Source organism: Bradyrhizobium sp. CSA207 (assembly GCF_029051685.1).
GTDB lineage: Bacteria > Pseudomonadota > Alphaproteobacteria > Rhizobiales > Xanthobacteraceae > Bradyrhizobium.
In genome coordinates this window covers 57,532-98,684 of sequence record NZ_JAACFT010000033.1, presented here as the reverse complement: position 1 = coordinate 98,684, position 41,153 = coordinate 57,532, and the positions used below count along the sequence as shown (strand labels likewise).

Genomic DNA, 41,153 nt, shown 5'->3' with positions numbered 1-41,153 from the left:
CCGGCCAACAAGCCTGACTCGCAGTTTCTGATCATCGTCTGCCATCACAAGGTGTCCACCTAATTTGGTGGACACCTCATGCATCACAGCACTCAACCGCAAAAGGTGCGGAGAAATTCGCGCTTACCGCCTATCACCTATTTGAGTGGGTTTTTCCAGACAGCCTGAAAATCGTGGAGGGATACTCTCCAGCTAGCGGAGTTCTGTTTATCTTTGGAATGCTGCTGCTATCAGTACTCTTGGAGCGCGCCTATCACGAGCCTCTAAAGCGCGCCCTAACAGCTAGGCGACACTAAGAGTGGAGTTAGCAGCGGTGCCAACAAGACACTTGCTCTTGCAAGTATTGCAGCAGTGCAATTACTTCTCATTCACTGCATCTAAGGCAAGTTTTTCAAACGCTTCGACGTTCTTCTCAATGTTAAAGTGTTGTTCGAAGCAGATGCGTGCATTGAGCTTCATTTTCTGCCGCTCTTCAGGTCCCAACTTCAGATACTTGTTAAGCGCCGAAGTTGTTCCCTCCAAAGTATCTTCCTCGACAAACCCCGCATGAGCCGAATCGACTTCTCGCCAGATATTTACTTTGTTCGAGAGGAGAACCGGCGTACCGCAGCCTAGGGCTTCGGCGACAACTATACCGAAATTTTCACTATGGGACGGCAATGCAAATGCTTCGGCACAGTTGAAGGCACCCCACTTCGCTTCTCCACTTAACATGCCCGGGAAGTGTACTCGATCAGCAATCCCGCACTGAGCTGCCAGCTGTTTCAGCCCATCAACCATGCCTGACTGATCTGGTCCTGCAATAACCAAATCGGTCCCACTGTGCTCAGATGCGCACTTCGAAAATGCTTCGATTAATAGATCACAACCCTTCTTTGGATGGATCCGACTTAGAAAAAGAAGAAATGGTCTCGTTTTCAATTGCGGCACAGCTTCTCGGAATGATCTTTCTTGACTTTCCGTGACCGGAGGAGGAGATGACGTCCCGTATCCAACAACACGCTTGTTGTAATCAAAACCCCAGAACATCGTGCTCGCGAGTTCGCGCTCCTCCTGTGTCGTAAAGAGAACCGCATTAGCACGGGCCAGGAGCCAGCCTTCGCTGAAGAGCCAGAAGCACTGCTTCAATGCGTGCTTGGCTCTAAAATTCTCTCGAAACCACGGGTCCAGCATTCCGTGGGTGAAAACAAAGTAGGGCACGCCGCAACTGGGGAGCACTCGAGAGGCGGCAAAGGTAGAGAAGTTCCACAAGCCGTTCACTACTACGCAATCATATTCGTGCACATGGCATTTCAGCCAAGGTATGAATTTCCCGCTGATGCCGTAGCGCCTAGGAAAGTTAACCCAGCTTTGGCCTGTTTTATAGGATCCTAACGCGTAGGTCTTGATCGGGAAGCTCTGGAGGAAAGCGGCGTCGGGCGGATCAAGCGTGACGATCTCGCGCTCTATCGAGCGTGTAACGCGATTCTGCTGTATAATTCCCTCGACTGGGCCGCCATACGCAGGATCAACGCTAGCTATAATGTGAAGAAGTCTTATTTTTCGACTAATCATGCGTGTATAACTTTGCAAGAGCTGCGATGGCATGGGTTTAAAAGAGACGAACGTGATGAATCGCAACGTTACCGAACCTGCCGTAGGGGCTCCACAGATGATACAGTTTTCATCGCGCGTCGTTCAAGCCCAGACATCTGACCTGGCTACCAAGATAGTAGTGTGGTTCGGGCTGTTTACCGTGCTTCCTGTGGTCTACTTTCTATATTGGCCCTCGGTTTATGCTTTTTACGGAGCGGTACTACTCGGCTCAGGCTTTCAATACGCACTGAGGGGCAAGTTTCCGCACATAAACCTGCCTGCGGTAGTAGGCGTAAAGTTCGCGTTAATGGTCGCCCTCCTCATTTTTTACTCTGACAGCGCAGCCAACGCCCTGAACATCGGGGGCGTGATCTTCGTGGAGGCATTTGCTCTTTGGTTCATGACCGATGCTGTAGCGGAGAGCAGCAGATCTCAGTTTTTTAAGACGCTGGCACGCCTGGCTGTACTGAACATCCTTATTTACTTCGTCATATCCGTCGCGTTATCGCGTTTCATTTCCATACAAAATCCCATTGAGGATTTCCTGACAGGAGAACGCGTTCGGCTGCTTGCTTTCCAGACGGGACACAGCATCCTGATCGATCTAGCGTTCATTTCCATGGCGATCGCGGTTTCGAACATAGCCAAACTAGGATTACTTGAAGCGATATCGATCACCGCAATAGCAATCGTTTCAATTTTTCTTGCCAAGTCGGCAGGGGGTTATCTGGTTTTGCTATCTGTAGCTTTCGCGTTTGCAATTGAGATCATAGAGGTAAATAACATCATCAGAGCCCTGCTATATGTTCCGTTTTTTTTGGCAATTTCGGCTTTTTTTCTACAACCGGATTTGTTGACCGATGCAATCTTTTACGTAAGGACTGAACTGCAAGGCGTAAGTGTTGCGCAGTACCAAAATGGCGATCTGTCCGCTGGGCGCGCCCTCCTCAATGACATGCTGACTAAGGTGATACTCGAAAATCCATGGACAGGCGTCGGTCATGACGATCCTGTCATCCAGTATGGCACCAACATCTATTCAGGCTTCGGGCTAAGTGAACGGAAAACTGCGACTACTGAGAGCGGCCTCCGCAACGCGGCGCAATATGGCATCCCTTACTTCTGCTGCGTCGTTGCGTTCATTCTTCAGCCCCTGTTGATCGCGTTCCAAAGTCAGGAACGCGACGTTCGGATATTCTGCCAATCTCTTTCGTTCGGATTGCTGACGCTCTTAGCTGTGAATTCACAATTTGAAGTTCCGCATGAACCGCAACACTTCATTTACTTTTCGCTGCTCGCTCTCGCGGTGCAATTTGGACTTAAGCGCCGTTCTGCCGCACGCAAGCAACCTAAGAGCACGAATTTTGCTCGCTCGATTACTGTTGAGTAATGGAATACCTGAAAGCCGTAATCTTGGTCATGCTACCGAGGATCGTGTCTACTCGCTTGTAGCCATTCACTACAAATCCGTTGCACTTATCAGAGCCATAATAGCAAACCTTGACCTTAATCGTCCGTGGACAATTGTTCTTGATGCTGACGACGTGATCCACGACGTCAGGGTTGATGGTATGAGGTCGCGAAGCGGCTTCGGTGTCCAAGCAAGGGCGATTGAGCGCATCTCGAATTATTTTGCCCCCAGATGATTCGCCGGGCCCCTGCAGCGTGAATCGCGGCGTTGCAGATTGTGCTTGAGCATCGATGTCTACGGTGAAAAGCCCCGTGATCGCTAACGTGCTCATCAGTACGCCAGCACATCCCTCAAGATTCAACCCACCTAATGTTCTTACCATGGCCTCTCATCAATCTCGATACCTGGAATAGACACTTTGATACCAGCATTCGATAAGCGTTTCCTAAGTGCCTGCTTGGGCGCTAAATCTACACCAGCCAAGCTGCCCAGTAGACGTTCTCTGTGAGGCCATCCCACGCCAGTCAAGGTCAATTCGGCCTCCGCAATGAAGTCCGAGTCCACCGTGTTGGCGAATTCGGAAATCACAGCATCTTGTACAGGGCCGGGAAGAATGGCGAAGACGGCGAGCGCCAGTGGGTTACGCCGAAGGGCAACCCAAGCCTCGTTCGGCCCCATCGCGTACGAATGCTCAAGGAAGCTGATGTTCCTAAGATCAAAGCCAGTGCGCGTCGTCTTTACTGAATAAAGCATCAACCACAAAAATGAATCAGTTGGGTTTGCGAAGAGTGCAGCTTTGATTTTGTTTTCGGCATTCTCCATTCCATGATCGATCTGCTCTAAGCTATTCCGCTGCATTGTCTCTTCGACAGCGCGCAGCGTCATCAAGGCCTCAGCTCGTGAGAACTCTGGTTGCAAGAGCGCTGGCCGTTCAACAGCCCTCAGCCGCATCAACATCTCGGTTATGGCGCCCGTCTTGAACCGATCATCTGCAGCGATGTGAGCAGAAATCTCGCGAGCCGGATTCATCAGCCAGAATGATGGGATCGCAGACGACGACCAGAGCGCGCCGAGGCCACCGCACAGCAGCAGGAACCAGCGCAGAAGTAATCGTCGCGCTACGCGGTCACTATTCCACATACCCATATCGCGCATAGTACTTTTGATAGTAGTAGCGGCCATGATAGGACTCGTAGCGAGCCAGCGCCTTGGTGTCGGCCTTGTTCAGTACCACGCCGAGTAGCTTGTCCTGGATCTCCGGCGAACCGCGAAGATTGTGACGGACGACGTCGATCTTGGTCCTGCCCCACTCCACCACGAACACGTAGGAATCGACGAAGGACGAGGTGACGCGCACGTCCACCACCGGCGCCATCGGCGGCATGTCGACCACTACATAATCGAATTTCGAGCGGAGCTGGGTGACCAGCGCGTGCATCGCCTTCGAGGCCAGGATCTCGTTGGTGTGCAGCAGCTTCGAGGTGGTGCCCGCGGGGAGGATCGAAAGCTTGGTCTCGGGATCGACGACCAGCGCGTCCTCGAGCCGGGCCTTCTGCGCGACGACGTCGACCAGGCCGATCTTCGCATCGGGCACCAGCGCCCGCGATAGCGAGGGATTGCGCAGGTCGGCATCGACCAGGATGACGCGCGCGCCGCCATGCGCCATCAGCTGGGCAAGATTGGTCGAAAGCGTGCTCTTGCCCTCGTTCGGCAGGGTCGAGGTGGTCGCCAGCACGCGGTTCTCGCGCACGATCGAGTTGAGGTCGATCGCCACCTTCACCGAGCGCACGGCTTCGGCGAAGCGCGACAGCGGGTTATCGACGACGTAGCGCAGGAGATCTGGCTGCGGGTTGCCCTTGCTGGTGAGCTTGCCGCTCAGCATTTTTTCACCGAGCCCCGGTGCTGCGGCCGCGCCGAGCGCCGGCAGGATCGCGATGCAGTTGGCGCCCAGCACGTCCTCGACTTGACCGGTGGTGCGGAACACCTTGTCGGTGAGTTCGCGCGCCATCGCCGCGCCGAATGCCAGGAGGAAGCCGCCGAACAGACTCGCCACCAGGATGATCAGCGTCTTCGGGTAGCTCTTCTTCAGCGGCATGGTCGCGGCGCTGATCACCCGCGCCTCGGTGATCGGGAACGATTGCTGCTGCACGCTTTCCATGTAGCGCTGGAGGAAATTGTCGTACATCGCCTGGTAGGACTGCGCGTTGCTCTCGAGCTCGCGCAGCTGCACCTGTGCCTGGTTGGTGAGCTGCGATTCCGAGACGACATTGGCGAGGCTTCCCTTGATGCTCTCCTCTCGGGTCATCGCGATGTCGTAGTCGCTCTTGTAGGATTCCTGGATGCGCTTCAGCTCGTCCGTGATGTTCTTCTTGATCTCCGCCATCTGTCTGCGCAAATTGACGGCGGCCAAGTGATCCGAGCCGTATTTCATCGCCCAGATCGATTCTTTGGAGGCCATATCGACATATTGCGCGCGCAGCTTGACGATGGTGTCGTTCTTCAGCGCGTCCGCGACGTTGGCGTCCGGGATGTCCTGCTTGAGGATCTCGTTCATGCGGTCGAGCCGCGCCCTGGCCTCGGCGGTGGCCGCATGCGCCATGATCAGCTGGCTGTTGACCTCGGCGAGCTGCTGCTCGTTCATCAGCCGGCCGCCGGTGTCGACGATGTTGTTGGCGGTCTTGAAATCGACCACCGCCTTCTGCGCGGCGGAGGCCTGGGTCCGCAGCTCCTTGATGCGGTCCTGGAGCCAGACACTGGCACGGCGGGTCGCCTGGTATTTCGCCTCGAGTTGGTCGACGATATAGGCGTCCGCGATGGCGTTGGCGATCTTCGCGGCCTTGCCCGGGTCCTTCGAAGTGTAGCCGATCTCCATCACATAGGTGAGACCGAGGCGCTTGATGGTGCGGTTCTTCTCGAAACGTTCCAGCGCCTTGCGGGTGAGCTCGAATTCGGACGATGCCTGCCCATCGGAGAACAGACCACCGACGAAGCTGAGGACCGCACCGAGCACGCCGCCGCCGGCGCCGGTGAACTCGGGATCGTCAATCAGATGCAGATCGCGGATCACCGCGAGGCTGATGTTCTCGGATTTCAGGATCTCGACCTGGGTTTCGATGGTGGCCGAGTCGACCGCGATGTCGCCGAGCACCGACTGCTGCTGGAAAAGCTGCACCTTGCGGGTGTCGATCACCATCGCGGCGGTGGAGGTGAATTGCGGCGCGGCGGTAAAGAGATAGAGCAGCGCCAGGATCACGCAGGCCGAGACGATAGCGACGATAGTCGGAAATTGCCGGCGGACGATCTCGACATAGGAGGTAAGCGTCTCGGTCGGCGAGCTTTCGGCCTCGGCATAGCCGCGGTTGATCTCCGACGAAGGCTTATTCACTTGCAGCATCGGGCAATTCCCAAAAGCAATCCGTTAAACACGCAAGGATTGGAAGTCCGGCAATGCGGGCTCAGCGTTCGCGAAGCGCTCGCACAAGAATGAGGACGCACGCCAGAATAGCATGGCCTTTTTGCAACCAGAACTGAATTGATGCAGCGCAATGCGCCGAGCCCCTGCCAATTCACATGAAGCTTAACGGCCGAAATGCAAAACGGCGCGATGAAGCGCCGCTTTGACTGGATTGCGAATGAGGCAGCCAGGAGGCTCATGGCCTCCGGGCAATTACGGTCAGCGCGTGCTGATGCGGTTGGCGGCGTTGGTGGTGCCGGTCACGCCGTTCGAGGCGCCCGGGCTGAACTGCGTCGCGTAGTGCAGGCCGCCGAAGGTCGGCGCGCCGTTGGCGCTGCCGCCGGTGTTGCCGCCGCCATTGATCGGCCCGCCCGATCCGGAGCCGCCGCCGCCTGCGCCACCGCCGGCCGCCGCGATCGCGACGTCGCCGGTTGCGGCCTGGTAGGCTGCGATCACGTCAGGGTTGCCGCTGCCGGCGATCGCGGTCTGGATTTCATTGGCGAAGGCCTGGTCGGATGTAGCGGCCATGCGGGCGACCTGGGCAAGGCCGGCCACGATCGCGCGCATCTGGTCCTTCGTCGTCGCGGGATCCTTCAGCAGCGCGATCAGGCCCGGGAGCGTCGAAGGATCGGAGGCGCCGAGATCGCGCACGCGCGAGATCAGCTGCGCGCCGGCGGCCGGATATTGCTGCAACAGGCTGGTGGGCGAGCCCTTGAACTCGGAAATGACCTGCGCCGGCAGCGCGCGCTGCGGCGGATAGACGGCTGCGCTGGCGGCGCTTGAAATGGTCGCAGCGAGGGCCGCGGCCGCGGCCAGACGAAGCGCAAAGTTAACAAACCCCATAAATTCCTCCTGAAATCAGCTACCCGCAGCTTCGGGCAAATGATGCGTGCAGCGCGAAACTAGCGGAACAACCCCCGGCTGTCCACTCATACTGAAAACTTCCTTAAGGCAGCAACTGCTTCAAAAATAGACAGTTTTGTGAAGCTCAGACGTGCGTGGCGACGGCTTTTTCGCCCCTAATGGTCCGCCTGGCTGGCTGGCCTTTCACAGCGCCTTGCACAGCGCCTTGCACAACGTCCGGGCGAGCGTCACGGATGCGGTGCGACTGCGCCAGGCCGGCGCCGAAAAGCGCAAAGAACGGAATGGAATAGCCGGGGATCTGCAGCGTGAAATCCAGGCACGAATGCAGCAGCGACAGGCTCGCCGTCGCCGCCGCCGCCAGCGGGATGATGACATCGCGCCGCCGTGCGAACACGCCGCGGCCCAGGATCACGAACATCACCGCCCATGCGGCCGCCACCAAAAGCGCCATCGGAATGCCGACGTCCGAGGCGAGCTCCAGCGGGGTCGAGTGCGCGATGTCCCAGATGCCGCGAATCGAGATGTTGGGGCTGCGGTAGGGCGGGAAGGCCCATTGGAAGGTGCCCATGCCGGTGCCGAACCAGGGATTGTCGGCGATGATTCGCAGCGTGGACTTCCAGGCCTCGATGCGGCCCTCGTCGACCAGCCCCTGGCTGTCGAACCGGCTGGAGACGCGGCCGCCGAGCAGCTGCATCAGGCCAAGCGCCACCACCACGCCGGAGCCGAGCGAGATCCAGATTCCGGTCCGCGGCGGCAGGTCCTTGCGCAGGAATATGGTGAAGGCGACGATCATCGCCAGCAGCGACAGGGACACGCCGGCGCGCGAGCCGGTCATGAACATCGCCATCAGGCAGATCAAGAGCGCGGCCAGGTGCGGCAGGATCTTTCGCGGCGGGATCTCGGCGACATCGCGCGAAACGCGCTTCCACTCGATGTGCCGCTCAGGCAAGCGCCGGCGGACATCGTCCAGGATCAAGAGCATCCAGATCACCGCGCAGGAGCCGAAATAGGCCGCCGCCGTGTTGCGGTTGATGAAGGTGCCGGTGACGCTGCCGAGATAGGCGGTCTTGTCCCGCCACAGGATCATCGTGGGCTCGATCAGGAACGAGGCGACGCCGTAGAGCGCGTAGAGGCTGCCGGAAACGGCGATCACCCAGAGCATTTGCCGGGCGCGCGCACGCTCGGCGCCGATGACGATGCCGAGGATGATCGCCAGGATGTTCGCAAGCGGCGCGCCCAATGCGAAGAACGCCTCGTTCTTGACGATCGACGCCGACGGCGCAATCGGCACGCCCAGCAGATCCGACGCCTGCTTCCAGATCGGATTGAACGGTGCGATCCAGGGATGATCGGACAGCTGCTCATGCAGCACGAAGGCATATCCGGCCACGATCACGGCGATGCCCGCGATCATCCAGAGATGGGGACGGCGCAAGTCGCGCGTCGGCGCCACCATCAGGGCGAGCCCCAGGCACAGGCACCAGAACGCGATCGACAGATCGTTGGTCGAGCCGAACGGAAACGGCGCGCCGGCCACGACGAACAACAGGATGAAGGTCGCGGGCCAGCTCCACGACCAACTTATATGGGCAAGCGGAAGGCGCATCGTCGTTTAAGCCGGCCTTGGCTCTCGCTCTAGAGGAAGCAATCGATCGGATAGATCTTCAGATCCACGTTCAAGCGGCTGTTCCGGGTCTGCGCCCGAAAGCCGTAGAATAGCCCAAGGTTGTCACTCCCCGAATCGAGTTTTATTCCGGGGGTTAATTCATCCGGCGGGACCAGAAGCCCGATGTGGCGGTTGATGCCGGATATCTCGATTTGCCCGTCCCCCTCGCCGAAACGTCCCGCGAGCTGGGTCACCGTCACTTTCGGAAGCCCGCGACGCTGATGGCAGACCTCTTCCTCCCATAGCTTGGTCTGCCGGACGAGAGGTTTGGCCGCGCCGTCGGGAACGACAATGTCCGAGAACGAGGGGTGCAGCATTCCGAAGAACCGGCTCTCCTTCGCGTTGGCCGACAGTCGGACGGTCAAGAAGAGCTCGCCCTTCGCCCCGCGCAGGTGCTGAAAAATGGGTGCATCGGGCTCAGCCGAGACCACCACGTCAATCCGATGGCGGACACCGAGCTGCTGAGCTTCGCCGGCAGCCGTCCCGAGCAAACCAGGACTCGAAACGACCAGAGCCAGGAAACACCAGAATGCTTGCCGTCCAAAGCGCATGAAGCCCTTGCAACCCTGCGGGGTGACCGATCACCGGTGAGCCTTGCTCAGTGGTGCCTTGATCCAAACTCGAACAGCACCGCTGTGATTGCTAAACGAAAATGGCACCGGGACAAAGCCCGGTGCCATCGCTTTCGTGGGTCAGGTTGGCTCCGGCCTTACGGCGCCAGCTTGATGTTGTTGCGGAAGATCAGCGCGTCGTTCGACAGGTTCACCGCGTCGCTGCCGGTCGCCATGATCACCCGGAGGAAGGTCAGGAACTTCGTGACCTCGACGTTGCGCGAGTTCGAGACGTAGAGGATGTCCTGGTTCTTCATCATGACCTTGGTGGCGAGGAAGAAGCCACCCGGATCGCGGAAGTTCACGCTGAAGATGACCGGGATCGTCTCGGTGGTGTACTTGCTGACGTCGATGCCAAGCTGGGCAGCAACATCACGCGGCTCGCGGCGATAGAGGAACACGGCAGCCGGATCGGCCTGGCCGTCGAGCAGACCGCCGGCCTTGCCGACGGCTTCGCCAAGATTGATGCGCCATGCATCGAAGTTGAACTCGCCGCTCTGACCGCTGGCACCGAACGCCAGGAACTTCTGCTGTTCGCGGTAGACGTAGATGCTGTCATCCGGACGAACATAGATGTTGTTCTCGGGTGCCATCACAAGATTCTCGAACGGCACGGTCGCGCGCTTGCCGGCACGCTCCAGCATGACCCAGGTCTCGAAGCCCTGACCCTTGATGCCGCCGGCGCGGGTGATCGCGTCGAGCACCTTATCCTTCGCGCCCGCTGCGCTCGCCGGATAGCGAGCCGGCGAATTGACCTCACCGAGCACGCTGATCAGCTGAGTCCGCTGCGAGGCCATCGCAACAACCGCCTGCGGCTCGATGGCACGGTTGCCAATCTTCTCGATGATCGAGCGCTGGATTTGCAGCGCGGTCAGGCCTGCCGCCTTGACCTGACCGGCATACGGCACGGTGATGAAGCCGTCATTGTCGACGGACTGATCCGGGATGGTCACGAAGTTACCCGGACGGACGCCGGCTTCGGCCGGGATGAACAGACCACCCGCGGCGGCTTCGAAGATGGTCACACTGACGACGTCACCGATCCCGAACACGATGCTGGCCGGCGGCCGTTTGTCCGTGAACGCCCCCGCGAGACCCTTTGGTTCATGGGTGTGTAGAATGTTGACCGTCGCCGGATTGATCGGCACGAGCTCGTAGGCCGGCGCACTGGCCGTCTGAATGTGGTTATTGACGTCATCGGTGAGGGGCCCCGAGCCGGGATTGGTCGAGCACGCCCCGAGCGCCAACGCGACGGCCAGAAACGCCGACTTGAATACATAGGTCTTGGCAAATGAATGCATGAAAGCGCCCCGATCGTCCCGAATTGCCTCAAAGTCGTACGGTCTAGCGGGCGGCGCGACAAGGGTTCCCGAGCCCAAACCGATGGGGAACGACGCAATGAGTCCGTCAGTGTTGCGCTCGCGCCACTACTTCGGAACCTCGCTAACCCTTTGTGACTGTTTGTTGTAATTCGTGTGCCCGATCGGCGGGCAAACGCTCAACCGATGGGCGAGGCGTTCTCAACCCCGCGAGTCTTTGCTAATGGTCCGGCTGTCTCATGAGGAGTTCCGGCGTTGCTCTTGTCGCTTTTTTCCCTTGCTCTGACAGGATGGTTGCTCGCTGGACCGGGATACGAAGCCCCGCGCCTGGGGCGCCCTTTCGTTGAGATCGCAGCTTCCTCCTCTATTTGGAAATTCACCCGCAGCCAGGGGACCAAGGAGGGCGAGACCTTCGCCGCCATCATGAAGACCGCCGATACGGCCCAATCCGACCCGGATCTCGCAGGCCTAATCGTCCGCTGCGCGCCCAAGGGCAAGGTCGACGTGTTGGTGGCCTTGGTCCGCCCGTTCCCGCCCCGCAGCCACCCGCGGGTGACGATCTCCTCCAATGGCGGGGGGACCCAAACGTTCGAGGCCAGCATGGCCGCCGCTGGCGCTGCAGTGCTCTTACCAGACGAAATTTCGGCCTTTGCCAGCGGAAGATGGCAAACAACGCCAGCGCTAACTGTTGTGGTCAAAGAAACCGACAGCGAAATCAAGGGCGTGGTCGCGTTGAACGGGCTTCGCGAGGCCTATCATTCGCTGGTGGCAAATTGCGGCCAATAGCCAGAATTTAGCCATACGACTTAAGGGTCTTTTCAGGGGACGGAACCTAAGGTCCGGAGCACGGAGTGTTTCGGATGATCGAGCTTTTGATTTTGAGTTTTCTTGTAGGTGCGGTGCTGGGCCAACGCTTTCGCGTCTTCGTGCTCCTGCCGCTGACCTTCGTCATGGTGCTCGCCGCCGTTCCGGTTGGATGGGTGGCCGATGTCAGCTTCCTTGAAGGCCTGAAGAACCTGGTGCTCGCGGCCGTTGCTCTCCAGGGCGGCTATCTCTTCGGCTCGGCAGCGCGCTTTGCCCTTGCCGGCGCTCGTGCCGCCCGGGTGCTTGCTCGGCCGGTCAACACTGTTCGCTGACCACGTTTGGCGGGAGCTCGCCTACGAACCCGCTGGGCAAATCGTTGCGCGTGAGGCTTTCCGTTCGTTAAGAGCAGACCTCTGTTTGAAAACCGATCGACCGCTTGTATGGTGACCTGACCGGTTCAGGATTCCTTCGAGCGCGCTGTTTGTCCCTCGCTTATTTTGCCCTCATCGTCGCTATCGTTTCCGCTTCAGCTCTCGAAATTGCCGGCGCCAAATTCGGCGCACAGCTCGGGATGATGGCTGCGGCCTTAAGCCTATTGGCTGCCGCCTTCAGCGCACGAAAGGCCGATTACGAGCACTATCTGCGTGCCACCGCTTGGGGGCGCTGGGTTCTGATCGCCATTCCTCTTTGTATAGCAGCCCAGCTCGCACCGCTCTGGCTTAGCTGGGCGCATCCGATCTGGGCGAGTGTACACGATACCCTGGGCGGGCTGCCATTTGGACCAATCACGGCCGACCTCGGCTTGACGTTGAACGTGTTGTTCTTGGCGCTTGCCACTCTCTCTCTTCTCGGCGTTACCATCGTGGTGGTGCGCGAGCGCGGCCGCGCCGAGCTGGTTCTTTTTGTCCTGAGCGGCATAGCAACGGTGGGCGCCGTAGCCTTGGATCTGCATTGGATCTCGCCGGGCCTTATGGCTGCCGCGCCCTCTGACCTTGCGACGACCTTTGCCGGCCTTGGCGTCATGCTCAATTTAGCCGTCATGCAGCTCGCCGCTGAGCGGGCCGAAACGCGCCACTCGGTGGTTCGCTCGGTTGCGATCGGCCTTTGCGGTCTTTTGGGCGGTCTGGCGAGCGCGGCTGCGATCTTTGGGTTGTCCGGCACGAACAGCGCGATCGCCGCGGTCTTCGGCCTGGTGCTGATCCTGCTGATCCTTGTCATTCGCCGGCTCGACCTGTCGCCGTTGGCGGCCGGCGCACTGTCGGTAGCCGCGCTGATCGGAGCAACGATTGTCCTGACCTTCCTCTTCGAAAAGAGTTCCGGCCCCATCCTCTTGCGGCTTGTCCCAAACATGGAGGCTGAAACGAGAGCAGCGCTTGAACGCATGTTGGCCGATACGAGGTGGTTCGGTGCGGGCGCAGGGACCTTTTCGGCCGTGGGCCGGATCTACTTGAGCGATGCCGGTGCGCCTCTATTGGCGCCTTCAGCGGCCACAGCCATCTTCGCCGATATGGGATGGATCGGCCTGTTTGCCGCGGTGGTGGTGAGCCTGACCGCTTTGATGCGCCTGTTTTTCGGCGCTTTGCAGCGCGGCCGCGACTCGTTCTTCCCTGCGGCGGCCGCGGCCTGCCTTGTCTTCGTGCTTGTTCAGGGCTTCGCCGGTCCGGGACTGCTGCACCCGGCAGCAATCCTTTGCCTTGCGGTGATCGTGGGACTGGGATTGTCGCAGAGCGTCAGCCAGTCCTCACGATAGAAGCGCCGGTCATCAGGCGTTGCGGTCGCCGCCAAGTGAGGCCCAGTAGTTCGGGTTCTTGGGCATCTGGATGCGAACCCAGCGATAGGACTTCTTCGACCAGGGCAGGATATGCCCGGTGAGATTGTCCAGCACGAGATCGCCGGAGAACGTGCGCACCACCACCACGAGATGATGCTCACCCCAGGTCGTCACGACCTCGCTCAGCAACACGGAACGCGCCGGGAAGCCCTTGGCGATCAGATCGTGGCGTTTTGTCACAGCGTAATCGTTGCAGTCGCCGCTCGCAGGATGCAGCAGCCACTTCTCCCCGCGCAGCCCCTCCAAATTGGGCTCGGGTCGGATCGCGCCGTTGACCCGCTGATTGACCTCCTGAAGCTGGGCCATGCGTTCGGCCGTGAGCTTCAGACGACCACCCCTGAACACGACTTGCTGCGGTCGCGGCTTACACTCGCCCTCGTACTTCAGGCAAAAGATCGTGAATGCCATCGGCGCCAAGGTCGGCTGGTCGAACTTGATGTACTGGATCGCGCCGCGCAATGCCAACGGCGCACCAACAAAAGCGGCCTCGGCGCTGTGCTGGCCCCCAGCCAACAGAGCGGCGGCAACCGCCAGGAATCTTAAAGTTTTGCGCATGTCGCGCTCCCCATTCTTGTTGGGGAAACGCTACGCGAGACGTCTTGAGATCCGGCTCAAAGAGCGAGCGACCCTTGAATCAAAACAGCCGCGACTCCGTCAGAAATAATTAAGAATACCGGTACGTAACTTGTTCTGCTATGAGCGATCATGACGTCCATTCATGACGCCAGACGCGATTCGACCAGCTGATGGGCCTTTCCAAGCGCTTTCGTAAGAACGTCAAGCCTCGGCTTCCCGACGGCGTGAGGATCTATGCCCTCGGCGATGTGCATGGACGCGCCGACTTGCTTCAGTCGCTCTTAACCGTCATCGACGCCGACCTTGCTCGCTCTGCTCCGGAGCGAGCCATCCAGGTCTTTCTTGGCGACTATGTCGACCGGGGCCCGGACTCACGCGCCGTGCTTGATATCCTGATCGAGCGCTCGAAATCGCATGAGACGGTGTGCCTTAAGGGCAACCACGAGGTCTTCTTACTCGAGGTTCTCAAGGATCCGGCACGGTTGCAGGAATGGCGCCACTACGGAGGCCTGCTGACCCTTGTCTCCTACGGCATTAACCCGACCATGAATCCGACGCCGGAAGAGCAGATTGAGCTGATCGAAGGGTTGAGGCGCGCGCTTCCGCCGGAGCATCTTTCCTTTCTTCAGCAGCTCCGCTCGTCCTTTGCATGTGGCGACTTCTTTTTTGTTCACGCCGGCGTCAAGCCGGGCGTCGCCCTCGAACGTCAAAAGGAGGAGGATCTGCTCTGGATCCGCGAGGAATTCCTCGAGTCCGACAGACGCTTCGGCAAATATGTCGTCCACGGCCATACCCCGGTCAGCGCTCCCGATATCCGCCCAAACCGGATCAATATCGACACCGGCGCTTATGCGACCGGCAACTTGACCTTGCTCACGATCCAGGGCGATAGTCTGCTCGCAATTTAGGGCTTTTTCAGAGTTGCTGGACAGCTCCCGCGCCCCGCCTCACGAGCATCTCGAATTCATTATGAGCCGCATGATCTTGCTTCGCATCGTTGGCGCCTGCATCGCGGCGATGTTGCTGCTTTATGCAGGATTGGGATTTTACGGCGATCTCACGCGATCGAACTTTCGGGCGAGCGATTTGTTCTTGGGTGAGATTCCGCCCGAGAAAGTCAATGTAGCCTCATCGGGCGTTCTGGCGCCCTTTTCATTCGATGGCGACTTGCTTGCGAATTATGCGGCCGCAAAAGCCGCGGACTTTCTTCACCATCCCGCAGCCGAGGCGAGCGGCAGGGCTACCGAGAACAAGGCGGCCCAAGATGCCGTCGTTGCGGCCCTGAAAGTATCGCCCATCCGGCCCGCACTATGGCTCACGCTCGGTACGCTGAAAGCTCAATCCGGCGCCGCCGTGACGCCAGCTGTGAAAATGTCTTACCTGACCGGAGCCGTGCCGATCGCCGTTGCCTTCGCACGGATCCAAACCGTGACCTCGAGCGCAGCCGCAGCCGACGAAGAGATCAAGCTCCTGGCGCAATCGGACATTCGCTCGGCGCTTGCCAACCGCTCTCGCTACGAGCAACTCCTGATCGCGGCCTACGTGCAGGCAACGCCGCAAGGCAAGTCGCTGCTTCTGGAGGCCACCCAGGGGGCAGATCCCAAGTTCAACCAGATTTTGCGGCGGTACTGATCGTTCGCGCGCGATTTAGCTTGGGGCTTGCCGTGAATTTTCAACGCGCCGTTTTCGGGACGATCGGCACAAAGTCCTGCTCGCGACGCGGTTGATCCGATCGTCCTTGGTAGACGAACATCCCCTTCTTGGTCGCGATGATGTCGCCTCGCTGCAGGCTTTCGTCGTTGAGAACGCGCTCGCTTGCGACGATCTCTGGATCTTCCGGGACCGGCACATGGAGGTCGGGGTGTTCGCGCCGCTCGCGCGCGACCTCCTTGGCCCGTCGCCTTGCATCTTCGATCCGCTGCCGCCATTCGTCGCGCGTCAGTTCGGGCTCACTTGGCGGAAGGTAGTCGTTGAGCGAGGGCTCCGGCTCTGTTTGAGCAAGACAGGGAGGCGAACAGGGCAGACAAAGGGCTAGTCCGCTAGCGATGGTGACCGCTCGAGACAGCGCCACAAGCCGCATTGCGTAAGCTGGCGAGTGGTCACGCCGACAGGGACGCACGAGTGATCTCCAAAGACGAGACATAAGGACGACCATTGGGCAGCCGGAAGTCCCTTATCTCTCCCTCCTCAATCTATACCTTTGCCGATTGCAAGAAAGCCAAATCGCAGGCAAGCTTCGCGCTTTAGCTCGCGAGGATTTTAGCCCGTGGTCCGCAACGTTGCTTTCCTGGCTCTGGTGATCTGGTTTGGGACTCATTCCGCAACGGCAGGCCAGATCGAATATCCGCAGGTCATCCATACGCAATACGAAGCCGTTGATCAGAAGGCCGGCGGTCACTTCGTCCTGTGGTCAGAGCGTGAAAAGATCTTCTATGGCCTCGACCAAAAGCTGTTCCCGGGAGCTCGGTTTGTCGACATCACCCAGGTGACTCCTAGCGTGGGTTCGATCACGCTGACCTATGTCGAGGTGCGGACCGTCAGCAGTACGACCTCGGACTATTTGTACTTGGCGGGAAATGTTCGCTTCCGCGTCAGCGGAATGGCTCTCAAGTCCAGCAACTTTCCGTCCGGCGGGGGGATGGCGCCTAGCGCACAATAGTCGCTCTGCCGTAGGGCAGCCACGGGTTCCAACCGTCAACAGCAACAGACCTGGTTTTGGACGGGTAGACTATCGCCTGCTCGACCCACTACCCCGCGTTCTGCTTCCGTAATAGGGGCGCGCGCGCCCTCCGCTGACCACAGGTGGCTGAATCTGGCTCGGAATATTCGGCGTAGCCGTGCTTGGCGAGGGCTGCGATGGATTGACGATGATTACGTTCCGATTGGGGGTCGACGGATCATTGACGCCCTGGGCCGAGATGCTGGCGGGCACAAGAAGTGCAGCTGCGATCAAGACTAATCGTTTCATGAGCTATCTCCCGAGCGAGAACGTCAGGGAGGCGATCACCGTTCCTTCACGGTTGCTTGGGACCTCACCGAGGCACGGCGATCAGCTTGCCATCCCTCCAGACCCCTTGGGCCGTCTTTCCTGCAGGCAGTCTGCCGGTAAGGTTCCGGACGGCGGTGGGCCGTGAGGCGGCCTCGGTCGCCTGCGTCTTCTTTGTGGGAGTCGTCAGGATGCTGCTGCTGGTCACGTTGGCCTGGTCCTTGACGCCTTGTGCAGCGGCGGGCTGAACCATGAAGAACGAAAAGGTAAGTGCCGTCAAAACGCCGCGCATGGTCAAACACCGGAAAGAGGAGCTCCGGCGAAATGTCACAGGTTCTTGTCCAAAAGCAAGCACCTTTGGTCGACCAAGCACCTTTGGTCGACCAAGACTGGGCCTTGGCGGACTTTGCAACAAGGAAGGATCCGCCACTGAGAGGTTCGAAGCGGAAAAGCCTAGCGAAACAGCTTTTTCCGGGTTACTTGATCGGCCTTGATGACCGACCCCAGCGACACCGCCGCCAGCGCTCCAAAGACGCACGCGATCAAGGCCGGGTTTGTCCGTCTTCTGTCCGGGCAGATCCGCGACATATCTGGCGACCCGCGGCAGATCCGCGCGATCGTTTACGAGTTGGCCCGCATCAAGCTCCTGGAACAATTCACCCATGCCGACGCGCGGGAATCCCGCGAGCTCCAGCAGGTGCTCGAACGCGCCATTCGGGAGGTTGAGTTTTCATTTGAGCGCAGCGCTCCCGAGCGCAACGCTGTGTCCGCACAGCCAGGCGTCGTTTCGGATCCATCGCCGGTTAATCCCGCTGCTCCCCCGCCCATTCCGACTGTGGCGCCCGTTCCGGCTTCCGCGTCCATTCCGAACCTTGCGGACATCGGGCGCCGTCCTGTCGCACAGCCAAGACCGCTTGACCAGCCCAAGCGGAGCGGCACCATCAATTCTCTCCTTCGATTAACCGCCATCCTCGTCATCATGGCCGGCGCCAGCGCGGCGGTTACGTATTGGCCGCGGTTGAAGACACAATCCGTCGCACTGTGGCAGTCCGCAGCATTGTCCGAGAGAGCGTCGACAAGCCCGCAGCCTCAACCGACCGCCGCCGCGACTCCATCAAGCAGTGAAACACCCGAACGGGTACCGGATCATCCGAGGGAGCCGGTGCCAGCTGCGCAACCCTCGATGCCTTTGCCGACAACGTTCGGCGTCTACGCCCTGAGCGAAGGCCAGCTCCAGGAGCTCAAGCCGGTCCCCGGAAAGATTCCGGATCGCCGTGTCGCTATCTCAGCAGCAATCAACACGCCGAGCGCGACGACGCTGACGAGCGGAGATGTCAAATTCATTGTGTTCAGGCCCGACGGGGGCGTCGATGCAAGCGGGACTGAGGTTCGGGTGGTCGCGAAGGTCTCCCGGGCGATGGGCGTCGATGCCACCGGGAAAGCCGCCATGGTCAGCACCGGCGATTCCTGGGTCATTCGCAGCATGTCCTACCTCTACAAAGTAGGTCCGATCGAGGATCAGCCGAGAATGCTGTTGTTGCAGTCGGAGCAGGACGGCTTCACGCTTTCGCCCGGCCGCTACGTCGTGGTGGTCAAGGGTATGGGCTATGACTTCAGTGTGGCCGGGATGGTCACAGATCCCAATCAATGCGTCGAACGCATAAATGCAACAAACGGCGCGTTCTACTCCCCCTGCCCGCCACGACGCTAAAGGACGACGAGATTGGGATGAATCGTCATCGCGCGTTAGGTTTTTAGAGCGTGACCTTTTCGGAAGCCTGCGACGCACCTTTCCGGATCATGCTCGAGGGCGTAGCGCGTCTTCGCTTATTTATTGGCCTTGCTGTCCTTGGGCGTGTCCGCTGGAGCGTCGTCGACCTTGCCGTTGTTCGCGACGCATTTGCTGAAGTAGTCGCGCCGCTCCTTGGGCGTCCCCTTGCTACCGGCAGCGGGATTGCCGATCTGCTTTGGCGGAAAGGCCTTGGCTAATGCTGCATCACATGCGCGCGCCACTTCGACAGTAACGGCCGAGGCCGTTACTGGTGCGCCAAAAGCCAACACAAATGCCAATCCAATCGACTTTTGCAAATTTCTGCAGGGCACCTGGCTCGCTCCTTCAATCCATCCAAGAACGCTGGACGAAACCATATCAAAAAGGACAGAAGAGCCAAACATCAAAGCAGGGCCGAATTGACGCGTGGCCGATCCAGGTCCTGCACCATGACGCAGGCCGAGCTGACAAAGTCTGCGCTTGGGTTGGCGCCGCTGAGCGCCTGGACCACGGCAGGATGCCGCGGAAAGCGCCAGAGCTAGCTGTTGAGCTGCGGCGGCTTGAAGTCCGGAAAGCGAGTGAGCATCGCGGTCTTGACGAATTTCAAGTGGGAGATCGTGCTCGCGAGCTCCTTGAGCCGCCGCTGGCCGTTCGAGATATCGGCGGCAAACAGATCCTGATGGTAGTTGTCGAGCGGCTCCCGCTCGAGATATTCATCGGTGCCGTTTCCGAAGGTGACGGACGCACGCGCCAGTGCATCGTCAACGCGTCGATTGAGGCCGGCTTGCTCCCTTTCAGCCTCCTGCAGGGCGGCATCGATCGCGATTATCACCGCCTCGATTCGCGCGCGATCGGTCGCAGCATCACGCTCGGCGGAGCGGGCTTTGAAGCCCTTGTCCTCGCGGCGGAGGTTGAGAAGATTGTGTGCGCGCGCCCTCAGGAACAGCTGGAACATTTGGGCCATCCCACATTTGGCTTTCTAAGCCGCTACAATCGATCAGACGTAGTTAACAAAGTCTGAATTGTCCGCCTCCCCTGCCCGGCTCTGCGCTATCCATGCCCGCCAGGCTCCTTCGTGCTTGGAATACAGCTCAAGCCATCGGATTTCGCCGGCTGCAACGGCCGCTCCGCTCACGCCTTGTTCGACCACTGCATGATCAACATTCGTCGACGGAAGGTCCAGGGCTTCAAACTCGGACGTCTCGTCCAGCGAAAGGCCGATCAGGACACGGTGCCCTTGCCGATCGACAAAATACCTGCGCGGTGCATTGCGCCTTTGATCAATCATTGTGACGGCCCTCACTCATGATCCAGGGACCTGGAAGATCCTTGAGCCGTCGATCATAGGTGCAAACAAAGGCAATCCAAAGCAGGACGCAAGTTGTCGTGCCTAGCAACGCAATCAGATACGCCATCTACGCTTACCCACGCGGACCCCGCAAAATCGCGGCGGCTAAACTCTCGCAATCAACTGGCAGATTTCTAAGTCACCGCTCCAAGGCTCACAAGGACTGCGACAAGTTAACCTAACCGCGCATGGTTATTTGGGCGCCCGCAGTGATCGAGATCAATGTAGGATCAATCGACCGCTGAGATATCGCGCCGGTCCTTACCATCAAGATGGGTGCTGGCTGCGGCTGGCCCCCACCGAGGTGGGGGTATAGGGGGCATAAAGACGGTATCGCGCCGATCGCTTGTGGGAGCGCCACGCCCTCACGGCGTAACCGCAGCAAAAGCCAACCGCAAACATCGAAGCCAAAACCAGGATCGCAGCCATTTGGAATGTTCCCGCGTTGTTTGGAACGTTCCTCCCCAGATATTCCATCTTGTCGTTGTGACGACATCAAGATCGGCGCCGCTGAAAATTTTGTCAGACGAAGATGAAGTTTGTGCAACGTGTTGCTTGAAGTTTGGTCGTCGCGCGAGAGCAACCAGCCCGGGGGCCGACGATAGCTCAAGTTGCCCGAACTTGATGCAACGATGATGTTGACCCCGGTTCACCCCTTTCCAATCCAATCCGGGCTGTTTTTCGCCATCGCTCATAGGCCTCGTCGATGCCGTCCAATACCGCGACGGCCCGCCAGGATGTGATGAATGCATCTGCGATCCGCTCGAGAATATCGCGCCCTCCGGATTCGGAGCCGCTTTGGTAGCGAAATCTCCGTGGTTATACGGAGCGCGAAGCGCCGATTTCATCTCGGTAAGGTTGAGCGGTTAGCTTAACCCGCGTTGTTTGTTGCGAAGTCTCACCGATCGCTTATCCATCGCCTCACCGGGCTCCCCCAAGCTCGGCCCCACCCAAGCAAAGCCGCCGAGCGACATGGGTCCGCTTGGCGGCTTTGTCTTTGTCGACGAGAGGATGATTTCGGTTATGGCGCGCAAGCCCTGGTCGTTCAAGGAAGACCGCCGGCTGATGGAGTTGGCTAAGTCTTCGGCTTCCCTGGAGGAGGCGGCGAAACAGCTCGGGCGCTCGCCCGATGCGATCAAGCGCATGGCCTTGCGCCTTGGTCTTTCGTTGAAATCGAGGACAGGTAAGAAGTCTTAGGGTCGGAAGCGATGTGTCGAATGCGGCAGAGGCCGCTGGCGCATGGCCGCATCTTCGATCGACGGCAGCGCGTTAGTCGCCTGACCGATTTCGAACCATTCGCTGAGACAGCCCCCATCCGTAGGATGCCTCCGCCGCCTGCTGGAGAAGCAGCAAGCACTTTAACGATATTCGCGTCTTTCGAAGCGAAACGCCCCTCGACCGACTATGCTGGACCATGCGCCGAAATCACCTGTTTGCCGCTGCGGGAATCTGCCTCGCCCTCATCGCCTACGCCACGTTGGCAAGGCTTGCGGGGCGGCCGGCGCTGATGGGACATCACGAGGCTTATTGGGTCGTTGTGATCGAGCGCTTCAGTGCCTACGGGCTGTTGGGCTTTCTTCTGTCGTTCCTGCTGCCCGGACGGCTCGCTCTGGCCTGCTCGCTTGTCATGGCGGTCGCAATGGGGCTGGAGCTCCTGCAGGCGCTCACGCCCGATCGCGATCCCGGCTTCCTGGACGTGCTGCAGAAAGCGGCAGGCGGCACCGTCGGTGTGCTTCTCGCCCAGACGATCTTGGCCTTCTTACCCAGACCCCCTGCCTGAAGCCAGCAGGCCCCACCTGCCCACGAAGTTCGCCGCCCGGATTCGCAGCAATGTGAATGTTTGCCTACCACTTCCCAGCAATTCGGATGCAAATCTCTGCCTGATTCTGGACAACTATCGCGGGAATCTCGGCTCGCGACGCACCGCCCCTTCGATCGACTGCATGCAGCGGATTAGGCTGACCCGCGTCGGCTGAGGAACTCGTTCGGCGTCAGCAGTTCTGCCATCTGGCGATGCGTGGCCTGGAGCGCCCCGATGGCGCTATCCAGATCAAAATCGGCATCGCGGACAGATGCGAAGAATTTGGCCATCAGCGCCAAATCCAGTTTCACACGGGTTGCGCCATCGCGGCTTTTGCGACGGTCGAGCGACAAATGGATGGCCCGCACTCTGGCTTCTGCAGGCGTGCAATCGCTGAGCGTCGCAAGTTCGTCATATGTCATCCAGATCTGAGGCATGTCCCTGTCCGTCCCTTGTTATCGGCCAGAACCTAGATTTCACCTGTAAACGCAGGGTTGCCGCGCGCGATTGCGTGTCGTTTTCGCGGCAACAGCGTCAATGCAAAGCTAACAAGCAGACCTCCGCGCGACCGGTGGAATCCTTTTAGCTTCTCGATAGCGACGACAGTCTCGGACCAACGTGTAGGCAGCTTGTGCCGCGGGCCGAATGGCTCGCAAATGCGTCAATCGTGCTCGCTGCGGATTTGCTCATGACCACAGTTGCTTGGATCATTGTTGATTCTGCTCTAGGATGCCTCCATCAGAAAGTTTTAGAGGTGACATGACCGACCGACCGACCGTCCTCGTCACAGGGGGCGCGGGCTATATTGGCTCGCATGCCTGCCGCGCGCTGGCCGCGGCCGGCTATCAACCCGTCGTCTACGACAATCTTTCCACCGGGCACCGTAGCTTCGTAGCCGGTCCGCTGGTCACCGGCGATCTGCTCGACGGAGCGACGCTGGCGCGCGCCTTCGCCGATTACAAAGTCGCGGCGGTGATGCATTTTGCGGCGGCGAGCCTCGTCGGCGAATCCATGTCCGATCCGCAGAAGTACTACATCAACAATGTGCAGGGCACGCTGTCGCTGTTGCAGGCGATGCGCAACGCGGGCTGCAGGCGCATCGTGTTCTCCTCGACCGGCGCCGTCTACGGCAACGCCGATTCCAAGGAACTGCCGGAGGATTTTCCCTGCGCGCCGATCAACCCTTACGGCGCATCGAAATGGATGATCGAGCGCATGCTCGCCGATTACCGCGCGGCCTACGGCTTCGGCGCGTTTTGCCTGCGCTATTTCAACGCCAGCGGCGCCGATCCGGCCGGCGGCATCGGCGAGCTGCGTGACAACGAGACCCATCTCATTCCGCGCGCCATGATGGCGTTGCAGGGACACGTCGACTTTGCCGTGTTCGGCGACGATTACGACACGCCCGACGGCACCGCGATCCGCGACTACATCCATGTCACCGATCTCGCCGCCGCGCATGTCGCGGCGCTGAAACTGCTGGAACAGGGGCATGCCGGCGGCAGCTTCAATCTCGGCACCGGCTCCGGCTTTTCCGTCCGCGAAATCCTGACCGCCATCAGGCAGGAGACCGGGCGCGAGGTGCCCCACACCGTCAAGCCGCGCCGCGCCGGCGATCCCACCTATCTTGTGGCCGATCCCTCCGCCGCGCGAAAAGTGCTGAACTTCGTGCCGCATCACTCCGACCTGCCCACCGTGATCCGCACCGCCTGGGCCTGGCACCAGAAGGCGCATCCACTCCGCCAGCCCTGACGATGAGGTCGGTCAAAGCGGGGGGACGAGTGGCCTACGGTCGATTCCGCTCCGACCCCGGCGATGCCGGCACAACCGGGTGGCGCGCTCTCGAACGGCTGTCGAGGCCCTTGGGCAGCTTGTCGGCATTGAGCCTCACGACGGCGCCTCTGGCGTCGGCGGCGGGCTGATCTTCCTGGCTGTAGATCAACGTCGCCTCGAACTTCACGTCCGGCACTTCCTTGGCGGTCCCCGAGCAGGTCGCAACCAGGCCGTTGCACGCACCCGAGAGATTGACCTCGACTTCGTCCGGCCCGAACACGCTCGGCGGGCCGTCGGCATACCGGTGCACGGTCAGAACGCCCGAAAAGTGCAGCTCATCGACGCGATAGGAGCCGCCATAGATGAAGAAGCTATCGCCACCCGAAATCCGGCCCTCGGTCAGATGCACGATACCGGTGCCCTGGCCACGCGGGGTCCTGAACCATACAGCGTATTTGCCGTCTCTCAACATGAAAAACATCCATCGCAAATTCACCCGTATTTGCGACGAACTCTGGCGCGCGACAATGACCGATGCAGTGAGCATTCCGCGACGGTTAACGTCCCAACAAATCAAGCCTTAAAATTGCAGCCTCTCCGTCAGACGACTACCGGCCGAGATATCGTAAGCGCCGTCGTCTCGGCCTCAAGACGGCCGCGATCCCGGTCGCCGCACGCATTGCCGCGATTGCGACGTTTGCAACGGCTCCGCTTTCTGCCATCACGGATTTGAACCTGTTCCTGATAGAGTGCACCAATACAAAGAGTGATTCCGGTCACACTTGCCTGGGCGCTTCGCTGCTAAGCATTGAGCCAGGACGGGGACCGGCAAAGCATGTCGAATTGGATGAGAATACCCATGAAAAGCCTGATCGGCGCCTTTGTCAGCGCGTTCTGTCTTGCGGCTCCCGCTTTGGCGGAGACTCCGGCCGCGATCGTCGAAGAGGTGCAGGGCAAGGTCGACGGCGTCGAGTTCATGGATTATGTGGCTCTTGGCAAGATCATCAAGCTCGGACCGAAGGCGAGCATCACGCTCGGCTATCTGAAATCCTGCCTGCGCGAGACGATCAGTGAAGGCGTCGTCCTCGTCGGCGCTGAGCAGAGCACCGTGCAACTCGGCAACGTCCAGCGCGTCAAGGTGCCCTGCGATACCAACGCGGCGCAGCTCTCCGAGCGCGAGGCCAACCAGAGCGCCGCAACCACGTTCCGGACCGTACGGTCCGACACCAAGGGCGCCGTTCCGCCGAAGCTGCCGACGATCTACGGCGTCGCGCCGCTGGTCCAGGCCAAGAGCGGCAGCACGCTGGTCATCGAACGCACCGACGGCAAGGAACCCACAATCAACGTGCCGCTCAAGAGCGACATCATGGTCCGCGGCAAGTTCTATGACTTTGCCAAAGCCGGCAAGTCACTGACCCCGGGCGGCAGCTATCTCGCAACCCTCGGCGGCAAGCGCTATGCCTTCCAGGTCGATGCCAGCGCCACCTCCTCGCCGACGCCGATCGTCGGCCGTCTGCTGCGGCTCGAATAGGCGACCCGCGTCGACGCGATGCGGCGGATTGGCAGAGGCGACATCATAGCGGCGGTCCTGATTGCGCTCCTTGCGGGCGCCATCTTCACGTCTCCGCCGCTTCAGACGCTGCAAGGGCTCTCGCTCGACATCCTCACGGCGATGCGCGGCAAGCTCATCGGCGACCGCCGCGATCCCACCACCTCGCCGGTCGTCGTCGTCGCGATCGACGCGGAGACCTACGACACGCCGCCGTTCAAGGGGTCGCCGACGCTGACCTGGACACGCGAGATCGGCCGGGTGCTCGGGGGCATCACCGAGGGCGGCGCCAAGGTAATCGGCTTCGACATCATCTTTCCGAGCTCGATCGAGCAGTCGGAGATTCCCTTTGGCGAGGCGCCGCTCGGCGCCCGCATGAAGGGATTCGACCGCGACTATCTGATCGCTCTGCGGCAAGCCTCCGACAGCGGCAAGCTCGTGCTCGGCGATATCCTGAGCAACGATCATCCGGAAGTGCCTTATCGCGCACAGCAACTGGCGGTGCGCAACAATATCCGGGCGCTCAATGTCCATACCGACACCGACCACGTGATCCGGCGGATGCCCCTGAGCTTTTCCATCCAGGACAGGCCGGTCCCCGCCATGGCCGTCGAGCTGGCGTCCCGCGCGCTCGGTGCAAAACCAGAAATCGGACCGTCCGGCGTGACGGACTTGTCCGGCTATTCCATCCCGAGCGCCGTGGCCAACACGCTGACGCTCAATTTTCGAGGAATGGGCCGCGACATTCCGACATATTCCTTCGCCGACCTGCGCGCCTGCGTCGAGAAGGGCGACCGCGATTTTTTTCGACGCGCCTTCGACGGCAAGGTCGTGCTGCTCGGCACCGTCCTCAATTTCGAGGACCGCAAGCTCACCTCGATGCGCCTGTCCGGTGGATATGACGGAACACCGGCAGCGCGATGCGCCCTGCCCGCCCCGGCGGACACCGCGCAGAAGGCCCGCAGCGACATCTCTGGCGTGTTCGTGCATGCGACGGTCGTGCGAAATCTGATGGAGCGCGATGCCGCGACGGAGCTCGGCTTTCCGCTGCGGACCATTCTGACCATCGTGTTCGCCGCAATCGTTGCCTGCGCGGCCTGCACGCTCGCACCGGGCGGCGCGCTGATTGCATGGCTCGCCCTCACCGCCGTTTACGTCGCCGTCACCGTGGTTACGTTCGTTCATGCATTGGCTCTGCCGCTGACCGAGCCTGCGCTCGCAGGTCTTGCTGCGCTCGCAATGATGATCGGCTACCGCTTCGTCGTCGCCGACCGCGAGGAGCGCTTCCTGCGCAAGAGTTTTGCGTTCTATCTCGCCCCCGAGGTCATCGACACCATGGTTGCATCCGGCAAGATGCCGGCGCTCGGCGGCGAGATGCGCAACGTCACCATGTTCTTCTCCGACCTCAGCGGCTTCTCCTCCATCGCCGAGGCGATGACGCCGGGTGAGCTGGTGACGCTGATGAACGAATATCTCTCCGCCATGACCGACATCATCGAAAGTCACGGCGGCTACGTCGACAAGTATATCGGCGATTCCATCGTCGCCATGTTCGGCGCCCCCGCCGACGATCCCGCGCACGCGCGCAACGCAGTGCGCGCGGCACTGAAGTGCCACGAGAAACTGGCCGAGCTCAACGCGAGCAACGCTGCCTTCGCCGGCCGCGGCTTGTCGCATCGCATCGGGCTCAACAGCGGCGCAGCCGTGGTCGGCAATATCGGCTCAAAGCGCCGATTCAATTACACCGTGATGAGCGACACCGTGAACGTCGCCTCCCGGCTCGAAGGCGCCAACAAATATTACGGCACCGCGATCATGGCCTCGGAGGCGACGGTCGCGCAGACCGGCGATACCTTCGCCTGGCGCGAGCTCGACGCGATCAGAGTGCTGGGACGCGGCGAGGCGATCAAGGTTTTCGAGCCGCTGGCGGAGAAGGACGCGGAGAGCGCCGGGCAGAAGAAGGTGGCGGCGGCGTATGCGGAAGGACTGGCCTGCTGGCGCGCGCGGGAGTTTGCGAAGGCGGTTGATGCATTCGAGCAAACGGCAACGATCGATCCGGCATCGACGCTATTCGCGAAGCGCGCAAGATCCCTCGCTGCGAATCCACCGCCACCAGAGTGGGCACCGGTCAATACGCTGGAAGGGAAGTAACGGCGCCGCCCCAGACACCGGTGCACCCTCGCCCCTTGTGGGAGAGGGTGGCTCGCCGCGTAGCGGCGAGACGGGTGAGGGGTCTCTCTCCGCGCGTGAATCTCTTACGCTCTCGCACTCCATGTGCGGATAGAACCCCTCATCCGGCGCTTCGCGCCACCTTCTCCCACAAGGGGAGAAGGGAACCCGCCAGCGCTTGGGGCAACATCCGGCCTCCCTAAAACGGCAGCCCGACATAATTCTCCGCCAACAATCGCTGCGCTGTCTCCGACGAAAACAGATACTCGAGCTCCGTCTGCTGGAGCCGATCCTCATAGTCGGGCCGGTCGGAGAAGCGATGCAGCAGCATCGTCATCCACCAGGAGAAACGCTGCGCCTTCCAGATCCGCGCGAGTGCCTTGGCCGAATAGCCCTTGAGCCCGGAATCGTCGCCGCCCTGATAATGCGCGAGCATGGCGTGATAGAGATAGTAGATGTCGGAAGCCGCGCTGTTGAGCCCGCGCGCGCCGGTCGGCGGGACGATGTGGGCGGCATCGCCGGCGAGGAACAGGCGGCCGTAGCTCATCGGCTCGGCGACAAAGCTGCGCAGGGGCGCGATGCTCTTCTCGATCGAGGAGCCAGTGATCAGCCGCGCAGCAACCTCGTCCGGCAATCGGCGCTTCAGCTCGGCCCAGAACGCCTCATCCGGCCAATCCTCCAGCTTGTCGGTCAGCGGCACCTGGATGTAGTAGCGGCTAAGCACCTGGGACCGCAACGAGCACAACGCAAAGCCGCGCTGGTGCTTCGCATAGATCAGCTCCGGCGACACCGGCTTGGTGCGCGACAGCACGCCGAGCCAGCCGAATGGATAAATCTTTTCATATTCGCGCAGCACGTCCTTCGGGATCGACTTGCGGCTGACGCCGTGAAAGCCGTCGGCGCCGACGACGTAGTCGCAATCGACCCGGATGGTTTCCCCGTTCGAGCGGTAGGTCACGTAAGGCCGCTCCGAGGTCAGGTCGTGCGGCGTGACGCTCTCGGCGTTGTGCACGACCTTGCCGCCGTGGCGGTCGCGCGCCTCGTAGAGGTCGCGCGTCAGCTCGGTCTGGCCGTAGACCAGCACCGAATTGCCGCCGGAATGCTTGTAGAGATCGATCTGGGAGAGCACCCCGTCATGAGCGATCTCGAAGCCCTTGTGGATCTCGCCTTCGCGGTCCATCCGCTCGCCGCATTGCGCCTCGCGCATTAGCTTGGCAAAGCCGTGCTCGAGCACGCCGGCGCGGATGCGCGCCAGCACATGGTCGCGGCTGTATTTCTCCAGCACGACCGTGTCGATGCCTTTGAGATGCAGCAGCTGGGACAACAGCAGCCCGGACGGCCCGCCGCCGATGATGCAGACCTGAACTTTCATTTTTGCGTCCTCCCGTTGGCACTATTTTTCAGATTTTTCGCTGCACCCCGATGGAGGGATCGGCCTTTGTCTTGTACAATTCGAACATGAGAACCACAGCGCCAGCCCCGGCGATCCGGGTCTACAACCTCTTCGGCGAGTCCGGCGATTTGCCCGATGTGGTCCATTGCGAGACCATCGCGTCCCGCTCGGTGCTGCACGACTGGACCCTGGCCGTGCACCGCCACGCGCGGTTGCACCAGGTGCTGCTGATCGAGCGCGGTGGCGGCGAGGCGACGCTCGACGGCCGCGTGATGCCGCTGAGGCCGATGCAGATCGTCAATGTGCCGGTCGGCCACGTCCACGGCTTCCGCTTCGTCCCCGGCACGCAAGGCTGGGTGCTGACCATCGCCGCGGAAATTCTGGATGAGGCGCTGCTCGCCGCCGAAGGCCTGCGCGGGGCATTGTCGCGATCGGCGGTGGTGCGCGGCACGCCGCAGGTGCGCGCCACCATGAAGCAGATCTTTGCCGAGCACGCCGCATGCAATTTCGGCCGTGCGCACCTGTTGCGGGCGCTCTCGGCCGCCATGATCGGGCTGGTGGCGCGCGCACTCGCCAGCGAGAGTAGCGGCAATGGCACGGCCGAATCCGGCCTGTTCCGGCGCTTCGAGGCTCTGCTCGAGATGCATCATCTGCAGCGCTGGAGCGTTGCGGACTATGCCAAAGCACTCTCGATCACGCCCACCCATCTGAACCGGCTGACGCGGACGGCAACCGGCGACACCGCCTCGCATCTGATCCTCAACCGGCTGATCCGCGAGGCGCGGCGCAACCTCGTCTACACCAACCTGCCGGTGTCGACGATCGCCTATGCGCTCGGCTTCGAGGACCCCGCCTATTTCAGCCGGGTCTACGCCGCCGCCACCGGCCTGTCGCCGCGCGCCTTTCGCGCGCAGCTCCATGGCGGCGAGTAGCGACTCCATCTACCTTGGTATAAAACGACGAACCCTTGGGATACGCGCCGTTTACTTCCGTACAATTGAGCATGGAATGCGGCCGGCTTAGCGTGGCTGTATCGGGCGCCCTGGCGCCGGTGGCATCAACCTCCCTTACCTGGCGCATGACGGCCACCCCTGTCCGGTCGTCTGCGCCGTTTTTTTCTAGGAAAGCACACCGGCGACCTTAGTGGATTTCGGCCGACACACTGAGCCTCAGGGGCCGAACCTGCCGGCTCGCACGCGGAACTGGAGATTTGTGCATCATGTCTTCCTTTGAGAAGATCGCACTTTTCATCGATGGCGCCAATCTCTATGCCACGTCAAAGGCACTCGGTTTCGATGTCGATTACAGGCGCCTGCTCAACGAATTTCACGGCCGAGGCGCGCTGCTGCGAGCCTTCTACTACACGACTGTCATCGAGGATCAGGAATATTCGTCAATCCGTCCGCTGATCGATTGGCTCGACTATAACGGGTACACCGTCGTCACCAAGCTCGCCAAGGAGTTCGTCGACGCCAACACCGGTCGGCGCAAGGTGAGGCGCAGCATGGACGTGGACCTCGCCGTGAGCGCGATGGAGCTCGCCGCGCACGTCCATCAGATCGTGCTGTTCTCGGGAGATGGGGATTTTCGCTCGCTGGTCGGAGCCCTGCAACGCCGCGGCGTCCGCGTGACGGTCGTCTCCACGCTCGCCACCCAGCCGCCCATGGTCGCCGACGAACTGCGCCGGCAGGCGGACGTCTTCATTGATTTGGCAGAACTGAAAGCAAGAGTGGGGCGCGACCCCGCCGAGCGGCCGGGATCGCGCGAGATGCGTCAGCCACCGCAATTCCTCGCGCGCGGAACGATCGATCGAGGCGACCGGGTGGAATGATCCTGCGGGACACCTGCCAGTTCGTCAAACGTCGAAGAACACCGTCTCCTGCGGCCCCTGCAAATTGATCGTGAAGGAATACACGACCTTGCCGGCGCGCTCGCCGCGCTTGGCGATCAGCGTCGCGCGCCGCACGGGCTGTTCGATGAGGTTCAGCACGGGATCGGCGGCATTCGCCGCTTCTTCGTCCGAGAAATAGAACCGCGTGTTGAGTCCGATATTGATACCGCGGGCGACGATCCAGACGTTGACGTGAGGCGCACATCTGCGGCCCGCCTTATCCGTGATCGCGCCCGGCTTGATGGTCTCGAATGTCACCAGCCCGCTCTCGAAATCCGAGCCGGCGCGGCCCCAGCCGCGGAAATCCTCATCCGCCCGGCCGGTGGAGCGGTCGGCCGGATGGTTGTAGCGGCCGGCCGCGTCGGCCTGCCAAATTTCGAGAAGCACGTCGCGTAGCGGCGTGCCGCTGCCGTCGAGCACCTTGCCTTCCAGCGTGATGCGCTCGCCCTTGGTGCCTGGCGTCACCAGCACGTTGGAGAAGTTCTTCTCGAAAATGTCGAAGCCGGCCATGGCCGGGATCAGGCCGATATGGACGTAAGGCCCGGCGGTCTGCGAGGCGGTTTCCTTGAGATAGTTGAGCGGCTGCGGCATTGGCTCAGTTCCCCTCGGTGCGGTTTTCGAAATAGGTGGAGCGGGCGCCGCGCAGCACGATATCGAAGCGGTAGGCGAGCGAATCGAACGGCGTCGAGGCGTTGAGGTCGAGCGGCGCCACGAGGCGGTCAAGCGCATCCTTGTCCGGAATCGTCGTCAGGATCGGACAGATCGGGATCAGGGGATCGCCCTCAAAATACATCTGGGTGATCAGGCGTTGCGCGAAGCCCGAGCCGAACACCGAGAAGTGGATATGGGCGGGACGCCAGCTGTTGACGTAGTTGCGCCAAGGATAGGGGCCGGGCTTCACGGTGCGGAAATAATAGTAGCCGGCGTCGTCGCTCAGCGCGCGGCCGCAGCCGCCGAAATTCGGATCGATCGGCGCCAGATAGGTGTCCTTCTTGTGCCGGTAGCGGCCGCCGGCATTGGCCTGCCAGAACTCGACCAGCGTGTTCGGCACGCCCCGCCCGGTCTCGTCGAGCACCCGACCGTGCACGATGATGCGCTCGCCAACGGGGTCGCCGTCCTTGGCGTAGTTGCGAATCAAATCGTTATCGAGTGGCCCGAGATCATTGTGGCCGAACACCGGTCCGGTGATCTCCGAGACCGAATTCTCTAGCGACAACAGGGCCTGGCGCGGCGAGCGCAGCACCGAGGATTTGTAGCCGGGCGCATGGGCCGGCGGGTGGATCGAGCGGTCGCGCTGGAAAAAGCCGCCATCGCGGGCCGTGAACGGCTCGGGACGGTTGAAGCGGGGATCCTGCAAGGCGGGCGCCTGGGCATTCATCGGCGTTGTCTCTCCCTCTGGCGCCCCGTTTGGGCGCACGGCTTATCGGGAGATCATGGAGCCGGCTATTCTCAAGATAAATAGATCGATTATAATGAATTCCATGAAAGAAATCGATCATTTGGCGCTCGACGGCCATGCGCTTGAATTGTTCCTGGCCGTGCTGGAGGAAGGCTCGGTGACAGCGGCTGCAACGCGGCTCGGCCTGACGCAGTCAGCGGTCAGCCACGCCCTGAACAAGCTACGGCGGATCGCCGGCGATCCGCTGTTCGCCAAATCCGGCCGCGGCATCGTCGCCACCGCGCACGCCCAGGCGCTCGCGGCGAAGGCCCGCGCGCTGATCGACGAGATGCGCAGTTTTGCCGGCGGCGTCACGTTCGAGCCTGCGAGCGCCCAGCTTTCGCTCACGGTCGCAGCCAACGATTTCCAGCGCGACCTGCTGCTGCCGCGCTTCTTCGGGCATGTTACGGCGCAGGTGAAGAGCCTGAATCTGCGCGTGATCCCCTCGCAATCGCCCTCACCCGCGATGCTGCGCGAAAACCGCTGCGATCTGATGGTCACGCCGCTGCCGCCGTCAGGCGTCGACATCGTGCAGAAGCGCCTGCTGAGAGATCACTACGTCTGTTACTATGATCCGAAGGCGCGTGCCGCGCCTACCGGCCGCAGGGCCTATCTCGCGGCGCGCCACATCACGGTGGTCTACACCGACAATGAACGGCTCGACTTCGACCGCCGGCTCGCGGCCAACGGCTTCCACCGCGATATCGCCATCTCCGTGCCGAGCTTTTCCGGCGTGCCGTCGTTCCTGCGCGGCTCGCGAATGCTCGCAAGCATGCCGAGCCTGCTGGCTTCCGGCGTGATGCACGGCTTTGCACATGTGCGCATTCCGCTGGCCTCGCGCACGCAAACGCTCGCCGAACTGCCGATGTTCATGGTCTGGCACCAGCGCTACCAGAAGGATCCGGCCCATCGCTGGATCAGAAACCAGCTCGAGACCGCGGCTGCGACCGCCGCGGGCCCAGGCCCCGCGAAAACCTGATCCCCGCCAAACCCACTGGTTGCGCCGCGGCGGCCACGCTAGAATTCCCGCATGACAGTGACCGACATTGCGAGCCGGACCTACAATCACAGCTGGCGGCTGGATCCCATCATCCGCAGCCTGCTTGATACCGACTTTTACAAACTATTGATGTTGCAGATGATTCGGGAATCCTACCCGAGTCAGCAGGTGACTTTCTCGGTCATCAACCGCTCGCGCCATGTGCGACTTGCCGAGATTATCGACGAGGGCGAGCTGCGCGCCCAGCTCGATCATGCCCGCACCATCCGCTTCACCAAGAAGGAGCTGATCTGGCTCGCCGGTAACACCTTCTACGGCAGAACCCACATGTTTTCGGCGGACTTCATCCGCTGGCTCGCGGAATTTCGTTTACCCGAATACGAGCTGCGCAAGGTCGAGGGCCAGTACGAGCTGCATTTCCACGGACCGTGGACCCACACCACGATGTGGGAGATTCCGGCGCTCGCCATCCTCAACGAGTTGCGCTCGCGCGCGGCGATGAAGGGCCGGGGCCGCTTCGAGCTCGACGTGCTCTACGCCCGCGCCAAGGCCAAGCTGTGGACCAAGGTCGAGCGGCTGCGCAAGCTCGAGACCTTGCGCCTGTCCGACTTCGGCACCCGCCGCCGCCACGGTTTCCTCTGGCAGCGCTGGTGCGTGGAGGCGGTCAAGGAAGGCTTGGGGCCGTCCTTCATCGGCACCTCCAACGTGCTGCTCGCGATGGACAACGATCTCGAAGCGATCGGCACCAACGCGCATGAGCTGCCGATGGTCGCGGCTGCGCTGGCCAAGGACGACGAGGAATTGCGCTGGGCGCCCTATCGCATCCTCGACCAGTGGCGCCAGACCTATGGCGGCAACCTGCTGATTGCGCTGCCCGACGCCTTCGGCACCAAGGCCTTCCTGCGCGATGCGCCGGAATGGGTCGCCGACTGGACCGGCTTCCGTCCCGACAGCGCGCCGCCGATCCAGGCCGGCGAGGAGATCATCAAATGGTGGGAGCAGAAGGGCCGCAATCCAAAGGACAAGCTGCTCGTGTTCTCCGACGCGATGGACGTCGGCTCGATCGAGGACACCTATCACCATTTCGGCGGCCGCGTGCGGCTCTCCTTCGGCTGGGGCACCAATCTCACCAATGATTTTGTCGGCTGCCCGCCGGACGCCTCGATCAATCTCGATCCGATCTCGATCGTCTGCAAGGTCTCGTCGGTCGACGGCCGCCCGGCCGTCAAGCTCTCCGACAATCCGGAGAAGGCGACCGGCATGTCCTCGGAGATCGAGCGTTACCTGCGCGTCTTCGGCGACGCCGGCCGCGTGCGCAAACCCGTGCTGGTCTAGCCCCAAGCCGATTTCTTTCGATCGAGTAAACCGCGCGCCACGCATTCGAGGCATCGCCTCGCAGATTCCGCGTCAGTTCCGTGGGCGGCATTTGCAACGATCTGCAAGCATCTGCTTCACAACGCCTTCACCCTGCGACGCAGTCTCGCGGCATTTTCAGGTCGAGTTAAGCACCGTTTGCTCGTAATCCGAGTTATGAGCAAATCGCTCCGGTGGGGTCGTCGAGCGACTTGGGGAATGCAACGTGTTTCGCAGAACAGCGACATCGACGAAGGGACACAGCCTCCTTCACGTCATCAAGCTCGTCTCGCCTTTCGTCATGGTCGTCGTGCTTCAGGCGGCGGTCGCCGGCTTCAGCCTGGAGGTGATGTCCTCGGTGCGCGCCTATGTCGCGGGCGAGGCGATGTGGTCGCGCTCGCAGAAGAATGCCGTCTATTTCCTCAATCTCTATCTGCATTCCGGCGACGCCACCCAGTTCGCGCACTATCGGACCTCGCTCGCCGTCCCCATTGGCGACGAATTCGCGCGGTGGGCGCTCGAGCGCGATCCGGTCGACGTCGAGGCCGCCCGGATCGGCTTCCTGCAAGGCGGCAACCATCCTGACGACGTCCCCGGCCTGATCTGGCTGTTCCGCAATTTCAGCCAGGTGAATTTTCTCCGCGACGCGATCCGGGAGTGGGCTGCCACCGATCCCATGCTGCTGGAGCTGAGCGTCTTCGGCGAAGTCATCCGCTCCGAGTGGACGAAAGGTCCCATTCGCGACAGCGACCGTCTGCGATACCTGTCGTCGCGGCTCTCGGAGTTGAATAGCCAGTTCACGGGGCATGCCAAGCGCTTCTCCACCGTCCTCGGCGAGGGCTCCCGCGCCATCAAGGTGACGTTGACGCTCGTCAACGTCGTCACCGCCCTGACGCTGATCCTGCTCCTGATCTGGCACACGCGACGATTGGTGCTGCAACGGCACGCGTTCGAGGATGCATTGCATGCCGAGAAGGACCGCTTCGCCTGGCAGGCCTCGCATGACTGGCTGACCGGCCTCGCCAACCGCCGCGCGTTCGAGGCGCGCCTGCAAAGCGAACTCGACCATACCAGAGAAGGCTCACTGGGCCTGATCCTGCTCGATCTCGACCAGTTCAAGAATGTCAACGACAGCTGCGGCCATCTCGCGGGCGATCGCCTGCTGCGCCAGATTGCGCAATTGTTGCAGCAGGACCGGCGGTCGCATGATCTCGTGGCCAGGCTCGGCGGCGACGAATTCGGTCTGATCCTGCCGCAGTGCTCGCCTTACGACGCCGTCGATGTCGCCGAACGGCTGCGCACCTCGCTCGAACTGTTCAGCTTCGCCTGGGACGATCGTTGCTTTGCGGTGACCGCCAGCATCGGCGTTGCCTGCATCGCCGACGGCAACGCCACGCTCGAGGAGGCGATGCGGCGTGCGGATGCCGCCTGCTACCGCGCCAAGGAGAAGGGACGCAACCGGGTTCAGGTCGACACGGCGAGGTCCGACGTCGTCCTCGTCGCGTCGCGATCGCGCGAAGTGGCCGCCGCGCGAGGCTGACCCCAGATCCCGCGGGCTTGTCCCCCGATCAGGACACCTCTGCCTTCCGCTCCTGCGCGTAGCGCACCAGTGCAGCGAAGCGATAGATGCCGTGCACGAACTTGCCGTAGGGCATGGTGATGAACAGTGCGAACACGGCACCGAGATGCAGCGCCAGCAGCGGTCCCATCGCAGCGGTCTCGCGCAAAGCCAGCAGCGCCATGCCGGTGAGACCGGTCAGAAACAGCATGGCGATGAAGCCGACATCCATGCCGTAGCGCTGCTCGTCCAGCAGCGCGGGATCGCGTCGCATCCGGGCTGCGAACAGCCCGATCGGCCCGACAATAAGGCCGATGCCTCCAAGCGTGCCGAGCGCTACCGGCAGATCCCACCAAGGATAGGGCGCCTCGCGTCCCCACACATAGTGATAGAGCGTGGCCACCGACGTCGCAGCGAAGCAGAGCAGGAAACCGTAGAAGGTCAGGTGATGATACAGCTTGCGCCGGTCGGTCGGCTTGTCGTCCTCGTTGTAGCAACCGACGCCGCCGCCATCCAGATAGCGCAGCTCGCCGGCATCTCGGATGGCCTGCAGGATCGAACCACCCTCCGCGCGGCCGCCGATCGGCGCGCCGATGTCGCGCCAGAACGCGCGCACGCTCATGACAAGTGCGAAGATCGCATAGAGGAACGCGGCGCTGAACAGCGCGGCCATCGCGTTGTGCGGCATCAGCCTGTAGAACGCGCCGGGGCCGGCGTGGACGCCGAACAGCACGCCGCTGTCGTTCACGGCGGCAAAGCCGAGAATGAAGGCGGCCATGCTGAGCGCGGCGACGATGCTGATGACAAGACCATTGCGCGCAAAGGCGCCGGACAGTGCCTGCGGCCAAGCATAGACCGCATAAGACTCGGCACGCGCGATCGCAAGCGTCTTGGGAACATTGACGTTGAACTCGTGCGGCGGCGAGAACTGGCAGTCGACATAGCAGGCGCCGCAGGCGTGGCAGAGGTTGGCGAGATAGTTGAGGTCTCCGTCGGAGAAGGCTCGCCGCATCTCCATCGCCGGAAATACCGCGCACAAACCCTCGCAGTAGCGGCAGGAATTGCAGACCGTCATCAGTCGGTCAGCTTCGTCAAGAATCCTAGTTCCGTGCATGTTTCGCCGCTTCCCGTCCTGCGATCCGACCGAACACGCTGCCGATGGTCATGCCCATGCCGGCGGCATAGCCCTTGCCGAGCACGTTGCCAGCCATGATCTCGCCGGCCGCGAACATGTTCGCCGACGGCTTGCCGTCCGTCATCAGCATGCGCGCCTCCTTGGTCACGCGCGTGCCGAGATAGGTGAAGGTGATGCCGGGCCGCACTGGATAGGCGAGATAGGGCGGCGTCGCGATCCGACGTGCCCAATGCGTCTTCGGCGGCACGATGCCTTCGGTGCGGCAGTCGTCCAGGATGGTGTGATCGAACGTGCCCGGCTGCACCGCGGCGTTGAATTCGGCGAGGGTCCTTTCCAGCGCGGCGGGATCGAGCTCGAGCTTTCCGGCCAACTCAGCCACAGTCTGCCCCGCAATCGGCGGGAACAGCGTCGGCATGAACGAGGTGACGACGGTCGAATCGAAGATGATGTAGGCGATCTGGTCGGGCTGGGCTGCAACCAGCCGGCCCCAGATCGCGTAGCGCTTCGGCCAGATATCCTCGCCCTCATCGTAGAATCTCTGGGCGTGCTTGTTGACGACGATGCCGAACACGACGGAGTCGTGGCGCGTGATGATGCCGCCGTCGAATTTCGGCGCGCGGGCGTCGATCGCGACCGCGTGGCACTGGGTGGGATCGCCGACCTCCTGCACGCCCTTGGCGAGCAGCATCTTCAGGATCGAGCCGCGGTTATAGGGAGTGCCGCGGATCAGGAAATTGTCGGCGGCCTCGCCCCAATATTGCTTCAGCCATTCGATGTTGGCCTCGAACCCGCCCGCCGCGGCGACCAGCGACGTCGCGTGGATCTCGGTCTCGCCCTTGATCGGCCGCTTGAGGCGGGCTGCGAGAAACATGTCGTCCGCGATCACGAGGTCGGTGACCTCGGCATCGTACTCGACCTCGACGCCGAGCCGTTCGGCAGTGAGATAAAGTGCATTCAGCATCGCGCGGCCGCCGCCCAGAAAGAAGGAGTTGGTGCGGCCTAGACTCAGCGTGCCGCCGAGCGAGGGCTGCCAGCGCACGCCCTGCTCCACGATCCAGTTCAGGATGTCCTTGGACTCCCGGATCATGTGGCGGGCGAGCACCTCGTCGGTCTGCCCGCCGGTCACGCGCAGGAGATCCTCCCAGAACTCTTCCTCGGTATAGGGTCCGGTAAGGATTTCGGTGGCGGCATCATGGGCGCAGCGCATGTTGCGCGTATGGCGCGTGTTGCCCCCGCGATAGAATTTCGGTGCGCCTTCAAGCACGAGGACGGAGGCGCCGCCGCGCCGCGCGCTGATGGCGGCGCATAGCGCTGCGTTGCCGCCACCGATCACCAACACGTCGTATTTGCTGCTCATGCCATACGCCCGATGCGACAAAAATTAGAGACATTCTGCCCTCCAGCGGCCAGGCAAGCCGGCGGCCATTGCGCACCTTTGTATACAAAGATATACAAGGCCGGCGCAAGCGGCAATCTCTGCATGGGCAGGATGCGCCCGCGTTTCGAGGAACCATGGCCAAAGGCCCGGCAAAGGCAGGCGGATCGATCGCGCGCGGCACCGGCGTCGCGCTGGGCGAAGCCGTGTTCCGCTCACTCTGCGAAGCGCTCCAGGCGGGCAGCTACCGCGCCGGCGACCGCCTGCGCGAGGAAGAGGTCGCGGAGCGGCTGAAGGTCAGCCGCACGCCCGTGCGCGAAGCTCTCGGCCGGCTCGCAGCACGCGGTTTCGTAGAACCCGCCGGCGGCCGCGGGCTGATCGTGCGCAGCCTCGACATTTCCGAGGTGCTCGAGCTCTATGCGATGCGCGAGATCATGGAAGGCGCGTCCGCCCGCCTTGCCGCCGAGCACGCGTCAGCACCGGAGATCGATGCGCTCACGGATATCGAGCAGGCCTTCATCGAGGCCTCCGAGACCGACGCAGCCGAGATGGCGAGGCTCAACCGCATCTTCCACGAGGCGGTCTGCCGCGCCGCGCGCAACCGCTATCTCGACAACGCCTCGCGCGAGTTGCAGGACTGGATCGCGCTGCTGGGCCCCACGACCTTTACGGTGACGGGCCGGCCCTCGACCAGCCATGGCGAGCATCAGGCGATCATCGATGCCATCGCTCTGCGTGATGGCGACAGGGCCGAGCAACTGGCACGGTCGCATATTCGCGAGGCGCTACGCTGCCGGCTGAAGCTGTTGCAGAAGCAGTAGCAGCAAGACGGGTCAGGCAACCACATCCGCTGCTATCACTTTTATTGCGTCGCATAGATCGCGCGGCTTCAGCCGCAGCTGCAGTCCGCGCTGACCGCCATTGACGTAGACCTGATCGTGCGCCATCGCGCTCTGCTCGATCACGGTGCGTACGGGCCGCCGCTGCCCGAACGGGCTGATGCCGCCGACCTTGAAGCCGCTGACGCGTTCGGCCTCAGGCGGCTTCATCATCTGCGCCGACTTGCCGCTCACGGCGGCAGCGAGTTTCTTCATCGAGACTTCCCGGTCGGATGGAACGACCACGCAGACCGGCTTGCCGTCGACCAGCGCCATCAGCGTCTTCAACACGCGCGCCGGATCCTCCGCCAACGCGGATGCAGCCTGAAGGCCGATGCTCTCGGCGTCGGGATTGTAATCGTAGGTGTGGACGGTGAAGGCAACACCAGCGGCGGAAAGAGCACGTGTGGCAGGGGTGGCTTTGGACATGCGTCAACGTTTATCACCGTGATCGCGAGGCGCGAAGCAATCACGATGTGGGGCAAATGCCCGCCACACACTCAGCCGTCGTCCCGGCGCAGGCCGGGACCCATAACCACAGGGAGTAATTTGGCGAAGACACGTCGGTTGGTACTGCAATCGTCCGCCATCGACCGATCACGCGGTATGGGTCCCGGCCTGCGCCGGGACGACACCGGGAAGTTGGCTAGCGCCGTGCCGCCAAAGGCGCAGCGCTACTCCGCCGCGTCGCGCATCTCGGCTCGCTCGGCTCTCGCCGCGCAGAACTTGAACTCCGGGATTTTTCCGAACGGATCGAGCGCTGGGTTGGTCAAGAGATTCGCTGCCGCCTCCGCATAGCAGAACGGCATGAAAACCATGTTTTCCGGCACGTCGCGGTCGGAGCGGACCTTGACCTCGACCGCGCCGCGGCGGGTCTCCAGCCGGATGAAATCGCCCGGCGCGAGCTTCTTCTTGCGCATGTCCTTCGGCGACATGAAGGCGACCGCCTCCGGCTCGATCTGGTCGAGCACCTGGGCGCGGCGCGTCATCGAGCCGGTGTGCCAGTGCTCGAGCACGCGGCCGGTCGAGAGCACCATCGGATACTCGGCGTCCGGTACTTCATCCGGCGGGATGACGTGGGCCGGCACGATCTTGCCGCGGCCGCTCGCGGTCGGGAATCCGGTGGTGAAGATGATCTCGTTGCCGGGCTTGTCGGGATCGTCGACCGGATAGGTAACCGCGCCTTCACGCACCAGCCGTTCCCAGGTGATGTTCTTCAGCGACGGCATCAATTCCGCCATCTCGGTGAAGACCTCGCCGGGGCCGGAATAATTCCAGGGCAGGCCCATCCGCTTGCCGATCTCCTGGATGATCCAGAGATCCTGCCGCGCATCGCCGGGCGGCTTGATCACCTGGCGTGCGAGCTGCACGCGGCGATCGGTGTTGGTGAAGGAGCCGTCCTTCTCGGCGAACGCCGAGGCCGGCAGGATGACGTCGGCATGGAACGCGGTCTCGGTGACGAAGAGATCCTGCACCACGAGATGATCGAGCATGGCGAGCGCCTGGCGCGCATGTTGCAGATCGGGGTCGGACATCGCCGGGTTCTCGCCCTCGATATACATGCCCGTGATCTCACCGGCATGAATCGCGTTCATGATCTCGACCACGGTCAGACCGCGGACGG

Annotated in this window: 42 protein-coding genes (1 of these 42 running past the window's edge); 19 read left to right on the top strand and 23 right to left on the bottom strand. The window is 61.6% G+C overall.

Features of this window, described 5'->3' with window-relative positions:
* Positions 1-357 precede the first annotated feature (357 nt).
* Entirely contained in the window at positions 358-1,620 is a 1,263-nt protein-coding gene (locus GWG65_RS31060; RefSeq protein WP_275199285.1) for a glycosyltransferase, read from the bottom strand.
* Here GWG65_RS31060 and GWG65_RS31055 point away from each other — a divergent pair.
* Positions 1,610-2,965 (top strand): O-antigen ligase family protein, encoded by a 1,356-nt coding sequence (locus tag GWG65_RS31055; RefSeq protein ID WP_275199289.1) that lies wholly within the window; start codon positions 1,610-1,612, stop codon positions 2,963-2,965. The genes GWG65_RS31060 and GWG65_RS31055 overlap by 11 nt on opposite strands.
* On the opposite strand, the gene GWG65_RS31050 is transcribed toward GWG65_RS31055, so the two are convergent.
* The 7 genes from GWG65_RS31050 to GWG65_RS31020 all read right to left on the bottom strand — a co-directional run bounded on the left by GWG65_RS31050 (position 2,952) and on the right by GWG65_RS31020 (position 10,882).
* The gene (locus GWG65_RS31050) at positions 2,952-3,368 is read right to left on the bottom strand and encodes a hypothetical protein (RefSeq protein ID WP_275199284.1); all 417 of its coding nucleotides are present in this window, start codon (positions 3,366-3,368) and stop codon (positions 2,952-2,954) included. The genes GWG65_RS31055 and GWG65_RS31050 overlap by 14 nt on opposite strands.
* The gene (locus GWG65_RS31045) at positions 3,362-4,168 is read right to left on the bottom strand and encodes a hypothetical protein (RefSeq protein WP_275199283.1); all 807 of its coding nucleotides are present in this window, start codon (positions 4,166-4,168) and stop codon (positions 3,362-3,364) included. The genes GWG65_RS31050 and GWG65_RS31045 overlap by 7 nt, the downstream gene beginning before the upstream one ends.
* A complete protein-coding gene (locus GWG65_RS31040; RefSeq protein WP_275199282.1) occupies positions 4,116-6,380 on the bottom strand; it encodes a polysaccharide biosynthesis tyrosine autokinase in 2,265 nt (754 codons plus the stop codon). The genes GWG65_RS31045 and GWG65_RS31040 overlap by 53 nt, the downstream gene beginning before the upstream one ends.
* 279 nt (positions 6,381-6,659) lie before the next feature.
* Positions 6,660-7,283, bottom strand: a complete 624-nt coding sequence (locus GWG65_RS31035) for a hypothetical protein (protein ID WP_275199281.1) — start codon at positions 7,281-7,283, stop codon at positions 6,660-6,662.
* Between the two features lie 145 nt (positions 7,284-7,428).
* Positions 7,429-8,910, bottom strand: coding sequence for an O-antigen ligase family protein (locus GWG65_RS31030; protein WP_275199280.1), 1,482 nt, complete (start codon positions 8,908-8,910; stop codon positions 7,429-7,431).
* Positions 8,911-8,939: 29 nt separating this feature from the next.
* Positions 8,940-9,521 (bottom strand): hypothetical protein, encoded by a 582-nt coding sequence (locus tag GWG65_RS31025; RefSeq protein ID WP_275199279.1) that lies wholly within the window; start codon positions 9,519-9,521, stop codon positions 8,940-8,942.
* Positions 9,522-9,679: 158 nt separating this feature from the next.
* Entirely contained in the window at positions 9,680-10,882 is a 1,203-nt protein-coding gene (locus GWG65_RS31020) for a polysaccharide biosynthesis/export family protein (RefSeq protein WP_275199278.1), read from the bottom strand.
* A gap of 273 nt (positions 10,883-11,155) precedes the next feature.
* On the opposite strand from GWG65_RS31020, the gene GWG65_RS31015 reads away from it, so the two are divergent.
* The 3 genes from GWG65_RS31015 (at position 11,156) to GWG65_RS31005 (ending at position 13,454) form a co-directional block, all read left to right on the top strand.
* Positions 11,156-11,686 (top strand): hypothetical protein, encoded by a 531-nt coding sequence (locus GWG65_RS31015; RefSeq protein ID WP_275199277.1) that lies wholly within the window; start codon positions 11,156-11,158, stop codon positions 11,684-11,686.
* 74 nt (positions 11,687-11,760) lie between these two features.
* Complete coding sequence (locus GWG65_RS31010) at positions 11,761-12,036, top strand: hypothetical protein (RefSeq protein ID WP_275199276.1); 276 nt, start codon at positions 11,761-11,763, stop codon at positions 12,034-12,036.
* Between the two features lie 104 nt (positions 12,037-12,140).
* Entirely contained in the window at positions 12,141-13,454 is a 1,314-nt protein-coding gene (locus tag GWG65_RS31005) for a hypothetical protein (protein WP_275199275.1), read from the top strand.
* A gap of 12 nt (positions 13,455-13,466) precedes the next feature.
* Here the strand turns inward: GWG65_RS31005 and GWG65_RS31000 are convergent, their stop codons facing one another.
* Positions 13,467-14,090, bottom strand: coding sequence for a transglutaminase-like cysteine peptidase (locus tag GWG65_RS31000; RefSeq protein ID WP_275199274.1), 624 nt, complete (start codon positions 14,088-14,090; stop codon positions 13,467-13,469).
* 191 nt (positions 14,091-14,281) lie between these two features.
* Between GWG65_RS31000 and GWG65_RS30995 the strand changes: the two genes are divergently transcribed.
* Positions 14,282-15,019: a metallophosphoesterase family protein gene (locus tag GWG65_RS30995; RefSeq protein WP_275199273.1), complete on the top strand. Its 738-nt coding sequence runs from the start codon at positions 14,282-14,284 to the stop codon at positions 15,017-15,019.
* Positions 15,020-15,080: 61 nt separating this feature from the next.
* A complete protein-coding gene (locus GWG65_RS30990; protein ID WP_275199272.1) occupies positions 15,081-15,743 on the top strand; it encodes a hypothetical protein in 663 nt (220 codons plus the stop codon).
* Between the two features lie 40 nt (positions 15,744-15,783).
* Here the strand turns inward: GWG65_RS30990 and GWG65_RS30985 are convergent, their stop codons facing one another.
* Positions 15,784-16,191 carry a hypothetical protein gene (locus GWG65_RS30985; protein ID WP_275199271.1) on the bottom strand — a complete coding sequence of 136 codons (408 nt, stop codon included), beginning with the start codon at positions 16,189-16,191 and terminating at the stop codon, positions 15,784-15,786.
* 186 nt (positions 16,192-16,377) lie between these two features.
* Here GWG65_RS30985 and GWG65_RS30980 point away from each other — a divergent pair, with 186 nt between their 5' ends.
* Positions 16,378-16,770 (top strand): hypothetical protein, encoded by a 393-nt coding sequence (locus GWG65_RS30980; protein WP_275199270.1) that lies wholly within the window; start codon positions 16,378-16,380, stop codon positions 16,768-16,770.
* Between the two features lie 373 nt (positions 16,771-17,143).
* Here GWG65_RS30980 and GWG65_RS30975 read toward each other — a convergent pair whose 3' ends face one another.
* Entirely contained in the window at positions 17,144-17,389 is a 246-nt protein-coding gene (locus GWG65_RS30975) for a hypothetical protein (protein WP_275199269.1), read from the bottom strand.
* A gap of 201 nt (positions 17,390-17,590) precedes the next feature.
* Between GWG65_RS30975 and GWG65_RS30970 the strand changes: the two genes are divergently transcribed.
* A complete protein-coding gene (locus tag GWG65_RS30970) occupies positions 17,591-18,808 on the top strand; it encodes a hypothetical protein (RefSeq protein ID WP_275199268.1) in 1,218 nt (405 codons plus the stop codon).
* 116 nt (positions 18,809-18,924) lie between these two features.
* Here the strand turns inward: GWG65_RS30970 and GWG65_RS30965 are convergent, their stop codons facing one another.
* The 3 genes from GWG65_RS30965 to GWG65_RS30955 form a co-directional block, all read right to left on the bottom strand.
* Positions 18,925-19,272: a hypothetical protein gene (locus GWG65_RS30965; protein WP_275199267.1), complete on the bottom strand. Its 348-nt coding sequence runs from the start codon at positions 19,270-19,272 to the stop codon at positions 18,925-18,927.
* 134 nt (positions 19,273-19,406) lie between these two features.
* Positions 19,407-19,823 carry a hypothetical protein gene (locus GWG65_RS30960; protein WP_275199266.1) on the bottom strand — a complete coding sequence of 139 codons (417 nt, stop codon included), beginning with the start codon at positions 19,821-19,823 and terminating at the stop codon, positions 19,407-19,409.
* 42 nt (positions 19,824-19,865) lie between these two features.
* On the bottom strand, positions 19,866-20,156 hold the full coding sequence (locus tag GWG65_RS30955) for a hypothetical protein (RefSeq protein ID WP_275199265.1): 291 nt from the start codon (positions 20,154-20,156) through the stop codon (positions 19,866-19,868).
* Positions 20,157-21,104: 948 nt separating this feature from the next.
* On the opposite strand from GWG65_RS30955, the gene GWG65_RS30950 reads away from it, so the two are divergent.
* Together GWG65_RS30950 and GWG65_RS30945 are read left to right on the top strand one after the other, a co-directional pair.
* Entirely contained in the window at positions 21,105-21,413 is a 309-nt protein-coding gene (locus tag GWG65_RS30950) for a hypothetical protein (protein ID WP_275199290.1), read from the top strand.
* Positions 21,414-21,630: 217 nt separating this feature from the next.
* Entirely contained in the window at positions 21,631-21,996 is a 366-nt protein-coding gene (locus tag GWG65_RS30945) for a VanZ family protein (RefSeq protein ID WP_275199264.1), read from the top strand.
* Between the two features lie 173 nt (positions 21,997-22,169).
* Here the strand turns inward: GWG65_RS30945 and GWG65_RS30940 are convergent, their stop codons facing one another.
* Positions 22,170-22,454: a hypothetical protein gene (locus GWG65_RS30940; RefSeq protein ID WP_275199263.1), complete on the bottom strand. Its 285-nt coding sequence runs from the start codon at positions 22,452-22,454 to the stop codon at positions 22,170-22,172.
* A 322-nt stretch (positions 22,455-22,776) separates the two neighbouring features.
* Here GWG65_RS30940 and galE point away from each other — a divergent pair, with 322 nt between their 5' ends.
* Positions 22,777-23,769 (top strand): UDP-glucose 4-epimerase GalE, encoded by a 993-nt coding sequence (gene galE, locus GWG65_RS30935; protein WP_275199262.1) that lies wholly within the window; start codon positions 22,777-22,779, stop codon positions 23,767-23,769.
* A 34-nt stretch (positions 23,770-23,803) separates the two neighbouring features.
* Here the strand turns inward: galE and GWG65_RS30930 are convergent, their stop codons facing one another.
* Positions 23,804-24,262 (bottom strand): GrlR family regulatory protein, encoded by a 459-nt coding sequence (locus GWG65_RS30930; protein WP_275199261.1) that lies wholly within the window; start codon positions 24,260-24,262, stop codon positions 23,804-23,806.
* Positions 24,263-24,649: 387 nt separating this feature from the next.
* Between GWG65_RS30930 and GWG65_RS30925 the strand changes: the two genes are divergently transcribed.
* Positions 24,650-25,321: a hypothetical protein gene (locus GWG65_RS30925; RefSeq protein ID WP_275199260.1), complete on the top strand. Its 672-nt coding sequence runs from the start codon at positions 24,650-24,652 to the stop codon at positions 25,319-25,321.
* A gap of 18 nt (positions 25,322-25,339) precedes the next feature.
* A complete protein-coding gene (locus GWG65_RS30920; protein ID WP_275199259.1) occupies positions 25,340-27,490 on the top strand; it encodes an adenylate/guanylate cyclase domain-containing protein in 2,151 nt (716 codons plus the stop codon).
* Between the two features lie 217 nt (positions 27,491-27,707).
* On the opposite strand, the gene pobA is transcribed toward GWG65_RS30920, so the two are convergent.
* Positions 27,708-28,880 carry a 4-hydroxybenzoate 3-monooxygenase gene (gene pobA / locus GWG65_RS30915; protein WP_275199258.1) on the bottom strand — a complete coding sequence of 391 codons (1,173 nt, stop codon included), beginning with the start codon at positions 28,878-28,880 and terminating at the stop codon, positions 27,708-27,710.
* A gap of 50 nt (positions 28,881-28,930) precedes the next feature.
* On the opposite strand from pobA, the gene GWG65_RS30910 reads away from it, so the two are divergent.
* Both GWG65_RS30910 and GWG65_RS30905 read left to right on the top strand, forming a co-directional pair.
* The gene (locus GWG65_RS30910) at positions 28,931-29,833 is read left to right on the top strand and encodes a helix-turn-helix domain-containing protein (protein WP_275199257.1); all 903 of its coding nucleotides are present in this window, start codon (positions 28,931-28,933) and stop codon (positions 29,831-29,833) included.
* A gap of 287 nt (positions 29,834-30,120) precedes the next feature.
* The gene (locus GWG65_RS30905) at positions 30,121-30,732 is read left to right on the top strand and encodes an NYN domain-containing protein (protein ID WP_275199256.1); all 612 of its coding nucleotides are present in this window, start codon (positions 30,121-30,123) and stop codon (positions 30,730-30,732) included.
* A 24-nt stretch (positions 30,733-30,756) separates the two neighbouring features.
* Here the strand turns inward: GWG65_RS30905 and pcaG are convergent, their stop codons facing one another.
* Together pcaG and pcaH are read right to left on the bottom strand one after the other, a co-directional pair.
* On the bottom strand, positions 30,757-31,383 hold the full coding sequence (pcaG, locus tag GWG65_RS30900) for a protocatechuate 3,4-dioxygenase subunit alpha (protein ID WP_275199255.1): 627 nt from the start codon (positions 31,381-31,383) through the stop codon (positions 30,757-30,759).
* A gap of 4 nt (positions 31,384-31,387) precedes the next feature.
* Positions 31,388-32,170: a protocatechuate 3,4-dioxygenase subunit beta gene (gene pcaH / locus GWG65_RS30895; protein ID WP_275199254.1), complete on the bottom strand. Its 783-nt coding sequence runs from the start codon at positions 32,168-32,170 to the stop codon at positions 31,388-31,390.
* A gap of 94 nt (positions 32,171-32,264) precedes the next feature.
* On the opposite strand from pcaH, the gene GWG65_RS30890 reads away from it, so the two are divergent.
* From GWG65_RS30890 to GWG65_RS30880, 3 genes are all read left to right on the top strand, one after another.
* The gene (locus GWG65_RS30890; RefSeq protein ID WP_275199253.1) at positions 32,265-33,209 is read left to right on the top strand and encodes a LysR family transcriptional regulator; all 945 of its coding nucleotides are present in this window, start codon (positions 32,265-32,267) and stop codon (positions 33,207-33,209) included.
* A gap of 51 nt (positions 33,210-33,260) precedes the next feature.
* Entirely contained in the window at positions 33,261-34,565 is a 1,305-nt protein-coding gene (gene pncB, locus GWG65_RS30885) for a nicotinate phosphoribosyltransferase (RefSeq protein WP_275199252.1), read from the top strand.
* Between the two features lie 244 nt (positions 34,566-34,809).
* Positions 34,810-36,123, top strand: coding sequence for a GGDEF domain-containing protein (locus GWG65_RS30880; RefSeq protein ID WP_275199251.1), 1,314 nt, complete (start codon positions 34,810-34,812; stop codon positions 36,121-36,123).
* Positions 36,124-36,151: 28 nt separating this feature from the next.
* Here GWG65_RS30880 and tcuB read toward each other — a convergent pair whose 3' ends face one another.
* Together tcuB and tcuA are read right to left on the bottom strand one after the other, a co-directional pair.
* Positions 36,152-37,255 (bottom strand): tricarballylate utilization 4Fe-4S protein TcuB, encoded by a 1,104-nt coding sequence (gene tcuB, locus GWG65_RS30875; protein WP_275199250.1) that lies wholly within the window; start codon positions 37,253-37,255, stop codon positions 36,152-36,154.
* Positions 37,242-38,633, bottom strand: coding sequence for an FAD-dependent tricarballylate dehydrogenase TcuA (gene tcuA, locus GWG65_RS30870; RefSeq protein ID WP_275199249.1), 1,392 nt, complete (start codon positions 38,631-38,633; stop codon positions 37,242-37,244). The genes tcuB and tcuA overlap by 14 nt, the downstream gene beginning before the upstream one ends.
* Before the next feature lie 155 nt (positions 38,634-38,788).
* Here tcuA and GWG65_RS30865 point away from each other — a divergent pair, with 155 nt between their 5' ends.
* Complete coding sequence (locus GWG65_RS30865; RefSeq protein WP_275199248.1) at positions 38,789-39,472, top strand: GntR family transcriptional regulator; 684 nt, start codon at positions 38,789-38,791, stop codon at positions 39,470-39,472.
* A 12-nt stretch (positions 39,473-39,484) separates the two neighbouring features.
* Here GWG65_RS30865 and ybaK read toward each other — a convergent pair whose 3' ends face one another.
* Positions 39,485-39,958, bottom strand: a complete 474-nt coding sequence (gene ybaK, locus GWG65_RS30860) for a Cys-tRNA(Pro) deacylase (protein ID WP_275199247.1) — start codon at positions 39,956-39,958, stop codon at positions 39,485-39,487.
* A 245-nt stretch (positions 39,959-40,203) separates the two neighbouring features.
* Positions 40,204-41,153, bottom strand: partial view of a formate dehydrogenase subunit alpha gene (fdhF, locus tag GWG65_RS30855; RefSeq protein ID WP_275199246.1) — the 3' end only. Its footprint extends 1,819 nt past the window's final position; 950 of the gene's 2,769 nt are visible here — the last part of the coding sequence; the start codon falls outside the window, past its right edge; its stop codon occupies positions 40,204-40,206.

What these genes read in the sequence shown, in the direction of transcription:
- GWG65_RS31055 (WP_275199289.1), top strand. Translation starts at nt 1,610, where the DNA reads ATGAATCGCAACGTTACCGAACCTGCCGTAGGGGCTCCACAGATGATA.
- GWG65_RS31050 (WP_275199284.1), bottom strand. Translation starts at nt 3,368, where the DNA reads ATGGTAAGAACATTAGGTGGGTTGAATCTTGAGGGATGTGCTGGCGTA.
- GWG65_RS31045 (WP_275199283.1), bottom strand. Translation starts at nt 4,168, where the DNA reads ATGGCCGCTACTACTATCAAAAGTACTATGCGCGATATGGGTATGTGG.
- GWG65_RS31040 (WP_275199282.1), bottom strand. Translation starts at nt 6,380, where the DNA reads ATGCTGCAAGTGAATAAGCCTTCGTCGGAGATCAACCGCGGCTATGCC.
- GWG65_RS31035 (WP_275199281.1), bottom strand. Translation starts at nt 7,283, where the DNA reads ATGGGGTTTGTTAACTTTGCGCTTCGTCTGGCCGCGGCCGCGGCCCTC.
- GWG65_RS31030 (WP_275199280.1), bottom strand. Translation starts at nt 8,910, where the DNA reads ATGCGCCTTCCGCTTGCCCATATAAGTTGGTCGTGGAGCTGGCCCGCG.
- GWG65_RS31025 (WP_275199279.1), bottom strand. Translation starts at nt 9,521, where the DNA reads ATGCGCTTTGGACGGCAAGCATTCTGGTGTTTCCTGGCTCTGGTCGTT.
- GWG65_RS31020 (WP_275199278.1), bottom strand. Translation starts at nt 10,882, where the DNA reads ATGCATTCATTTGCCAAGACCTATGTATTCAAGTCGGCGTTTCTGGCC.
- GWG65_RS31010 (WP_275199276.1), top strand. Translation starts at nt 11,761, where the DNA reads ATGATCGAGCTTTTGATTTTGAGTTTTCTTGTAGGTGCGGTGCTGGGC.
- GWG65_RS31000 (WP_275199274.1), bottom strand. Translation starts at nt 14,090, where the DNA reads ATGCGCAAAACTTTAAGATTCCTGGCGGTTGCCGCCGCTCTGTTGGCT.
- GWG65_RS30995 (WP_275199273.1), top strand. Translation starts at nt 14,282, where the DNA reads ATGGGCCTTTCCAAGCGCTTTCGTAAGAACGTCAAGCCTCGGCTTCCC.
- GWG65_RS30990 (WP_275199272.1), top strand. Translation starts at nt 15,081, where the DNA reads ATGAGCCGCATGATCTTGCTTCGCATCGTTGGCGCCTGCATCGCGGCG.
- GWG65_RS30985 (WP_275199271.1), bottom strand. Translation starts at nt 16,191, where the DNA reads ATGCGGCTTGTGGCGCTGTCTCGAGCGGTCACCATCGCTAGCGGACTA.
- GWG65_RS30975 (WP_275199269.1), bottom strand. Translation starts at nt 17,389, where the DNA reads ATGCGCGGCGTTTTGACGGCACTTACCTTTTCGTTCTTCATGGTTCAG.
- GWG65_RS30970 (WP_275199268.1), top strand. Translation starts at nt 17,591, where the DNA reads ATGACCGACCCCAGCGACACCGCCGCCAGCGCTCCAAAGACGCACGCG.
- GWG65_RS30965 (WP_275199267.1), bottom strand. Translation starts at nt 19,272, where the DNA reads ATGTTTGGCTCTTCTGTCCTTTTTGATATGGTTTCGTCCAGCGTTCTT.
- GWG65_RS30960 (WP_275199266.1), bottom strand. Translation starts at nt 19,823, where the DNA reads ATGTTCCAGCTGTTCCTGAGGGCGCGCGCACACAATCTTCTCAACCTC.
- GWG65_RS30955 (WP_275199265.1), bottom strand. Translation starts at nt 20,156, where the DNA reads ATGATTGATCAAAGGCGCAATGCACCGCGCAGGTATTTTGTCGATCGG.
- GWG65_RS30945 (WP_275199264.1), top strand. Translation starts at nt 21,631, where the DNA reads ATGCGCCGAAATCACCTGTTTGCCGCTGCGGGAATCTGCCTCGCCCTC.
- GWG65_RS30940 (WP_275199263.1), bottom strand. Translation starts at nt 22,454, where the DNA reads ATGCCTCAGATCTGGATGACATATGACGAACTTGCGACGCTCAGCGAT.
- galE (WP_275199262.1), top strand. Translation starts at nt 22,777, where the DNA reads ATGACCGACCGACCGACCGTCCTCGTCACAGGGGGCGCGGGCTATATT.
- GWG65_RS30930 (WP_275199261.1), bottom strand. Translation starts at nt 24,262, where the DNA reads ATGTTGAGAGACGGCAAATACGCTGTATGGTTCAGGACCCCGCGTGGC.
- GWG65_RS30925 (WP_275199260.1), top strand. Translation starts at nt 24,650, where the DNA reads ATGAAAAGCCTGATCGGCGCCTTTGTCAGCGCGTTCTGTCTTGCGGCT.
- GWG65_RS30920 (WP_275199259.1), top strand. Translation starts at nt 25,340, where the DNA reads ATGCGGCGGATTGGCAGAGGCGACATCATAGCGGCGGTCCTGATTGCG.
- pobA (WP_275199258.1), bottom strand. Translation starts at nt 28,880, where the DNA reads ATGAAAGTTCAGGTCTGCATCATCGGCGGCGGGCCGTCCGGGCTGCTG.
- GWG65_RS30910 (WP_275199257.1), top strand. Translation starts at nt 28,931, where the DNA reads ATGGAGGGATCGGCCTTTGTCTTGTACAATTCGAACATGAGAACCACA.
- GWG65_RS30905 (WP_275199256.1), top strand. Translation starts at nt 30,121, where the DNA reads ATGTCTTCCTTTGAGAAGATCGCACTTTTCATCGATGGCGCCAATCTC.
- pcaG (WP_275199255.1), bottom strand. Translation starts at nt 31,383, where the DNA reads ATGCCGCAGCCGCTCAACTATCTCAAGGAAACCGCCTCGCAGACCGCC.
- pcaH (WP_275199254.1), bottom strand. Translation starts at nt 32,170, where the DNA reads ATGAATGCCCAGGCGCCCGCCTTGCAGGATCCCCGCTTCAACCGTCCC.
- GWG65_RS30890 (WP_275199253.1), top strand. Translation starts at nt 32,265, where the DNA reads ATGAATTCCATGAAAGAAATCGATCATTTGGCGCTCGACGGCCATGCG.
- pncB (WP_275199252.1), top strand. Translation starts at nt 33,261, where the DNA reads ATGACAGTGACCGACATTGCGAGCCGGACCTACAATCACAGCTGGCGG.
- tcuB (WP_275199250.1), bottom strand. Translation starts at nt 37,255, where the DNA reads ATGCACGGAACTAGGATTCTTGACGAAGCTGACCGACTGATGACGGTC.
- tcuA (WP_275199249.1), bottom strand. Translation starts at nt 38,633, where the DNA reads ATGAGCAGCAAATACGACGTGTTGGTGATCGGTGGCGGCAACGCAGCG.
- GWG65_RS30865 (WP_275199248.1), top strand. Translation starts at nt 38,789, where the DNA reads ATGGCCAAAGGCCCGGCAAAGGCAGGCGGATCGATCGCGCGCGGCACC.
- ybaK (WP_275199247.1), bottom strand. Translation starts at nt 39,958, where the DNA reads ATGTCCAAAGCCACCCCTGCCACACGTGCTCTTTCCGCCGCTGGTGTT.